The organism is Tatumella sp. JGM94 (assembly GCF_018257595.1).
Lineage (GTDB): Bacteria > Pseudomonadota > Gammaproteobacteria > Enterobacterales > Enterobacteriaceae > Tatumella > Tatumella punctata.
Genome location: NZ_JAERJN010000003.1, coordinates 57923 through 115593, shown reverse-complemented (window position 1 = coordinate 115593; position 57671 = coordinate 57923). Strand labels below are relative to the sequence as shown.

Sequence of the window (57671 nt, the reverse complement as noted above, 5' to 3'; positions counted from 1 at the left end):
CTGCGGATCATGGGCATTAAGCAGAAAATCAGACTGCTGGTTAATCTGCCAGTGTCCCTGCTTATCTATTCCCAGAAGCACAACTTCAAATTTTGTTTTATCAATTGCATCAATAATATTCTTCGCGGATTGCAGAGATACCTGATGCTCGGCGGATTTGCCGCCAAAAATAATTCCTACCCGTTGTTTTGTCATTCTGGTCTGCCTGATCACCTGGAACAAAGTAACAACATAACATGCAGAGGATAGTGACAACAGCCTCCGCCACTGCCGGACCGGCAGTTAACGGCCTTTATCCGTTGCGGGTGGCTGTTTACTGGCCACTCCATTCCCGCAGCAGATTATGGTAGAGGTTAAGCAGTGACATACTGACATCAGCAGACTGTGGTTGTTGATTCAGGGTCTGGATATTTTCGTCCAGAGAAATCAGCATTGCGCGCTTTTTATCGTCACGGATCATTGACTGGATCCACATGAATGACGCCAGTCGCTCGCCCTCAGTGACCGGTGTAACGCAATGCAGGCTACTGGAAGGGTAGAGGATCATATCACCGGCGGGCAGTTTCACGCTGTGCTGCCCATAAGTATCACGGATAATCAGCTCTCCGCCCTGATAGCTGTCCGGTTCAGACAAAAACAGGGTGGCGGAAATATCAGTTCTCAGCCAGTCGTTACCTTCACGCCTGACAGCACCATCCACATGAAAACCGTAGGTGCCGCCGTCAGTATAACGGTTAAACAGCGGGCTGGAGATATTGACCGGCAGCGTTGCCGAAAAAAATTGCGGGTGGCTGTTCAGTCTGGTCAGTAAATACTGTTGCAGCTCCTGCCACTCGGCACTGCCCGTATCCACCTGCTGATTGGCTTTCACCTGCGAACCCTGAGCCCCGGTCGTTACCCGGCCATCTATCCAGTGACAGGCGGATAATTTTTCCTGCATCAGTGCGACTTCCTGCTTGCTCAGCAGACCGGTAATTTTTTGCATCATAGTGATATATCCCAGAGAGAAGGCCGCAGAATAGCTGCGGTGTGAGCAGGGCAGCAGGCTGATGTCTGAACCATCATCAGGCCGCTGGCTAGCCAGTTATTGTAATGACAATTGTTATCATGTTCATTCGTATTATTGTTTTGTTACAAAGTTACTACCAGCCTGAACAACATCATGGGCAGGTTCCGGAGAGCTGTCAGGGGACAGAGCGCAGGATAACGGTAAAATCTGAAAGGTGCGGGCCGGATAAATTATTTCCGGCCCGCGGGTCTGAGTATTACAGGCAGTAATCCATTTTAAAACATGGAGTTATTTGCGAAGCGGCTCGGTACGAACCGGTGCATCACCGGCAACATAATAAGGCGCGGTGCTGCGGGCTAATGGCTGGCGACCACGAATAATGTCGGCCATTTTTTCGCCAATCATGATGGTGGTGGCATTCAGGTTACCGGTGATAATTTCCGGCATAATAGAGGCATCCACGACCCGAAGTCCCTGCAGTCCGTGAACCCGCCCTTCAGCGTCGACAACTGCCATCTCGTCGTTACCCATTTTACAGGTACCGCAAGGGTGATAAGCCGTTTCTGCATGATTACGGACAAATTCATCCAGCTGTTCATCACTCTGGCAGTCCATGCCCGGACTCAGTTCTTTCCCGCGATATTTATCCAGCGCCGGCTGATTGATAATCTCCCGCGTCAGGCGGATACAGTCACGGAATTCCTGCCAGTCCTGTTTATGGGCCATATAGTTAAACAGAATTGACGGGTGCTGATGCGGGTCGCGTGATTTCAGCTGTACACGGCCACGACTTGGGGAACGCATTGACCCGACATGGCACTGGAACCCGTGTGCTTCAATCGCATTGGTACCATTATAATTAATCGCTACCGGCAGAAAGTGATACTGAATATTCGGCCAGTCAAATTCTTTGCGGCTTCGGATAAAACCACCGGCCTCAAACTGGTTACTGGCACCGATACCTGTACCATTAAACATCCATTCAGCACCAATTTTCGGCTGGTTCCACCATTTCAGCGCCGGATAAAGTGAGACCGGTTCTTTACATTCGTATTGCAGATACATTTCCAGGTGATCCTGTAAATTCTCACCGACTCCCGGTAAATCATGTACCAGCGGGATTGAAAATTTCTGCAATAAGGATGCCGGGCCAACCCCGGAACGCTGTAAAATCTGCGGTGAAGCAATAGCACCTGCTGACAGCAGCACTTCTTTACGGGCAGTGGCTTTGACCGGCGTACTGTTGTTGCCCTGTAAATACTCGACACCGACAGCCCGTTTGCCTTCGAACACAATCCGGTCGGTGGTGGCATGAGTAACAATTGTCAGGTTACTGCGTGATTTTGCCTGGTCCAGATAACCACGTGCGGTACTGGAACGGCGGCCGTTCTTGGTGACGGTCCGGTCCATCGGGCCGAAGCCTTCCTGCTGGTAGCCGTTCAGATCATCAGTACGCGGGTAACCTGCCTGTACACCGGCCTCCACCATTGCATCAAACAGCGGGTTTTTATCGGCTTTCGGGGTGCTGACACTGACCGGACCCTCACCGCCATGGTAATCATTAGGTCCGATATCACGGGTTTCTGCTTTACGGTAATAAGGCAGGCAATCGGCATAGGTCCAGTTTTCCAGCCCCGGCGCTTTGGCCCAGTTATCCAGATCCATGGCATTACCACGGATATAACACATACCGTTGATCAGCGACGAACCGCCCAGTCCTTTACCGCGTCCGCATTCCATACGGCGGTTGTTCATATGTGGCTCTGGTTCGGTCTCGTAGGCCCAGTTATAGCGTTTCCCCTGCAGAGGGTAAGCCAGGGCCGCAGGCATCTGGGTGCGGAAATCGGCACGGTAATCAGGACCGCCGGCTTCCAGCAGTAATACGCTGACGTTACTGTCTTCGGTCAGGCGGGTCGCCAGGACGTTGCCGGCAGAGCCGGCTCCGATAATAATATAATCAAATTCCATCATTATTCCTCAGGTTAGATGTTTAAAATACGGACTGGAAGGTTTCCAGTTCGACCTGAACAGATTTCACCCGGGTGTAACTTTGCAGTGTCATTTGACCGTTTTCGCGGCCGATCCCTGAATGCTTATAACCCCCGACAGGCATCTCGGCAGGAGATTCTCCCCAGCTATTTATCCAGCAAATACCGGCTTCCAGCTGGTGGATAATGCGGTGGGCACGGTTCAGAGACGGAGTAACCACACCTGCCGCCAGGCCAAAGTCTGTATCATTGGCGCGGCGGATAACCTCTTCTTCACTCTCATAACTGAGAATTGACATCACCGGGCCAAAAATTTCTTCGCGGACGATTTCCATGTCATCGTGGCAGTCGGTAAAGACAGTAGGTTCGACCCAGGCACCGTTTTCAAAGCCCGCAGCCGTCATTTGCTGGCCACCGGCCAGTAAACGTGCGCCGCTCTCAATACCGGAACGGATAAAACGCATGACATTATCGCGGTGAGCAAAGCTGACCAGCGGGCCAAAGTTAGTCTGTGGATCATCAGGTGATCCGGCTCGGATACGTGCAACACGGACCAGAATTTTTTCTTCAAACGCGGTTTTCAGCGTAGCGGGCACAAAAACCCGGGTACCGTTAGTACAGACCTGGCCTGAACTATAGAAGTTAGCCATCATGGCGATATCGGCCGCCAGGTCCAGATCGGCATCATCACAGATCACCAGCGGCGATTTGCCGCCGAGTTCCATGGTCACTTCTTTCAGGGTTGAGCCTGCGGCATTAGCCATCACTTTACGGCCGCTGACTACGCCGCCGGTAAATGACACTTTGTCGATGCCGGTATGTTCGGTCAGGGCCTGACCGGTGACAGCACCGGTACCCGGCAGTACGTTAAATACCCCGTCAGGAACACCGGCTTCCGTATAGATTTCTGCCAGTTTCAGTGCAGTCAGGGGAGTGACTTCGCTGGGCTTAAAAATCATTGCATTACCGGCCGCCAGGGCAGGTGCTGATTTCCATAATGCTATCTGAATCGGGTAATTCCAGGCACCGATACCGGCGACCACACCCAGCGGCTCACGGCGGGTATAGACAAAAGAGGTGTCGCGCAGCGGAATTTGCTGGCCTTCCAGGCTCGGTGCCAGTCCGGCGTAATATTCCAGTACATCGGCACCTGTAACAATATCCACAGCCAGCGTTTCGCTCAGGGGCTTTCCGGTATCCAGCGTTTCGAGAGCCGCCAGCTCGTCGTTACGTTCGCGTAACAGATCCACTGCTTTGCGCAGGATCCGCGAACGTTCCATTGCGGTCATTGCGGCCCATATTTTCTGACCTTTACGGGCAGAGGCAACGGCCAGATCAACATCCTGCTGACCCGCTTCATGGACGTCAGCCAGAATTTCACCATTGGCGGGGTTCACTGTCTGAAACTTGGAACCGCTCTGTGCGGGCACGCGGGCTCCGTTAATGTACAGGAACTGTTCTTCGAATCGGGACATAGTTTATTCTCCGTCAGTTGATTGAGTCTTTGCCAGTTGCTGACAAATAAAGTCGGTCGTAAGCTTTTTAGCGACAGCCAGATCAAAAGGCTGACCGCTCAGGGCAGCACGTAACCAGAGCCCGTCAATAAGTGCTGATAATCCATAACCGGCAATTCTTGCCTGCTCAGCTGGCAGTTCGCGGCGGAATTCAGCGGTCAGTGTCGACAGGAGACGGCGGCTGCTGGCAACCTGCAGCCGGTTCAGCATTGGCTGATGCATGCTGCTGGCCCAAAAATCCAGCCAGGCTTTCATTGCCGCACTGTGTACCTGGGTATCGTCAAAATTGCCATCGACGATGGCGGACAGCCGGGCGCGGGTGTCTGTCTCTGGCAATCCCCGCAGGCGGCGGAGGATAGCAGTACGCAACTGGGTGGTAATATCCCGCATGGCTGCTTCCAGCAGTCCGTTTTTGTCTCCGAAGTAGTGGCTGATGATCCCGGTAGATACGCCTGCACGTCTGGCTATCTGCGCGATAGTGGCATAATGCAACCCGACTTCATTAATGGTTTCCAGTGTGGCGTCAATAAGCTGACGCCGACGAATGGGCTGCATACCGACTTTAGGCATCCCCTTTACTCCCCGACACTTTGATATGAACCATTAAAACTTTTTTTGATTGAATGTTCAATATAAAAACAGAAATTGTTATGCTTGTGGTCATGCGGTACGGCTTTTCAGCCAGGGATTACCGCACTGAAATTATATAAGTTATTGTTATTTAAAATAAATAATTGGTCAGATACAGCGTGAGGCGATACGGCCAGACCGCCTGTAAAGATTGACACGGGGCAGGGAGGTGCCGTGATATTGTTGTTAATCTCATCGTGAAGTTAAACAGAGGTAACTAATGGGTAACCCACCTGCCAGCGAAAAAGACAAAATCAACCCTGTGGTGTTCTATACCTCCGCGGGGCTGATTTTGTTGTTTTCTCTGATGACGTTTTTCTACAGTGACACCTCCGCGAAAATTATCCAGTCAGCCGTAGACTGGGTATCAGCAACTTTTGGCTGGTATTACATGCTGGCGGCGACACTGTATATTGTGTTTGTGTTGTTTATGGCTGTGTCCCGTTTCGGGACGATTAAACTGGGGCCTGAGCAGTCAAAACCTGAATTCAGTCTGCCCAGCTGGGCTGCGATGCTGTTTGCGGCAGGGATTGGTATCGACCTGATGTTTTTCTCGGTTGCTGAACCAGTCACACAATATATGCAGCCGCCGGAAGGCTCAGGACAAACCCTGGAAGCTGCACGCCAGGCGATGGTCTGGACATTATTCCACTACGGGATGACTGGCTGGTCGATGTATGCCCTGATGGGGATAGCCCTCGGCTACTTTAGTTATCGTTATAATCTGCCGTTGACGATCCGCTCGGCGCTGTACCCGATTTTTGGTAAAAGAATTAACGGGCCTATTGGTCATACGGTAGATATTGCTGCGGTGATCGGGACAATTTTCGGTATCGCCACGACGCTGGGGATCGGCGTGGTTCAGCTGAACTACGGCCTGAATGTTCTGTTCCATATTCCCGACAGCCTGGGCGCAAAAGCGGCTCTGATTGTATTATCGGTAGTTATTGCGACGATTTCAGTCACCTCCGGGGTGGATAAAGGCATCAGGATGCTGTCGGAACTGAATGTGTTGCTGGCATTAGGTCTGATTATCTTCGTGCTGTTTTTTGGAAATACGGAATTCCTGCTGAATGCACTGGTACTGAATGTCGGTGATTACATTAATCGCTTTATGGGCATGACGCTGAACACCTTTGCCTTTGATCGCCCGACCCAGTGGATGAATACCTGGACCCTGTTTTTCTGGGCCTGGTGGGTTGCCTGGTCACCGTTTGTCGGCCTGTTTCTGGCGCGAATTTCACGTGGCCGTACTATCCGGGAGTTTGTCCTGGGGACTCTGATTATCCCGTTCGCTTTTACCCTGCTGTGGCTATCGGTGTTTGGTAATGCTGCCTTGTATCAGATTATTCATGGCAATGTTCAGTTCGCTATGGATGTTATGGCCCATCCGGAACGTGGTTTCTATAACCTGCTGGCTCAGTACCCGGCCTTTACGCTCAGTGCTTCGGTGGCAACCATCACCGGTCTGCTGTTCTATGTAACTTCGGCTGATTCCGGGGCACTGGTGCTGGGGAACTTTACTTCACGCCTGAAAGATATTAACAGCGATGCACCCAACTGGATCCGTATCTTCTGGTCGGTAGTTATCGGAGTACTGACGCTGGGAATGCTGATGACGAATGGTATTTCTGCGTTACAAAGCACGACGGTGATTATGGGGCTGCCGTTCAGTTTTGTGATGTTCTTTGTGATGGCTGGCTTATATAAATCACTGAAAGTTGAAGACTACCGCAGAGTCAGTGCCAGCCGGGATACGGCTCCGTATCTGGCGACAGCCAATGATCGCCGCAGCTGGAAAAAACGCTTGTCGCGGCTGATGAACTACCCCGGCACGGCCTATACCCGTGAAATGCTGGATAAAACCTGTTACCCCGCAATGCAGGAAGTGGCGAAGGAGCTGGAGTATCGTGGTGCTCAGGTAACGCTGGAAAACCTGCCTGCGGAAGAAGGTGAAGACCTGGGGCATCTGGCACTGACGGTGAATCTGGGCGAAGAGCAGAACTTTATGTATCAAATCTGGCCACAGAAATACTCTGTCCCCGGCTTCACTTACCGTGCCAGAAGTGGTAAGTCCACCTACTATCGACTGGAAACTTTTTTACTTGAAGGTAGCCAGGGGAACGATTTGATGGACTACAGTAAAGAACAGGTGATCATTGATATCCTTGATCAATATGAACGCCACCTGAACTTTATTCATTTACATCGGGAAGCGCCCGGCAATCATATCAATTTTCCACATCTGTAAGGATGATTGAAGCGCAGGGGGGCACCCCTGCACCGGCCTGCCCCGCAGTACAACGGGTCAGGCCGGACCGCATGTTTTTCGGACGTTATTCATTTACCCGGTGAGGTTTTATTCTCAGGGAGATGTAATGCAAAGAATTCTGAATACCTTTCTGCCGCTATATACCACCACACTTCTGATGCTACTGGGCTCCGGCTTACTGACAACCTATGTCTCATTACGGCTGGCACATCAGAATGTCAGTGGCACCGTGATTGGTCTGATTACCGCCGCCCACTATATTGGTCTGGTGGTCGGCGGAAAAGTCGGCCATAACCTGATTGCCAGGGTCGGGCACATCCGGGCCTATGTGGCTTGTGCAGGGATTATTACTGCATCAGTGATCGGTCACTGCCTCAATGATTACATCCCCGTTTGGATCGTGCTGAGGTTTATTATTGGTCTGTGCATGATGAGCCAGTATATGGTGCTGGAAAGCTGGCTGAATGATCAGGCTGAATCAGAACAACGTGGTGTTATTTTCGGGCTGTATATGGTTGCCACCTACCTGGGGTTGTCCGCAGGACAGATCATACTTACCCTGCAATCAGGGTTTGGTATCCTGCCTCTGTTGATTGTGGCTCTGTGTTTCGCATTATGCCTGGTACCTATCTCCCTGACGACCCGCACTAAAGTTCATCCCATGTCGCCTGCTCCCCTTGAACTGGGGTATTTTCTGAAAGCGATTCCTAAGATTCTGGTGATCACCCTACTGACCGGTATGGCGACCGGGGCCTTCTATGGTATGGCGCCAGTGTATGCCAGTCAGATGGGCTTTTCGACTTCACAGATCGGCGTATTTATGGCGGCAACCATTTTTGCCGGGCTGGTGGTTCAGTTCCCGTTAAGCTGGTTATCTGACCGTTATGACCGGCAGCGGTTACTGTTCTTTACTGCCATTTTGTTTCTGCTGGCCTCATTACCGCTGGCAGTGCTGAAACATGTCAGTTTTAGCATGGTGCTGGGCATCGCTTTTATTGCCAGCATGATGCAGTTTGCGTTATATCCGCTGGCGGTTGCGCTGGCAAATGACCGGATCATTGCCGAACGTCGGGTATCGCTGACGGCCTGTCTGCTGATGTCGTACGGTATCGGCGCCAGTATCGGGCCGCTACTGACCGGGGCGGTGATGCAGCCACTGGGCGGCAATATGTTGTACCTGTTTTTTGCGGTCTGCTGTGCGGTCATTATTGTGTTAACCCGTGTCCGGGAACCGCATTTGGCAGCGGATCAGGAAAATCAGGTGCCCCATGTGCCATTAACCGATGGTCTGGTGAGTTCACCACTGGCGGCTGCACTTAACCCGGTGATTGATGAACAGGATATTCAGAATACGATGGTAAATCTACCGGAGGAAGAGGCTGCTGACGGAGAACATCCTGCGGAGCCGGATAACGGCGAAAACCCTCCCCGGGATCCGCATTAATTTTTCCGGGTAAACAGCCCGTCCGGTATTGTTGCGGACGGGCTGTGACAGAATTATTTATCACCGTGCTGATACCAGGCTTTAAAATATTTCATAAAGCTGTACAGGGTGGCATAGATCCCGGTAGCCAACCCGACTTTACCCAGCCGCCAGCTGCCATTCAGCAGATACCATTTAAAAAAAGCGCCGATGGCACTGATAACACCGCGGGCCAGTGAAGGGCGGATCCGCTGATATTTAATCAGCCGGGTGGTATAGCTGTTCATCTTGGCGAACATTTCATGAAGCGAATAGAACGTATCATGGCGGACATGTCCGGGGATAATCTCACTGTGGCTTTCCCCGGTAACTTCATCGTCTACCGGCCGGTGATTAAACTTTGCCACACGCCGGTTAAACAGGCGTACCGGATAGTCGGGAGACGCGACCGGATAGATAGTTTTTACCTGTTTGCCTAATACGTACCAGTAACGGGAAATTCGCCATGCCTGATCGGCTGCCGGCTCTGCCGGGGCCGCTTTCAGTCGCATAATAAAATCCAGAGTCTGCCGGTCGAGGACCTCATCACTGTCGAGGCAAAATACCCAGTCATGTTCTGCCAGGGCAATGGCCTTATTCATCTGCTGGCCATGCATTTCATACGGACTATAGTGCGCTTCAATACCATAGTGACTGCAGATGTCGGTGGTTTCATCACTGCTGCCGGAATCAAGTACCACGATTTGATCGGCGATGGTTAACGCCGGAGGTATAACCTGCTTCAGGGTACGTGCAGAGTTAAAGGTTAACAGACAAACAGTTATTTTTATCATTGTTTCGGGTTCGTTCAGTTTATGATTTCCGAGCGTAATTATAATTAAAGCACAATACTTTTATGGTCTTTTGGTGTGGCAGTCACTCACCGGGAGCTGTTTTACGGCTGACAGAGTGATAGAAACTGTAGCCAGGTTATTCATTTTTTATAATCAACTTCGTTATGAATATTCATTTTAATTCATTAATCACAGGGCGTATGGTAGTCAGTATACTTCTTTAACCCGTTGTAAGGATGTTTTATGACCGATTATGCGATCTCTGTTAACCCTGCTACCGGCGAAGAGCTGGCCCGTTACCCGTTTCAGGGCAGCGCTGATATCGAAAGCAGCCTGCAACGCAGTGCAGATGCTTTAAAAGTGTGGCGAGTCACGCCGATGGAAACCAGGGTGACAGTATTACGCACTCTGGCGACACGGCTGCGTGAACGCTGTGAAGCCCTGGCGCAGATGATGACTCTGGAAATGGGTAAGCCTGTTGTTCAGGCGCGGGCGGAAGTGAATAAATGTGCTCAGGTTTGCGAATGGTATGCGGATAATGGCCCGGCGGTACTGGCAGCACAGCCAACTCAGGTCGAAAACCAGCAAGCCTGGCAGGAGTTTCGTCCCCTGGGAACTATTCTGGCGGTAATGCCGTGGAACTTCCCTTACTGGCAGGTATTGCGGGGGGCCGCCGGTATGCTGCTGGCCGGTAATACTTATGTGCTTAAGCATGCACCGAATGTGATGGGATGTGCCACCTTACTGCAGGAAGTCATGAATTCGGTCGGCTTTCCGCAAGGTACGTTTGAGCTGCTGAATGTGGATAACGACGGTGTTTCTCAGTTGATTAAAGACCCTCGTGTCGCTGCGGTTGCCGTGACCGGCAGTGTCAGAGCGGGGGCGGCGATTGCCACTCAGGCGGGGGCTGCACTGAAGAAGAGTGTCCTGGAGCTGGGGGGTTCCGATCCCTTTATCGTACTGGCCGATGCGGACCTGGATGAAGCAGTAAAAGCGGCGGTCGCCGGCCGTTATCAGAATACCGGACAAGTATGTATGGCTGCCAAACGCTTCATTATTGAAGCGCCGGTAGCTGAAGAGTTCGAAACCCGGTTTACCGCGGCAGTACAGGCACTGAAAATCGGAGACCCTCTGGATGAAACAACCTATCTGGGGCCGATGGCACGCTTTGACCTGCGTGATGAGTTACACCAGCAGGTGCAGGATACTTTGAAACAGGGGGCCCGGCTGGTGTGTGGCGGTGAAAAAATTGCCGGAACAGGCAATTACTATGCGCCAACTATTCTGGCTGATGTCAGTGAACAGATGACCGCGTTCCGGGAAGAAATTTTTGGCCCGGTGGCTGCCCTGACCGTGGCCCGGGACGCAAAGCATGCGCTGGCGCTGGCAAATAACAGCGAGTTTGGTCTAAGTGCGACGGTATGGACAGCCGATGAAGCACTGGCCGATCACTTTGCTGATAGCCTCGAAACCGGTGCAGTGTTTATTAATGGCTACGGAGCTTCCGATCCGCGTGTGACCATCGGCGGGGTGAAGAAAAGCGGCTACGGTCGTGAATTAAACCATTTTGGTTTGCATGAGTTCTGTAATATTCAGACCGTATGGCGTAACCGTCGCTAATTTCTGCGTGCCCTGCCTGCCGGCAGGGCACGTTTATTCCTCATTCTGTGCGGCTGGCCGCAGACGGCAAAGACCGGCGTTAATCAGACACTGACGTAACAGGTTAAACGCGGTAAAAATTTGCTGTTCATTAACGCAGGCATAGCCCAGCAGTAACCCTCGTCTTTTCTGCCGTTGCATATAATATTGCGATAATGGCCGGACACTGACGCCTTTATATAACGCATCGCGGGCAATCGCCACATCATCACTTTTATCCGGCAGAGTCATAACCAGATGCAGCCCTGCATCATGGGTATAACGGGGCATAAACATTTCTCCGAGATAACGTTGTATCAGACTGAGTAAAAATTTACGTCGCTGGTTGTACAGCAGGCGCATACGGCGGATATGGGCCGCATAATGCCCCTGGCTGATAAATTCAGAGATAGCCCGCTGAATAATTAAATGCCCCCCCCGGTACAGTTCTGCGGCAGCGGTACGTAATTCGGTTTTCAGGTTTTTAGGCACCACCAGGTAACCGATACGTAATGCCGGATACAGTGTTTTACTGAAGGTTCCCATATAGATCACCGGTGCGTCCTCTTCCAGCCCTTGTAATGACGGATACGGGCTGCCGGAAAAACGGAATTCACTGTCGTAGTCGTCTTCAATGATCCAGAATTTATGACGCCGTGCCATTGCCAGCAGAGTTTTACGTCGGCTCAGGCTGAGATGTACCCCCAGCGGGTACTGATGGGAGGGGGTGACAAAGACCATTTTTGGTGCCGGTCGCCGCGCGGTGATTTCCGGCAGCATCCCCTCTTCGTCAACCGGGACCGCATGGACATTCAGACCATTAATACGTAATAAATTACGGGTTCCCCAGTAGCCTGGTTCTTCAATCCACACTGTCTCGCCCTGGTCGCAGAGTACCCGCGACACCAGGTCCACTGCCTGATGAATACCCTCGGTAATAATAATCTGGTCGGCATCGGCACGGATAGAACGGGCTACCCGCAGATAGTCAGCCAGGGCCTGACGCAGGCTGGCGCAGCCACCGTCATTGCTGTAGATCAACTGATTAATTTCCGGTTGCTGGTTCAGTCTGGCCTGAATTTTACCCAGGGTTTTATGCGGAAATGCAGTGACATCCGGGGCACCCGGTACAAAAGCTCCCCACTGAAAAGGCGATGCGGTGGCATGGCCGAGTAATGCGGCGCCGCGGGACGACAGGCCTGCAGGTAAGGCTTGCCCGGCGGCCTCAGGAATCTGCTGGCGGGCGCTGTTCAGACAGAATTCCGGTAAGGTTTTCGCCACCCGGGTACCGCTACCGGTGCGCGAAGTAACATATCCTTCAGCCAGCAAACTATCGTAAGCATTCAGTACTGTATTACGGGATATTCCCAGCTCTTTAGCCAGATCACGGGTAGCCGGTAAACGTGTTTCAGGGGGAAATACACCGTCGATAATAGCCTGCTGTAAGACCCGCAGTAACCGCTGGTGGAGCCTGCCTTGCTGGTCAAACTGCAAACGTTCCAGCAGGTGATCGGCGTAAAGAGTTCGCAATTGGTACCTTCATTTTGCTGGTAAATGGCTCTGGAAAAATACCCTACCGGAAAGGATAAATAAATACAGTTTTATTACAAAAAAAAGTTAAGTGAACGAGGCAGAAAGAGATGAGTGATTCTAAAGAAACATTAAACCAGCGCAAACAAGATGCTCTGCCACGTGGCAACGCGGTAATGTGTGACTGGTTTGTCAGCAGTGCCGAAAATGCCACCCTGCGCGATACCGAAGGTCGCGAAGTTATCGATTTTGCCGGAGGAATTGCGGTACTGAATACCGGGCACCGTCACCCGAAAGTTGTGGCAGCCGTGGCTGAGCAACTGCAAAAGTTCACTCATACTGCTTTCCAGATTGTGCCCTATGAGAGCTATATCTCTCTGGCTGAGCGTATTAATCAGCGGGTGCCGGTCGAAGGCCCGGCAAAAACCGCTTTTTTCTCTACCGGCGCAGAAGCGGTTGAGAATGCAGTGAAAATTGCCCGCGCTTATACCGGCCGTCATGGCGTCATCACCTTTGGCGGCTCTTTCCATGGCCGTACCATGATGACCATGGCAATGACCGGTAAAGTGGCACCTTACAAACAAGATTTTGGTCCGATGGTACCTTCCGTATTCCATGCCCGTTTCCCGGTGGAGAACGAAGTGACCGTGGAGCAGGCTCTGGACAGCCTCGAAGATATCTTCCATTACGATATTGCCCCGCACAATGTGGCAGCTATCGTCCTGGAGCCGGTACAGGGTGAAGGCGGTTTCCGTGTGGCACCCTCTGAGTTTATGACGGCACTGCGTAAACTGGCAGATCAGCATGGCATCCTGCTGATTGCTGATGAAGTACAGAGTGGTTTTGCCCGTACCGGTACTCTGTTCGCGATGGAAAATTTCGAGGTTAAACCGGATATCATCACCATGGCGAAAAGCCTGGCGGGCGGTTTCCCTCTGTCTGCGGTTTCCGGTCGCGCAGAAGTGATGGATGCACCTAACCCGGGCGGGCTGGGCGGCACCTACGCCGGTAACCCGTTATCGATCGCGGCGGCCCATGCGGTACTGGATGTGATTGACGAAGAACAACTCTGTCAGCGCTCTCAGCAACTTGGCAGTGAACTGGTCAGCAGCCTGCAGGAACTGAAAAGCCGTTGTCCGGCGATCAAACAAGTCCGTGGTCTGGGATCAATGGTTGCGGCAGAGCTGAAGGATGCTGCGATTGCGAAAAAAGTACAGACGGCGGCGATGGACGAAGGCCTGTTACTGCTGACCTGCGGACAAAAAGGCAATGTTATTCGTTTCCTGTATCCGCTGACGATTCCGACCGAACAGTTCCGTCAGGGACTGACTATTCTGACCCGTGCCTTACAGCAGTATGCCGTCTGACAGGTAAACAGTCGCAGTACAGGTGTTATCCCGGAGACCGTTCCCTCCGGGATCACCGTTACCTCTCTTCCCGACCAGCGACCGTGTTGCAGCATCCTGTCTGTACCCGGCAAATAAAATTATGATGAGGGAAATCATGAGTACAATTTCTTCAAACACAGACACACTTTCACCGGGACTTAAATCGCGGCATATTCGTATGCTGTCTATTGGCGGCGTTATCGGTGCCGGACTGTTTGTCGGCTCCGGTCATGCGATTGCCGAAGCCGGCCCGGCAGTGCTAATTGCTTATCTGATTGCCGGTGCACTGGTGGTGCTGATTATGCGTATGCTGGCAGAAATGGCTGTCAGCTCACCGGATTCCGGGTCTTTTTCTACCTATGCCCATAGCGCACTGGGGCGCTGGGCCGGTTTCACGATTGGCTGGCTGTACTGGTGGTTCTGGGTACTGGTGATCCCGCTGGAGGCGAATGCGGCGGCGACGATCCTCAATAGCTGGTTCCCGCAGGTGGCTATCTGGCAATTCACTCTGGCAATTACCCTGGTGCTGACTATCTCGAACCTGTTCAGTGTCAAAAACTACGGTGAATTTGAATTCTGGCTGGCACTGGTGAAGGTGGCAGCGATAGTGGCGTTTCTGGTACTGGGGTGTGTGGCTATTTTTGGCCTGATGCCGGACAGCGAAGTCAGTGGTATGTCTCACCTCTACGACAGCGGCGGCTTTATGCCTCATGGTTTCGGGGCGGTACTGGCGGCTATTCTGACTACGATGTTCTCCTTTATGGGCACTGAGATTGTAACCATTGCTGCGGCAGAGTCGAAAAACCCCGGCAAAGAGATTTCAAAAGCCACTAACTCAGTCATCTGGCGAATTGCGCTGTTTTACCTGCTGTCGATTCTGTTTATTGTTTCTCTGGTTCCCTGGAATACCCCGGATCTGGCAACGAAAGGTTCTTACCAGACGGTACTGGAAATGATGAATATTCCCCATGCCCGTCTGATTGTCGATATTGTGGTACTGACTGCGGTATGCAGTTGCCTGAATTCTGCACTTTATACCTCATCACGCATGCTGTATTCACTGGCGACCCGTAAAGATGCACCCGCGGCAGCGGCAAAAACCAGCCGCAGTGGTACACCGCGGGTAGCGGTATTGTTATCAACGGCCATGGCTTTTCTGGCGGTATTCGCCAACTATGTTGCTCCGGCAGAAGTGTTTAACTTCCTGCTTGCCAGCTCAGGCGCCATTGCTTTGCTGGTGTATCTGGTGATCGCCTGCTCACAACTGGTAATGCGTAAACGAATGGAGGCCCGCGGTGAAGTCCCGGATTTTAAAATGTGGTTATTCCCGGGACTGACCTGGTTTGTGATAGTGGTGATTGCAGGGATTCTGGGTTCTATGTTGTTTATGCCTGATCACCGTATCGAAATCATTGCTACCGGTATTCTGGCATTGCTGGTGGTACTGACCGGGCTGGCGTTACATCACCGGCAGCGCAGCAGCCGCCGGTTTACGGAAACACGGCGCAGCGGCGCGTAATTTTACCCGGCCGGCACCACAGCGAGATGAACTACCGCGGGCCCGATGCCCGCGGTAGTTTTTTCTGTCGGTTGCGTGGCCGTTCTCCTGCGGAGCCGCCTCGGCAGGTGATGGTTGCTGCTTATTATCTAATGGAATTAGAATAGCCATTTTTGGAATTTGCGATTCAATGGGTATTAAATGACAATGATCCTGATCACAACCTTGTGAGTTTTTAAAGCTACACAGGGTATATAACCCATGTTATCTAACGCGAAGCCTGGTGCCTGGCGTTTTTCTTTTATTCCCGTTCGGGAAATTTTTGCAGCTAACCAGGAGAACAATTCCGGTGAACGTATTTTTAAAAGGCATAGCTTTGGTTGTTTCAGCACTGAGTGTCACCAGTGTCAGTGCCGCCGATCTGTCTGTCCCTACTCATAGTTCATTACAGGTACAGGCTGATCCGGCGCTCAGTAAACTGTTACCGGCAGATATTGCGAAGCGTGGTTATATTGTGGCGGCAACCAACCCTAATACGCCGCCAACCACTTTTTTTGAAACGGATAATAAAACACTGGCTGGCCGTGAAATCGACGTGATGAATGCCGTCGGTGAGCGCCTTGGTATTAAAGTACAGTGGCGTGACAGTGGCGGATTCGACAACATTATCCCGGGGCTGAAAACCGGTCGTTATGATGTCGCCTTATCAAATATCAATGCGACAAAAATACGACTGAAACTGGTCGATTTTGTCAGCTATTATGATGCCAGTAAATTAGGCGTTATTTCTCTCAAGTCTTCTGGTATTACCCCGTTTACCTCCTTTGATGCCCTGTGTGGCAGTCAGGTCGGAGCCGGCGCCGGAACGACCCAGGTAACGCGACTGGAAGACGCCAGTAAAGCCTGTCAGGCCGCGGGTAAAAAACCGATTCAGGTCGCCGTATTCCCTGATCGCCCGGCAGGTGTACAGGCGGTAGTCAGCGGGCGGGTGCCAATGTTCCTTGGCCCGTATGAAGGTCTGATCTGGCAGGTGAAACAAATTAAACCGGCGACCATCAGTGGCGTACTGACGGTAAATGATGCGCCGGTATCGGTCGCATTCCCGAAAGACTCACCTTTAGAGCCTGCGGTACAGGCAGCGCTTAACTCCCTGATCAAAGATGGTTCTTACCAGAAAATCCTCGACCACTGGGGGATTGGCTTTGGTGCAGTGAAACAGTCACTTCGTAATGACGAGATCTTTAAATGAAACCCGTCACTGCACCGACAGATGAATTGAGAATTGTCGGTAAACGTTATTATGGCCGCTGGCTGAGTGCACTGGTGGTGTTGCTATGTGTGGCGGGTATTGTCCAGTCAATGGTTAATAACCCGCGCTTTGAATGGCAGGTAATCGCCGATAACTTCACTGAAGCATCGATTTTGCAGGGGGTGTTAATGACCCTGCATCTGACGGTGATTTCAGTGGTGCTGGGCTTCTTCTTCGGTACTCTGCTGGCACTGATGCGTTTATCGTCTAATCCCGTATTGTCGACGGTGAGCTGGGCTTATACCTGGTTTTTCCGCGGGGTGCCGATGCTGGTTCAGTTATTCCTCTGGTATAACATTGCAGCCCTGTATCCGACGCTGTCGTTTTCCCTGCCGGGAGTGGGCGAACTGTGGAGCGTACAGTCCAACACCCTGATCAGTCCGTTCACCGCTGCAGTGATTGCGCTGGTGATGCATCAGTCCGCCTATGCAGCTGAGATTGTACGTGCGGGGATCCAGAGTGTCAGTAACGGGCAAATTGAAGCCGCACGTGCACTGGGCTATCGTCCGGCACAAATCTTTCGTTATACGGTGCTGCCACAGGCGATGCGCGCTATTCTGCCTCCGGCCGGTAATGAAGTAATTGGTCAGCTGAAAACTACGGCTGTGGTATCGGTGATTTCTCTGCAGGATGTACTATTTTCTGCTCAGATTATTTATCAGCGGACCTATGAAGTCATCCCGCTATTGCTGGTCGCAACGCTGTGGTACTTACTGATGACTTCTGTGTTATCTGTTGGTCAGTACTATGTTGAACGTTATTTTTCCCGCGGGGTGGGACGGCGTGAGCCGCCAGCGCTGTTCAGGGTATTATCACGTCTGACGGGTAAAGGATCTGCAGGAGAGTCCCATGGCTGAAGCGATTTATTTACGTAAAGTCACCAAACGTTTCTCCGGAAATACTATTCTGGATCAGGTGGACCTGGATATTCCGGCCGGGTCAGTGACAGTGATCCTTGGTCCTTCCGGGTCAGGTAAGTCGACACTGCTGCGGTGCATTAATCATCTGGAAAAACTGGATGGCGGTACTATCCGTGTGGGCGATGAGCTGGTGGGATACCATCAGAAAGGTCATGCATTGTATGAATTGGGGAGCCGTGAGGTCGCCAGACAACGACGTGATATCGGGATGGTGTTCCAGCAGTTTAATCTGTTCCCTCACCGGACGGTATTGCAAAACATCATTGATGCACCGATGCGGGTCAGAAAACAGGGCCGTCAGGAAAGTATTACCCGTGCACGGGAACTGCTGAAACAGGTAGGGCTGGCTGGTCGTGAAAACGAGTGGCCGCAAAACCTGTCCGGCGGGCAGCAACAGCGGGTAGCGATTGCCAGAGCGCTGGCGATGAATCCCGGGGTTATGCTGTTTGACGAACCCACTTCGGCGCTGGATCCTGAGCTGGTAGGTGAAGTTTTACAGGTGATTAAACAACTGGCCCATTCAGGGATCACTATGGTTATCGTGACCCATGAAATCGGATTTGCCCGTGAGGTTGCTGATAACATTGTGTTTATGGAATCAGGCAATATTGTGGCAGCCGGGCCTGTTCAGCAGGTACTGGATGATCCGCAAAACGGACGGGTACGTGAGTTTGTTGCAACGGTGCTTTAAGCACCGTTTTTTTTAGTGGCGGAATAATGTCCTCATCCCAAAAAATGCACAGTGCCCACTGGGGTGCCTTTCAGGCAGAACTTCAGCAAGACAACGTCAGTATAACCCCATTTGCCGGTGATCCCGATCCCAGCCCGTTACTGGGCAATTTTACCAATGCGTTAACTCATCCGGTGCGTGTCACCCGGCCGATGATACGCCGCGGCTGGCTGGAGCAAGGGCCGGGGGCAGATACCCGACGGGGGAATGATGAATATCTGCCCGTCAGCTGGCCAGAGGCGATTGCACTGGTCAGTGGTGAACTGCGGCGGGTAAATTCAGCATACGGGCCGGAGGCAGTATTCGGCGGCTCTTACGGCTGGTCGAGTGCCGGTCGTTTTCACCATGCCCAGAGCCAGGTGCATCGTTTTCTGAATACGACGCTCGGCGGTTATGTCCGTTCGGTAAACAGTTACAGTTCCGGATCTGCTGCCGTTTTGTTGCCCCATATTGTCGGGCCGATGGATGAAATTGCCCGCCGGGGTGTCAGCTGGCAGGAAATTTCGGCAAACAGCGATATTGTGCTGGCTTTCGGCGGCCTGGCTCTGAAAAATTCACAGGTTGCCAGCGGCGGTATCAGTGAACACACGGAACGTAGTTTTATGCAGCAGGCGGCTGCCCGGGGGACGCGTTTTATTTCCGTCAGCCCGCTGGCCAGTGATTTACCGGCTGAAGCGGCCGGTGAGTGGCTGTCGATTATTCCCGGTACTGATGCGGCTTTTATCCTTGGTTTACTGTCGGTATTGATTGAACGACAACTGACGGATGAAAATTTTCTGGCCAGCTACTGTACTGGCTGGCCACAGATGGTTGCCTATCTCCGTGGCGATGAAGATGGCGTGGTACGTGATGCCTGCTGGGCGGCAGAGATCTGTGGTGTCAGTGCCGCACAAATCAGGACCCTGGCGGAGGCGTTACCTCACCGGCGGGTGCTGGTGACTGTGGCTCATGCCTTGCAGCGTTCTGAACACGGGGAACAACCTGTCTGGCTCGCATTGGTGCTGGCGGCGGCGCTGGGGCAACCCGGATTACCGGGCGGCGGATTTACTTATGCACTGGGGGCGCTCGGGCACTATGGTAAATTGTTTAACCGCGTCAGTTTTCCTTCGTTGCCCCAGGGACGTAACGGTATTGACCGTTTTATCCCGGTGGCAAAAATTGCCGATATGCTGCTGCAGCCGGGAGAGCATTTTGATTACAATGGCCGCCGCCTGAGGTATCCGCATATCCGGCTGGTGTACTGGGCGGGCGGCAATCCTTTCCACCATCATCAGGATTTGGCACGGTTACGGCGTGCATTTTGTCGGCCGGATACACTGATTGTCCATGAAACGACCTGGACTGCGACCGCCAGACATGCCGATATCGTACTGCCTGCCACCATGACGCTGGAACGGGAGGATATCGGCGGGGCACCGACCGACCGGCATCTGTTTGCGATGGAGCCGGTGGCTGAGCCCGCGGGTCTGGCACGGGATGATTTTACAATTTTCACCGAACTGGCCAGGGCCCTCGGCAGAGAACAGGAATTTACTGAAGGACGCACAGCCAGACAATGGTTGCAATCCATGTACCGGCAGTTACAGGGGAAGCTGGCTGAGTTACAGGTTAGTCTGCCGGATTACGACACATTCCGCCGTCAGGGAGTGCTTCAGCTGCCTCAGCACACGGAAAGTGGCCTGATGATGAAAGCATTTCGTCAGGATCCCCGGCGATCACCGTTACCGACCCCGAGTGGCAGAATCGAGATCTTCTCGGAAACGATTGCCGGTTTCGGCTATGCAGATTGCCCGGGCCATCCGGTATGGCTACCTCCGACAGAACAGGCTGTGGCGGGAGAGTCATACTGGCTGATTGCTAATCAGCCAGCCACCCGGTTACATAGCCAGCTGGATTTTGGCAATTACAGCCAGCGCAGTAAACGGCAGGATCGTGAGGTGTGTTGCCTGCATCCGGAGGATGCACAGGCTGCCGGTATTGGTGAGGGCGATATTATTGAGCTGTACAATGATCGGGGCAGGGCGCTGGCCAGCGTCAGTCTCAGCCGTCAGATCCGTCAGGGGGTGATACAACTGCCGACCGGTGCCTGGTATGATCCTGAAGATCCTCTGGCAGAAAGGCCGCTGTGCCGGCATGGTAACCCGAATGTACTGACCCGGGATGCCGGAACATCTTCGCTGGCACAGGGCTGCACCGGGCAAATCACCGTGGTGAAAATAAAGAAATTCAGGGGTGATTTACCGCCAGTACAGGCGTTTATTCCGCCGGAAGCGGATGCCTGACAGGCGCCTGAGTATTAACTCAGGCGATCGCGGTTTAGGTCGCTGAAAACAGGGCTTCAGTCAGTCGTTGCAGTTGCCCGCTGTCTGTCAGCTGGCAATCGCCGGCCAGCCTTTCGCGGAGTTGTTTCTGTTCCGGCTGCAGGGCACGCAGAAGCTTTTCCCGCACATCCACCGGGGCGGCCAGTGACTGTTGCCGGGTTCTGCGCTGACTGAGCCGGCGGCCATCACGCAGCAACAGGCTGACTTCATGGAAACGCAGTGCCGGATTCAGGGCATCTGCAGGCGCATGTTCATCGGCAACACGGCTGACTTTACTGGCTAATGGCATAATCTCCGGGTTTACCGGACCTTCAGCAAAGTCGGCCATCCGCAAATCGTCATACAGCAACATCGCGGCGATAACATATTCGAGGCTGAAACGGGCTTCGATCCCTGTTTGCGGATGGCGTACCGATGCAGCAATGTCGCCCCCCGGAGGGAAAGAAACCTGTATATGGTCAATCGCGTTCAGCAGCCCGTCGACAGCACCATGTTCTGCCTGCCATCGACGGCGCAGCAGGCGGGTGGCTTCGGCGGCGCTGTGTGTACCGCTACAGGTGGCGAAGGGTTTAAACTCCAGCCCTGGCTCTGTGATTCGCCACGGTGTCCCCCAGTGTGCGGTCAGTTTTTCGGTGGCTGACGGGCCATCGTTGCTGGCGGCCAGAAAAGCCTCGATAACGCCTTGTGGTTGTCCGGAAAATCCAGCCAGAGCCAGCCGGACGGCCTGTACTGCCCGCTCTGCGGCCAACCCGGCATGCAGGGGTTTAACCGCTGAACCAAACTGAGCTCTTAAACCACTGGCCTGGGTGGCGGCCATGCCCAGCAAAACAGCCGTTTCAGACACACTGGCACGGGTCAGCCGCGCCAGTGCCGCAGCGGCAGCGAGAGTACCCAGCGTCGCCGTATTATGGTAACCGCGGGTGTAATGTTGTTGTGTTGCTGCCAGGCCGATCCGCCCTGCGGTTTCTGTACCGATGATATAAGCATCCAGAAAATGTCCGATATCATCACAGGGATGAAAACTGCACCATGCCAGTAATGCTGGCAGGATCACTGTGGTCGGATGCCCGCGAAAATCCGCATGGAAATCATCAAAATCCAGCGCATGACCGGCATATCCGAGCAATAAGGCGCGGTGGGCGATGGTCTGTTCCGGGAACAACTGTTTCAGGACCGGCAGGCCGGAGTCTGGCACCTGATGGCGTAATAATGGCCAGCTGACAGCGATAAAATCAGCCACTCCGCGGCGGGCATTCTGCCGCGCCTGCTCATCGGGCTGGCTGTTTACTATCAAATCGGCCAGTTGTCGGGTGACGTCCATCAGGCCGTTTCCTGCTGTTTCAGGGCATTTTCTGCCAGGCTGGCCAGATAACGGGAGGTTGGCAGCAGTACATCATCGTTAATCCGAAATGCCGGATGATGCAGAGCATATTGCTGTCCGGTACCGACCATGACAAATGCTCCGGGCAGCTGTTGCTGGTAAAAAGCAAAGTCTTCACCTATCGGGCTGGCTTCGACGACCCTTGCCTCAAAACCACTGTCTGAAGCCTGTTGCAGCGCAAAATCAGCCCAGCGGGCATCATTTATGACCGAAGGCGGACCGGCCTGCCAGTCGAGGGTGATGTCGGCGTCAAAAGCATGACCAAACCCGGCGAGCAGAGTGCGGAAACGGTTTTCGATGAGCTGGCGTGTTGCCGGTGAGAAGGTACGGACGGTTCCTTCCAGCCAGGCATTATCAGGGATCACATTCCAGGTGCTGCCGCTGTGTATCTGGGTAATTGAAACGACAGCGTTATCTGCTGAAGGTGCGTTCCGGCTGATCAGTGTCTGCAGGGCCCCGACCAGCTGACCGGCGATGATTATCGGGTCATTACCTTCGTGGGGGCGGGCTGCATGGCTGCCGGTACCTTTAATGGTGATACTGAAACGATCCACTGAGGCGGTCAGCGCTCCTGCTTTACTGCCAATCACACCTGCTGGCAGGGTCGGATCATTATGCAGGCCAAAAATTGCAAATGCCTGTTTCAGTGCCCCTGTGTTAATCACATCCGGCGCGCCGAGGCCGGTTTCTTCGGCGGCCTGAAACAGGATTCTGACCCGTCCTTTAAGATGTGATTCATTATTTTTTAACAGTATTGCCGCTCCCAGCGCTGCAGTACTGTGAAAATCGTGGCCACAGGCATGCATCACCCCCGGGTTCTGTGAGCGATACTCTACCCCCGACTGTTCTTCGATAGGCAGTGCATCAATATCAGATCGCAATACCACCAACGGACCGTCCGGCTGGCCGACTTCGGCAACCAGCCCGGTATTCAGTGGTAAATCCAGAATACGGATCTGGTATTGCTCCAGCTGGGCTCTGATGCGTGCGGTGGTTTCAAATTCCTGGTGAGAAAGTTCAGGAAAACGATGCAATTCATGGCGAAAAGCAATAAGACGTTCAGCAAAAGGAGTATCAGTGATCTCTGTCATATTTTTTCCTGTTATTGGTTGCCTTCAGCAGGTGACTGACGTGCCAGCCAGCGTTGATGGGCCGTCTCATCAAGGATTTTTTTCATATAGAGCGTGATATGGCCTTTGCCTAAATCGGCAGTGTGTATTGGCACAAAACCGCGTTTCTGATACATCTCTTTCAGCCACGGATGATTGATTGCTGTTCCTAATGAAACGGCCGGAGCCCGCAATTGGCCGATCAGTATCTCCTGCTCCAGTAACTGCTGTATTTTGCGGCCATATTGTTGTCCGGGGTAATCAGGATGTGCGGCGAACCAGCCAATATGAGGCAAGCCAAAAGGGCCCGGCAAAGGACCCCATGGATAACGGATGGTGACGGAAGCGACCATCGTATCCTGATTATACAGGCCGTAAACGCCATGATTTTTCAGATGCAGCAGGGCTTTTTCGCGGGTGGTAGTGGCGGCATCAAAATGAATACCCATGGATTTTGTCGGGGCATATGCCGCCAGTACCAGTGTCAGATAGTTATCCACCTCATCGTCTCTGACCTGACGGAAAGTAAGGCTCATGATATTTTCCGGCGTTGTGAAATAATAATAAAGTGTGCCGGATAAAGATTATCAGTAAAGTAATAACCGTCTATATATAAAAAAAATATATGCTAATTCCAATTTGGCAGCTTCAGGTAACGGCTTTTCATTGCGTAAAAAGTCAGTTGTCGTAGTATATATTGCATCTCCGCTCGGTCCCTGTCAGGGATATTTCAGCGTATTAACCATCATATTATTATGGTCTGCATTTTATTGATCAGGGTGATTTTGTGCTAGCGATCAAGTCTCCGAATGGCTATTTTCAACAGCCCGGCCTGTGTGCCCGGACCGGAAGTTATTTGCAGCCTTTTGCTGCGGATATTCGTATCTTTACCTCTCCGACCGCCTGGCAGGCGGTGAATCCACAGCTTAGCCAGAGTCTTGAGCAGCATGGTATTCGCTGGCAGCTGGAATACCTGGCGGGTGAGTGTACACAGCAGGCAATAGAGACCCTGCAACAAAATATCGTTGCTCAGGGGGCTGGGCTGTTACTGGCGATTGGCGGCGGACGGGTGATGGATGCGGCTAAAGCTGCCGGAGCGCAACTACCGGCGGTGAAGGTGGTAAATATGCCAACCCTGGCAGCGACCTGTGCCGCATGGTCGCCGGTCAGTATTATTTATGATGCACAGGGCGGACACCTGCGCAGCCAGCTGTTACCGGCCATGCCGGAAATGGTACTGGTAGACAGCGAGGTTATTGCCCGCTCTGATGTGCGTTATCTGAAAGCAGGGATGGTGGATGCACTGGCGAAGCTGTTTGAATTTCGTCCCTATCAGCGTAATAACCCTGATAATTTATCTTTGCAATTAAAAATGCTGCCGGCCCGACAGGCACTGGATATTTTCACGGAATATGCTGACCAGGCAATTGCAGATAATCAGGCCGGTAAAGTCACCCCGGCACTGATTAAAGTGATTGAAGCAAATATTGTGTTTGCCGGATTGTCTAACAGTGTCCGCGATACCCTGGCGACTCCGGGCTTTGCCCATGCGATTCACAACCGGCTTACCCATCAGCCTGAACTGCACCACTGGCTGCACGGGGAAAAAGTCGGATTCTGCCTGCTGATACAATCTCTGATGGAAAATAACGGCAAAGCCGATAGCGGGCTGCTGGCATTATTACAACGTTATGATTCACCTCTCAGATTACCTAATCTGGCTGGTGAACGGGCTGAGGTCATACGGGCGATTGCCGGTGCGGTTCGCTTCCCGCCACAGAGTGCGGCAATGCTGCCGTTCGATATTTCGCCTGCCGCACTGGAAAAAGCATTTACCCTTGCCGATACTCTTTTTTAACACCGTTGTACGGTGATTTTGCAACAAACAGGAATAATAAATGGACAGTTCAAAGAATCAGCGTCGCCTCCGTCTTGGCCTTTTTGTCCAGCCGGTGGGACATCATGTCAGTGGCTGGCGATTGACCGAAAACCTCGGCTCACCGACGGACATTGACTGGTTAATCAGCCTGGCTAAAAAAGCGGAAGCCGGCACTTTTGATCTGTTTTTTGTCGGTGATGCGCTGGCAACCAGTATGTACCGTTTACCATCAACCATGGCGCGTCTTGAACCCCTGACGATGTTATCTGCGCTGGCGGTAAATACCCGGCGTATTGGCCTGGCGGCGACAGCATCCACAACATTCAGTGATCCCTTTACTCTGGCCCGTAGTTTTTCTTCTCTGGACCATATCAGTCGTGGCCGCGCCGCATGGAATGTGGTGACATCTTTCTCTGCGGATGTCGCGCGTAACTTCAGCCGGGAAGATATGCCAAACCATGCGGAACGTTATGGCCGTGCCCGTGAATTCCTGGAAGTTGCTGATAAATTATGGGCGGGCTGGGAAGAGGGTGCTGTACAACCGGATCCGGTCAGCGGCCGTTATTTTGTGGATGATAAGATCCAGCCGATTAACCATCAGGGCGAACATTTCCAGGTACAGGGTCCTTTAAATATTACCCGTTCTCCTCAGGGGCGTCCGGTGATTATCGAAGCCGGATCATCGGCAGATGGTCAGAAACTGGCCGCGGAAACAGCCGAGGTTGTATTTACTGCGGCAGCCAGCCTGGAAGAAGCGCAGACTTTTTATCGCTCTCAGAAAGATCAGGTCATTGCCGCCGGACGTAATCCCGATCATGTGGTGATTATGCCAGGGGTGATGCCAATTGTTGGCCGTACCCGTGAACAGGCGAAAGCCCTGTGGAAAGAACTGAATACCCTGGTGGATATTGATAACGGGTTACGTCAGCTTTCACTGCGTTTCGGGATCGACCTGTCGGATTACCCGCTGGACGGGCCGGTACCAGAGGTTCCGCTGGGAGAAGGTAATCAGAGCCGCGTCAGACTGATGACCGATATGGCGAAACGCGAAAATCTGACTCTGCGTGAGCTGGCGGCCATTGCTGCCGGATCGCGCGGGCATCGGGTGATTGTCGGAACGGCAGAAGATATTGCCGATGACTTCCAGCGGTGGCTGGAGCAGGGCGGGGCAGATGGCTTTAATGTTATGCCGGCCATTATGCCTGAGCAGCTGGACCTGTTTATCGAGCTGGTGATCCCGGAACTGCGTCGCCGTGGTTTATTCCATGAAGATTATGAGTTTGCCACCCTGCGTGAAAACCTCGGATTACCGGTAGTTTAAGAGCGAGTGTTCACAGGGGCGTGGTGGTCTGAGAGCCACGCCCTGTCAGCAGCCATTACCTTGCCACTGCTGCTGACCGACCAGAATGATGTTAATAGCGGGTATTTTTAAGAATATTCTATAACAATATCCTTAATATATTTCATTTAAGTCATAAATAAATGATACCCCGGGGATTGCGTGTAAGGTAAATAATATTTTTATGCGTGCCCGGCACTGGTTTTGATATTTTATTTGATGTTTACTCTGAGGTGTTATTGACGGTTTTTTTAGTATGCATAATTTAAAAGAGAGTAAAAATAATTACTCTCTTTTAAACACGATGGTCAGTGATTACATTCTTCTATAGGTTTCAATATAAGCCTGTGCTTTTTCGTAGCCCAATAACCCACCATACATATAACCACCGATACCGGCACCCACGGCAGAGGCTGTCAGTCCAACCAGCTGTGCGATACCGCCAACGATCCAGCCGCCGGCACCACCGTATTTACCACCCACTGCTGCACCGGTACCAAAACCGTCAATCGCACCAAGGATAGAACCCCAGAATGCGCCGGTCATATCACCATCGACAATTCCTCCGGCACCGGAGACGTTCGCAGTTTCAATCACGCTCAGTTCTTTCATTTTCTGACTCCCTGTTTATATCGTAAGTGACATGATTTCCCTTCAGTGTTCCGGCCATTAATCTGACGATTTTATTTCTGACTTAAAGTAAAAATAAATAATTCTGCCGGGGCACGGGCAAGAATATACACATTAGTAATGGAACCATTAATGAGCCTGTAAGGTGTTTGTGATTTGAGTCACATTAAAAAGTGGTAAGGGTGCAGAGTGGTGAGAATAATTCATTTAAGTTTTTTATCAGTGTAAATATTAACGGGAGAATTATAACTGACTCTGACAGGGTAATAATTTTTTACGCTAAAGTAAAACTGTCCGTAATTATTAAGCAAGTGATGCATGATCAGTTATGCTATTTTATACAGGCAGTCACTATCGCAAGCTGGCTGAAAGGCGTAAATAGCTCAGTGACCGGCCCACAGCGCCTGCTCTGCCAGCCACAGAGAACTCTGTTTCCGGTTACTGCTCTGTAATTCAGGGGCAGTATGGTGTATTTTCCATCGCGAAGGCAGGATTAATCGTCCTTCGGGAAATGCTTTCACAGACCAGTAGCAGAAAAGGTATATTGATGCTGTTCTGCTGACTGGCTGATAAAACAGTGCTCAATCGCAGCACAATTATTTTTTCCTGTCCTGTCGGTGACGGGGAATCTTTGTTAGGGAGTAATTATGCGTAAGCCGTTAGTTTTGGCCTCATCAGCCATCCTGATGTCAGTGAGTTTATTAAGCGGGTGTCAGACGGCGCCGAAGGAAACATCTCAGGCACCTGTGACGACGGTTGCAGCCAATGAACCGGCAGCGGCTCCCGTCGAAGCGCCGGTGCAGACGGAAGCTCCGGTGAAGAAATTTGCTGATCCGCTGGAGAGAAGTTCAGTATTTGGTGATTTCCGCCATTACAAGATCGGGGATATTATTCCTCCGCTGTACCGCACACAGAACTACAATATCAGCAAATGGCAGCTAAGAAAGATACCGGCACCTGCAGCTGACAGCCACTGGACCTATTTTGGTGGCGATTATGTGCTGATTGCGGATGCCGATGGAAAAATTTTGCGGATTTTCTCTGGCGATATTATTTACCGCTAACGCCGGCTGCGGAGGATACTGACAGGCCGTACAGGCCTGCAGTCAGTGTCCTCTGTGCCAGCTCAGTGTGGTGCTGCGGCAACCTGATCTTCATCAGGGATAATTTGCAGTGACTGCAATCCCGTTCCCAGTTTTCTTGGGTCCTGACCAATAATATTATCCAGCATACTTTCCGTCGGCCGGGGCGGGGTGATGATCAGTGTCCGGCTTCCTTTCTGCCGTTCAAAGCGCAGCTGATAATCAGCCAGTGTGGCCGTCGGTATAAAAGAGTGCTGTTCATCACCGGCCTGTACAGAAACCGGTTTACCGATGTTCGGGCCATAGGCCTTCGCGACAATATTCAGCGTAAATTTATCAGGCAGGGGCGAGTTGTAGGTTATCGTCACTACCGGGGCCAGATTAGCATTCGACCAGCGTCCCCAGTTTTCGTTACGGGATAATCCGCTAAAGCCTTCCACTGTGCGGGGCGCTCCGGGCAGGTAAAACAGGAAACTGTCTGACGGGTAACGAATATCATTATCCGCAATCTTCAGACGTTGTTGTATCTGGCGGTAATTCTCCTGTGAGATAACCTCCGGAGGAAAGACGACATTCCCCTGATACTTCAGAGTGTCTATGCGGGTAATTTTTGGCTGGCCCCCGGGCTGTCCGAGGGTGTAACAGAGTGAGTCTGACAGTGCCAGTTCAGGCGCCCACAGCCGGCCGGCTTTATAACATTTATCTATCCAGACGAATTTGTCATCGGCCGCAAACTTTCTCAGCCGGGCGGTTAAGGTTTCCGCATAAACTCCTTCCGGAATAGGTTCCACTTTATCGTTATCGACTTTCACTAATACCGGCAGGCGGAAGACTGAGCCGGAAAAGCTCAGGGTGTTTTTTTGCTGATCGACACTGAACTGCTCAATACGCCGTGGAAAATTCCACAAGCGGATAATATCCGGTTTCCACTGGGTAATTTTATCCGTCAGATGGCTGAAAATTTCTGATAACGAGGTCCCTGACAGGCTGCTGCGGCCCAGACCGATAAAATTATCGCCACCCAGAATATCCAGAACGGTTGCGCCATTATCCATCGTATTACGTTTACGGTTAATGGTCACAGGCTGTGGCTGATCGCCGCGGATGATAAAAAAGGTATCGTGACGCGGATGTTTGATCAGATAGCGGTACGCGGTGTTATTCATTGCCAGGTGATCTGAACCGACCACAATCAGCGTATTTTTAAACCACGGAGAGCTTTTTATCCGGTCAATAAGCCGGGCAATATGTTCCTGAGAACAGGCAACGGCGCTGAACGAAAGGTTATTTTTCCCCTCGTAAGAGTAGCTTTTATTCCGGCAGGTTGCAGAAATGAAACCGTCGGGATGATGGGTATCTACGGTCAGTGCGAATAAAGCAAAGGGTTGTTTTTGCTGTGATAATTGCTGGTATTTATCAAATACTTTATCCAGCACCGTATCGTCATAAAATCCCCAGTTATTACGGTACTGAGGGTCGGCAACCTGCGGGGCTAATTCTTCAGATCCCTGAAGGTGCTGAGCATCGAAACCATGAGACTTCAGGAAAACATCTTTTCCGCCAAAGCGCAGATCAGCCCCCTGGATAAACCAGTTCTGATACCCTGAGTTTTTCAGGATATCCCCGAGGCAAAGGTTCTGAGGGTAAAAACTGGATAATGATGCGGCGGCATTCCCTTCAAAGGGCGCGAATAACGGAATGCCGCACTGTGAAGCGACCATCCCGGCAATAGTGTAATCGGTGCCGGGTAATTGTTCGGTACGGGTAAAATCAATCGCGGAATGCATTTGTTGTTCAAGGTCGGGGGCCAGGCCGGGAAATGCCTGTGTATCGAAATAAGTTCGCTCCAGACTCTCGGCGTAGATATACACCAGGTTAAGTGAGGGGTTGTCTATCTTCGCTGCAGGGACTTTAAAATAATCATCAAAGTCTGAGGTGTCCTGTGCCGAATGTGAAGATATCAGTGCTTTTACCTGATGGTAGGCAGGGCTGGTCTTAATCGAAAAGGTCGCCAGCAGGCAGGCCGCAAGGGTCCAGCCCAGATGGTGCTGATGATCTTTTTTTCGCAGGAACCAGCCGAGGGCGACAAAAAATGCAACCATCAGGGTAAGTAGTCCGGCTGCGGGCAGCATATATTTTGCGGTTCCGGCACCGGTCAGATTACTGGTCAGCGTATAGACCACCGCGTCAGTAATGCCATTGCCGGTGAAATAATCGCTGGCGAATAATACTGCGTTTAGCAACAGAAAGCTGATCAGCAGTGCCAGCATAATGACAAGCCACAGGCGATGTCGTCCGGCTTTACGTGCATATAACAGTACCGAGCTGATAAACAGCCCGCATGAGACAATGACTGACACCAGGGTATTCTCCAGAAAAATAAATCAGTTGCTGGCGTAACAGCACGGCTCTGTTTTCCGTATCCGTGGTATTAACCGGCTAATTTTGCGAAGCAGCTCGCGAAGCTGACAGTTAATCCCTGTGCAATCACCTGCAATACTGTCATATTCATGACATATCTTTACGATATGTTTCTGATGCGATCACCGGTGACAATATGATTGCCCGGTAACTTTTTCCGCGAAGTGATGACTGTAACTAACTGATTAATTTGTATATTGTAAATTATGGTTACCGGCAGACATTATAAAACACAATTTGTGTAATGTGGTTTTTTTATTGCTTTATCTACGCGCGTAGATACACTTTGCGGCGGGGGAATACCTGCATGAAGCGGCTGTTACCGGTAGTTCAGTTGCACTTGTAATATTAAAAATCAGTCAGTTAAGACGAAATTTAACAAGTGAATATTCCAATACCAGGGAATGTCTTCTGATGCATCAGCCACCAGATGCAGCTGTTTTGCTGCAGGTGTCTCCTGCTTTTCAGCGCCACGGAATGGCGGTACCTGAAACCCCTTACAGGAAGTGATTTTTCCATGATAAAACCTCAATCGGGTAATACCCACCCTCAGTCTGAGTTTGAAACCCCCGGACAACGTCAGGACTTCTGGCGTGCCACCTTTTCCTGCTGGCTTGGCACCGCGATGGAATACGCCGATTTTGCCTTATATGGGCTGGCCGCAGGGATTATTTTCGGTGATGTTTTCTTTCCGGAAGTGACCCCGGCGCTGGCACTGTTATCCAGTTTTGCTACCTGGTCGGTCGGCTTTATTGCCAGACCGATTGGTGCCCTGTTTTTCGGCTGGCTCGGTGACAGGCGCGGCCGTAAGTATGTGATGGTGATAACTATTGTGCTGATGGGATTATCCACGACGCTGATTGGGCTGATCCCTGACTACCATACCATCGGTCTATGGGCTCCGGCCTTTCTGGTCATACTGCGTTTTACTCAGGGTTTTGGCGCCGGAGCAGAGTTATCCGGAGGCACGGTTATGCTGGGAGAATATGCCCCGGTAAAACGACGCGGGCTGGTATCATCGGTAATCGCGCTGGGTTCTAACAGCGGAACGTTACTGGCTTCTCTGGTCTGGTTACTGGTGGTGCAGCTTGATCACCAAAGCCTGCTAAGCTGGGGATGGCGTATTCCTTTTCTGTCCAGCGTTGTGATAGCCCTGGGGGCCCTCTGGATGCGGCGTTCGGTACGTGAAACCCCGGTATTTGAAAAACGGATGAAACAACTGCAGGCAGAACGTCAGCAGGGGCGTCAGGATGCAGAAGCCGGCAGCAGCTCTCTCTGTCGTCCGGGCAAGGCGTTCTGGGTGATGGTCGGGCTGAGGATTGGCGAGAATGGCCCTTCTTATCTGGCCCAGGGGTTTATGGTCGGCTATGTGGCTAAAGTTCTGATGATGGATAAATCGGTACCGACGACGGCAGTTTTTATTGCCTCATTGCTCGGTTTTCTGGTGATCCCACTGGCGGGCTGGCTATCTGACCGTTATGGGCGTCGTAACGTTTATCGTGTATTTTGTCTGTTACTGATGGTTTATGCCTGGCCGGCGTTTACTCTGCTGGACACTCATCAGCCGTGGATAGTGATTGCTACCATAGTGACCGGTATGGGGCTGGCCTCACTGGGGATTTTTGGTGTGCAGGCGGCCTGGGGGGTAGAGTTATTCGGGGTGGCGCATCGCTATAGCAAAATGGCGGTAGCTAAAGAGCTGGGGTCGATTATCTCCGGAGGAACCGCCCCGCTGGTCGCAGCAGCATTATTATCTTATTACGGAAACTGGTGGGCGATTGCCGTCTACTTCTCGCTGATGGCTGCCATCGGTTTCTTTACCACTTTTATCGCACCGGAAACCCGTGGCAGGGATTTGAACTTACCTGAAGACGCCATTTAACCCGCTTCTCTCAGGGAATAACGATCTCCGGCGGCGAGCTGCTGCCGGAATCACCACAGGAAATAAACCGATGCAACCGCGCGCAAACCGAAGAGTTACCCGCGAAGAGGTGGCACGCCTGGCAGGCACCTCAGTGGCGGTGGTCAGCTATGTTGTTAATGATGGTCCGCGTCCGGTCGCTGAAGCAACCCGACAGCGGGTACTGCAGGCGATTAAGGACACCGGTTATCAACCGAACGGGATTGCCCGGGCACTGGCTTCAGGGACCACCCGGACCTTTGGGGCGATAGTACCGAATATCGCGAATCCGTTCGTTGCCGCGCTGGCCCATGAGTTATTACAAGAGTCGATGAAATATGGTCATGTGATGCTGCTCGGTGACTCAGGTGACAGCAGCCAGCAGGAGCGAGAAGTGGTACTGAGTTTACTGAACCGGCAGACAGACGGACTGATTTATATCAGCGTCGACCGCCACCCGTACAGTGATCTGATTCGCCAGCATGGCACACCGGTAGTGATGCTGGATGGGGTCAGTCCGGCCGCGGGGATAGCTGTATTACGGGTAGATGAACGCCGCGCCGCAAAGGATGTTACCCTGCACCTGCTGAGCCATGGCTATCAGCGGGTCGGTGTTATCAGTGGCCCCCTGTCGATGCTGAATACCCGCGACCGGCTGGCTGGCTGGCGGGACGCGATGGACAGTTACCGGTTACCGGTTAACGATGCCTGGATAGTGCCTGCCGATTATACCCGTGAAGGTGGTTACCTGGCCGCACGTCAGTTACTGGCAGAAAAGCAGTATCCGGATGCGTTGTTTGTCTGTAATGAACCCATGGCGATAGGCTGCCTGCGGGCTCTGGCTGAGCAGGGGATTAATGTGCCGGATGATCTGGCACTGGTCTGTTTTAATGGTACAGATCAGGCGGCTTATCATCAGCCTTCACTGACTTGTGTCCGGCAACCGATAGCCAGTATCGCGAGTTCGGCGTTAAAAATACTCAGAGAATGGCAGGGAGGAGGAGGGCTGACAGAGAGTCAGTACTTTCTGCAAACAGGCCGCTCCTGCGGCTGTGTCCTGTAAAATTCACCCTGGTCTGTTAGTTAACTGGTATAAAAAAAAGCATAAATGAAACGTATTATTATCGATTGTGACCCCGGTAATGGGATTGCCGGAGCGAATACTGATGACGGGCTGGCGCTGGCGCTGGCTCTGGGATCTCCGGCATTGCAGGTTGAGATGATTACTACGGTCAGTGGCAACACGCCTTGCAAAACAGGGGCGCGGGTCGTCAGGGATTTGCTGGATCGTTGCGGATTGTCTGTGCCTGTTTATCACGGAGCCGGTTGTGCCTTGTATGAACCGGCCGCAGCGTGGCGACAGCAACTGGATGAACGGGTGAACAGCCTGTCTCTTGGGCACTTATGGGAAAATACCCGCCAGCCGGCCGTCATGTCTGACAGTGAAGGACATGCTGTACAGCAGATGGCAGAGCTGATTTGTGCAAATCCCGGCAGTATTACCCTGCTGGCACTTGGTCCCCTGACCAATATTGCTGAAGCGTTACTCCGTTATCCGCAACTGGCTGAGGATGTTGCCGAAATTGTGGTGATGGGCGGCGTATTTTGTCTGGATGACTATATCAAGGACACTAATTTTGGCCTTGATCCTGAAGCGGCATCAGTGGTGATTAACTGCGGGGCCAAAGTGACGCTGGTCCCTATGGATGTCACTGTAAATACCCTGCTGACACAGGAAGATCTTATACAGATGACGGCGAGTGAAACACCTCTGGCTGTATTTATTCGCGATACGATGGCACCGTGGATTGAATATTCGATGATTACCCGCCAGCTGCCGGGATGCTGGATCCATGATGCGCTGGTGGTGGCATGGCTGCTTGACCCTCAGGTGGCTACGGTTGCTGATTTTCGGGCCGGTATCGAATTACGCCCCGGTATTACCCGCGGAATGAGCTGGCGTTACCAGCCGCCGCTCAGGGTCCCGGTCGGGATTGCAGAGAATGCCGGTGCAGCGGTATCGATACTGACATCGGTGAATAATCAGCGTTTACTGTATCTTCTGACTCAGGCATTAAACCGTGGTACCGGTTGATCGTATTGTCGGATTATCTGCCAGCTGACAGATTACTGACAGACATCAATCCAGCGGGCATTGGTCAGGTCTGCCATACGCTGCGGTGAAATTCTGACAGCACTGTGGGTGGCCCCTGCGGCAGGCATGACTTCATCAAATGCCTGCAACGAGACATCACAGTAGACAGTTAATGGGTTTTCCAGTCCGAAAGGACACACGCCCCCCACCGGATGGCCGGTGGCATTAATCACTTCGTCAACACTCAGCATGCGCGCTTTAGCACCGAGCGCATCTTTCAGTTTTTTATTATCCAGCCGAGCATCTCCGCGCATCACAATTAAGACGATATTCTGTTTTACTTTCAGCGACAGGGTTTTGGCTATCTGGCCGGCACTGACTCCGTGAACCTGTGCTGCCATATCGACGGTTGCGGTGCTTTCCGTGGCTTCAATCACCTCAATATCAGGGGCGTGTTCAGCAAAGAACGCCTGTACCGACTGCAGACTCATGTTTTTCTCCGGGAATTTTACAGTATTAAAAATTGCCATAAGCCGCTAACACTGTAAACGGTGACAGGAAAAATTCAGACCGCGGACAATAAAAAAAAGGATTTTTTATCCGGAAGGCGTAAAAAAACTGGAAAATGACAATAGTTAACATATGATAGTGAAAATCATTATCATTTGAGGGCGGTTCAATGGAAGTTGCAATGCTGGCTTCAGGGTCGTTATGGATGTTCAGGTGGATGATGGGAAAACGGCTGGACAGCGGGTGGGGAATTTTACTGCCTTGTATTGCCTTACCGGTGTTTGCTCTGTGGCAGCCGGGGTTTGATCAATGGCGGACGATTATGCTGGCTGCATTGTTACTTACACTGGTGATGCTGTTCCATCATCGTTTACGCCATTATTTACTGTTACCTTCCTGCCTGGTTTTATCCGGCGGTCTGGCGGCCATGATGGTAAATTTTCAACTGACATAGGCTGAATGATGAAAAAATAATTCAGGGAGCATCACTTGCAGAACAACCGCTAAAGGGGACTGTATTCAGAGACAAAGCACTAAGGAAGATTAATCACCGGAGAGAAATATGAAGACAACGTGGTGCGAAGAGAGGGACTTGAACCCTCACGTCCGTTAAGACACTAACACCTGAAGCTAGCGCGTCTACCAATTCCGCCACCTTCGCATACCGTCAACACAGCTAAACTGTATTGTCACCACGGAGGCGCATTTTAGAGATTTTCCACCCCGCGTCAACTGATATTTCGTTGGCGGGGGTGCATTTGCTGTAAAAACCGGCAGGAAGTTGCCGGGCAGTGAGCCGGCGTCAGCACCATTAACCGTAATCAGCGGTTACTTTGCCCGGCTGCCACGCCCGTAAACACTGCGGTAAACGCGGAAACGGCCGGTCTGGGCCAGTACTTCATGGTTGCCGAACGTTTCATCCAGTACCTGAGGGTAAGGTAAAAAGGCATTTGCCACGATCCGTAATTCGCCACCGGTATTCAGATGCCTGGCCGCACCCCGGATTAATGCGTTTGCGGCATCAAGGCTGGTTTGCAGTCCTTCATGAAACGGCGGGTTCGAAATAATCATATCGAAGCGACCGGTAACATCAGAAAAGACGTTGCTGGCAAAGACTTCCCCTTCCACGTCATTGGCGGCCAGGGTTAATTTGCTGGCCGCTAATGCTGCGGCATTAACATCGGTCAGCCAGAGACGGGCTTTCGGTGAATGTTTGGCCAGGGTCACGGATAGTACGCCTGCACCGCAGCCGACATCCAGTACTTTGCCTTTGGTATGGGCGCTGAGTGTGGACAGTAATAACGCACTGCCTGCATCCAGACCATCACGACTGAATACTCCGGGCAATGTGGTAATGGTCAGCCCATTGCTCTGGTAGTGGTTAATAAAACGGTCGGCATCGAATTCCGGCTGTTTTTCGAGGCGACCGTGATATAAGCCGCAACGGCGGGCGCTGTCTATTTTCGTGACCGCAGCCCAGGGAGCCAGCATGGCTTCGGCGCTGCGCACTCCGCTGCGGTTTTCACCGATGATAAAAATATCGCTGCCCACGGGGAGCAGGGATAACAGGTTTTGCAGCTGAAACTGGGCTTCCGGTTTGTTTTTTGGCCAGTAATACACCAGAGTGTCACAGCCGCTGACCATACGGGTATCAGCTACCAGGCTGAAACTGGCATCGTCACCCATCCGCGGGTGCAGATTTTGCCAGTGATGATATTGCTGGGTATGTACTTTGCGGGATGCGGTCAGTAACTGTGACGGCAGGTCGTCCTGCAGGTCCCCGGCAAATAAAACATGGCGGGTTTCGAACTCTTCACTGTGGCGCAGTATGACTTCACTCGCCGGTGTATACGCGGACATATTAACTCCTTATTCTTAAGCCCGGTGATTATAGTGGTTTGTTGGCGCATGTACGATGGGTTTGCTAGCATAGGCGCGTAATCTTCTTACCGGCGGACATCATTTATGGCAAACAGGCGTGACTGGCTGTTACAGCAGATGGGTATTACCCAGTACCGGCTCCATCACCCGAGGGCATTACAGGGAGAAGTCGCTGTGCGCTTATCCCCTGATACCCGGCTGGTGATCGTTACCGCCGACCCGCAGCCATCGGCGACGGGTTTTCTGCAGGATGTGCTTCGCAGCCTGGGGCTACGGCAACATCAGTCAGTGACGGTCAGCGAACGACAGTTATCGATGCTGCCGGAGCCATTGAACTGCCCGGTATGGCTGCTGGGGATTCCGGCGGACCGACAGTATGCAGCGGTACAATTAGCCACCCCCCCGCTGAGTGAACTTATTAATAACAGTGCGGCTAAACGCACCCTGTGGCAACAGATAACAACTTATGACAGTCATTTCTTCCCTCGCGCCTGAAGACCAGGTGCTGGCGCTGGCAATTGAGCAGCGCTGTCATGCTTTTCCCTGGTCGGCGGCAACCTTTGCCGGTAATCAGGGTGAACGCTACCTGAACTATCGTATCGATGCTGACGGTAAAATGGCCGGTTTTGCCATTACCCAGATCGTACTGGATGAAGCTTCATTGTTTAATATTGCGGTTGATCCTGACTTCCAGCGGCGTGGTTATGCGCGGCAATTGCTGGAACATCTGATCAATGAGTTAGCGGCCCGCGGTGTTCTGACCCTCTGGCTTGAAGTCAGAGAATCGAACCTGCCGGCGATAGCACTCTATGAACAGCTGGGCTTCAATCAGGTCTCACTCAGACCACGTTACTACCCGACAGCGACCGGCCGTGAGGATGCACTCCTGATGGCACTGGTACTGTAACCTGATTCTATTGCTGGCGGAGCCCCGATGCTGGATACACTGGATTGCATTATTTTTGATGCTGATGAAACCCTCTTTTCTTTTGACGCTTTTCACGGTTTACAGCAAGTGTTCACTGCCTGTGGTGCGGAATTTTCAGCTGAGGATTATGCTGAATATCAGGCCCTGAATAAGCCACTATGGGTTGATTACCAGGAAGGTAAAATTACTGCGGCACAATTACAGGTGCAGCGCTTTATCCCTCTGGCTGCACGACTGAATGTCAGACCGGAACAGCTGAATGATAGTTTTCTGCTGGCGATGGCCGATATCTGCAGGCCGTTACCCGGCGCAGAACAGTTGCTGGATAGCCTGAAAGGCAAAGTCCGGCTGGCGATTATTACCAACGGTTTTACCCGGTTACAGCAACTCAGGCTGGAGCGAACCGGCTTCAGTGATTACTTTGATGCACTGGTCATTTCCGAACAACTGGGGATTGCCAAACCTGATCGGGCTATTTTTGATTACACCCTGCAACAACTGGGAAATCCGCCCGCCGACAGAGTGCTGATGGTGGGAGATACCCCCGAGTCTGATATTCTCGGAGGGATTAATGCCGGTCTGAAAACCTGCTGGCTGGATCATGGCACCCGCAGCCTGCCTGCGACCCTGCGGCCTGACTGGCAGGTCAGGGATCTGGCGGCGCTGCAGGCGCTTCTGGCCGCCGGCTAACATACAGCCACTGTTTTGCGGCAGTGGCTGGTCAGGTGCAGATTACTGGTTTCAGTCAGCGCCGGCTGTCCGATAACCTGACCCGCCGGATATCACAGTACAGATAATGACGGCAGGATTAACGTGAAGCCCGTCGTCTTTTTTTGTTTTTCGCCGCACGCCGTGGTTTGCCGGCGGTTTTTTTTGCCGGCGGGTTGTCATCGTCTTCCGGCTCAGCCGCGACCGGCTGGCTGGCTGTGAGCAGGAATGGCGACTGCTGCCAGTGGCTGCGCCGGTTTCTGAGTAATGTCCGGCTGAGCACCAGCCCGATAGCCAGCGAAAGCAGCATCATCAGGCGCAGAATATTGGTGGTGTTATCAACCTGCCGTGACTCGGTGGCCAGTACATGAGTATCCAGCGTCATTCTCAGAAATCCCTGCGGACCATTTTTTCCCTCTACCGGTTGTACTATCTGGTGATTGAAATAACTGCCAGCCCGCTGGCCATCAAGCGCCAGACGGTCTCTTACCGGAATTGTTTCCCCACGATGGGCGATAAGTGCTCCGCTGGGATCGTAGACCGAAGCATCGAGTATCCTGCTGCCGGTAGTCAGTTGCTGTAAAACAGCATCAATCTGGTTTTGACGATTATTACTGTCACCCAGCAGAGGCTGCAGACTAAAAGCCACCTGCCGCGCCAGAGTATTAGCCAGTTCTTCAACTTGTGTTGACTGAACTTTCTGGCGATTCAGGCTAAACCATGAGGCCCCCTGCATCAGTAATACCAGCAAGGCCAGACAGGCAAGAGTGATCAGCGTGCGGTGCAGCGTAAACTTTATTTTCTGTTTTGCCATGGGCGGCGTGTCTCATTCCTGACGCGAATAATCGTAATGACTTATGGTTTATGTTGCCAGAATAGCCGCACTCGGGGTAGCCTCTTGCGTGGTTTTGTTGTCCCCTACAGGAGCTCTGATGCCAAACCGTCTTACCTGGTGTGATCTGCCTGCCGATGTTGCGCAATGGCCGGGTCTGCCTTTATCTCTCAGTGGCGATGAAGTTATGCCGCTGGATTACCGTGCCGGAAGCACTGGCTGGTTACTTTACGGACAGGGGCTGGATAAACAGCGTCTGACGGATTATCAGCACCGGCTGGGTGCTGCAATGGTTATTGTCAGTGGCTGGACCATTGATGATTTTCAGGTGATACGCCTTGCCGGCTCCCTGACGCCAAGAGCCAGTAAACTGGCCCATGAGTCTGGTCTGGATGTGGTGCCGCTGGGATCACTTCCGCACCTGAAAACCCCCGGTTTGCTGGTCATGGATATGGATTCGACTGCGATCGAGATCGAATGTATTGATGAAATTGCCAAACTGGCAGGCTGTGGTGAACAGGTGGCTGAAGTCACAGAGCGGGCAATGCGCGGCGAGCTGGACTTCGAAGCCAGTCTGCGGCAGAGGGTTGCCGCTCTGAAAGGCGCTGATGCAACCATCCTGAAACAGGTCCGTGATGAATTGCCCTTTATGGCGGGTTTGCGTTCGATGGTGGCTGAATTACAGTCTTATGGCTGGAAAGTCGCCATTGCTTCCGGGGGATTCACTTTTTTTGCCGATTATCTGCGTGACCAGCTGGACCTGGTGGCAGTGGCCGCCAATGAACTGGAAATTTTTGATGGTCGCCTGACCGGCAATGTAACCGGCCCGGTTGTCGATGCTAAATATAAAGCGGTAACTCTGGAAAAACTGGCCACGCGCTTTGATATACCTAAGCAGCAGACTGTGGCTATCGGTGACGGTGCTAACGATTTACTGATGATGAAGGCTGCCGGGCTGGGGATTGCTTACCATGCCAAACCGAAGGTTAATGAGAAAGCCAGTGTCACTATCCATAATGCCTCTCTGACCGGAGTACTCTGTATTCTGAGCGGTGGCCTGATCCGTGAACATTAATAAGCTGAGGAGTTGTTTTGGCCAAAGCGGCGAAACGTGCATACGTTTGTAATGAATGCGGTGCTGATTACCCGCGCTGGCAGGGGCAATGCAGTGCCTGTCAGGCCTGGAACAGTATTACCGAAGTCCGCATCGCTTCCACGCCTGCGGCTGCCCGTAATGAGCGGTTATCCGGTTATGCAGGCAGTGCCGGGGTATCGAAGGTTCAGAAACTTTCAGAAATCAGTCTGGAAGCGTTGCCCCGTTTTTCGACCGGATTTAAAGAGTTCGACCGCGTACTGGGCGGCGGAGTGGTACCAGGCAGTGCAATTCTGATAGGCGGTAATCCGGGCGCGGGTAAATCAACCCTGTTACTGCAGACGCTCTGTAAGCTGGGACAACAGATGAAAACCCTGTATGTGACCGGTGAAGAGTCGTTACAGCAGGTCGCTATGCGGGCACATCGGTTAGGTTTACCGACCGATAATCTGAATATGCTGTCGGAAACCAGCATTGAACAAATCTGTCAGATCGCCGCAGAGGAAAAACCCCGCCTGATGGTGATTGACTCCATCCAGGTTATGCATATGGCTGATATCCAGTCATCACCCGGCAGTGTATCTCAGGTGCGTGAAACGGCGGCATTTCTGACTCGTTTCGCCAAGATGCATGATGTGGCGATTATTATGGTCGGGCATGTCACTAAAGACGGGTCACTGGCCGGGCCAAAAGTCCTGGAGCACTGTATCGATTGTTCCGTCTTACTGGATGGTGATGCGGACTCCCGTTTCCGTACGCTGCGCAGCCATAAAAACCGTTTCGGTGCGGTTAATGAGCTGGGGGTCTTCGCCATGACCGAACAGGGAATGCGTGAAGTCAGCAATCCGTCAGCGATTTTCCTGTCACGCGGTGATGAAGTGACGTCGGGCAGTTCGGTGGTGGTGGTCTGGGAAGGTACCCGGCCATTGCTGGTGGAGATTCAGGCGCTGGTGGATCATTCGATGATGGGTAATCCGCGCAGGGTAGCTGTCGGGCTGGAACAAAACCGGTTAGCTATTCTGCTGGCAGTGCTGCATCGCCACGGTGGTTTGCAGATGGCAGACCAGGATGTATTTGTTAACGTGGTCGGGGGCGTAAAAGTCACCGAAACCAGTGCAGACCTGGCACTCTTGCTGGCAATGGTATCCAGTCTGCGTGACCGGCCACTGCCTCAGGACCTGGTGATCTTTGGTGAGGTCGGTCTGGCCGGAGAAATCCGCCCTGTGCCCAGTGGTCAGGAGCGTATTTCTGAGGCGGCAAAACATGGGTTTCGTCGTGCTATTGTTCCGTCAGCCAATGCCCCGAAAAAACCCCCGGCAGGTATGACGGTATATACCGTGAAAAAACTGGCTGATGCGCTGGATATATTAGAAGATCTGGCGTAGTAGCTGATTCAGCACAGTGTCCGGGGCGTGTTTCCGGTCACTGTCCTTTATGACCGGCAGCCCCGCAGAGTCAGCGCCCGGGCTGTTATCCGGCAGATGACCAGAGGCTACTGATGTCGACTTATGACTATCTGAAAAAGGCAATTCGTCAGCAAGGACATACCCTGCAGCAGGTTGCTGATGCTTGTGATATGACCAAGGGTTACCTGAGTCAGTTGATTAATGCCAAAATTAACAGCCCCAGTGCCCGCAAACTGGAAGCCCTGCACCGGTTTCTCGGGCTGGAGTTCCCGCGCAGGGAAAAAACCGTCGGGGTAGTGTTTGGTAAGTTTTACCCTTTGCATACCGGACATATTTACCTGATCCAGCGTGCCTGCAGCCAGGTCGATGAACTGCATATTATTATGGGTCATGATGATCCGCGCGATCGTCTGCTGTTTGAAAACAGCGCTATGTCTGAACAGCCGACGACCAGTGACCGCCTGCGCTGGCTGTTACAGACCTTCAAATATCAGAAAAATATTCGTATTCACTCATTTAACGAAGAGGGCATGGAGCCTTATCCTCATGGCTGGGATGTCTGGAGCCAGGGGATGAAGCATTTCCTGGCAGAACATAATATTACACCTGACAAGGTGTATACCAGCGAAGCGGCCGATGCTCCGATGTTTGAGAAGCACCTCGCCATCCGCGCGGTACTGGTCGATCCGGATCGCTCATTTATGAATATCAGCGGTAAACAAATCCGTCAGGATCCGTTCCGTTACTGGGAATATATACCGACTGAAGTTAAACCCTTTTTTGTGCGCAAGGTGGCCTTACTGGGCGGTGAGTCAAGCGGGAAATCCACCCTGGTAAACAAGCTGGCGAATATTTTTAATACCACCAGTGCCTGGGAATATGGCCGTGATTATGTGTTTTCTCATCTCGGGGGCGATGAAATAGCACTGCAATATTCTGATTACGATAAAATTGCCCTCGGCCAGGCGCAGTATATTGATTTTGCAGTAAAGTATGCCAATAAAGTCGCCTTTATTGATACGGATTTTGTGACTACTCAGGCTTTCTGTGTGAAATATGAAGGCCGTGAACATCCGTTTGTGCAGGCGATGATCGATGAATACCGGTTCGATCTGGTGATTGTGCTGGAGAATAATGTGCCCTGGGTAGCCGACGGGCTGCGTAGCCTGGGGAGTTCTGTCGACCGGCGTGAATTCCAGACGATGTTGCTGGAGATGCTGGAAGAGAACGATATCCGTTATATCCGGGTAAAAGAAGACGACTATGATTCGCGTTTTCTGCGTTGTATCGAACTGGTAACACATATGCTGGAACATCCGGCAGAGCAGCCGGCAGACAGGACCTGATACTCGCGTTATGGCTGACTATCACAAGGCCTCCCCGGCAGGGAGGCCTTGTGATTCAGGCGTCAGATTACTTAGTCATACGCTTGTATTTGATACGCTTTGGTTCCAGGGCTTCAGCGCCGAGGGTGCGTTTTTTGTACTCTTCATATTCGGTAAAGTTACCTTCGAAGAATGCGACGTTACCCTCATCCTGGTAGTCGAGGATATGGGTGGCAATTCGGTCAAGAAACCAGCGGTCATGGGAAATGACCATTGCGCAGCCGGGGAACTCCAGCAGGGCATTTTCCAGGGCGCGCAGTGTTTCCACGTCCAGGTCATTGGTCGGTTCATCCAGTAATAACAGGTTACCGCCGACCTGCAGCAGCTTCGCCAGGTGTAAACGCCCGCGTTCACCGCCGGATAATTCACCGACTCGTTTCCCCTGGTCAGTGCCTTTGAAATTGAAACGGCCGACGTAGGCACGGCTTGGCATTTCAAAGTTACCAATTTTCATGATGTCCTGGCCGCCTGAAACTTCTTCCCACACGGTTTTGCTGTTGTCCATGGCATCACGGAACTGGTCAACGGACGCCAGTTTAACGGTTTCACCCAGTTCAATGCTGCCTGAGTCTGGCTGTTCCTGACCTGATAACATGCGGAACAGGGTTGATTTACCCGCGCCGTTGGCACCGATAATTCCGACGATAGCCCCTTTAGGGACGGAGAAGCTTAAATCATCGATCAGTAAGCGATCGCCGTAACTTTTCGTCAGATGGGAAACTTCCACGACTTTATCGCCCAGACGTGCTCCCGGCGGGATAAACAGTTCACTGGTTTCGTTACGTTTCTGGTACTCAACACTGTTCAGTTCATCAAAACGCGCCAGTCGGGCTTTACCTTTAGACTGGCGTCCTTTGGCGCCCTGGCGTACCCATTCCAGCTCTTTTTCGATCGATTTACGGCGGGCAGCTTCAGAAGACGCTTCCTGTGCCAGGCGTTGATCTTTTTGTTCCAGCCAGGATGAGTAGTTACCTTCCCATGGAATACCTTCACCGCGGTCAAGCTCGAGGATCCACCCGGCAACATTATCAAGGAAGTAACGGTCGTGGGTGATAGCCACAACAGTCCCTTCGAAATCGTGCAGGAAGCGCTCCAGCCATGCAACGGACTCGGCATCCAGGTGGTTCGTCGGTTCGTCGAGCAGCAGCATGTCAGGTTTCTCTAACAGCAGACGACATAAGGCCACACGGCGGCGTTCGCCTCCGGACAGTGTGCCAATTCTGGCATCCCAGTCTGGCAGACGCAGTGCATCCGCAGCACGTTCTAAATGGGTGTTCAGATTATGGCCGTCATGCGCTTGGATAATTTCTTCCAGCCGTCCCTGTTCTGCCGCCAGTTTATCAAAATCAGCTTCAGGCTCTGCGTACAATGCATAGACTTCATCCAGACGCTTCAGAGCACCGACGACTTCAGACATGGCTTCTTCGACGGATTCACGGACACTGTGTTCCGGGTTCAGCTGAGGCTCCTGGGGAAGATAGCCAATTTTCAGGCCCGGCTGAGGACGGGCTTCACCTTCAATATCAGTATCGATACCGGCCATGATGCGCAGCAGGGTGGATTTACCGGCACCGTTAAGTCCCAGAACACCGATTTTTGCGCCCGGGAAAAAACTCAGGGAGATGTTCTTCAGAATATGCCGTTTTGGCGGGACAACCTTGCCCACGCGATGCATGCTGTAAACGAATTGAGCCACGAGAATGAGCCTCTTTTAATGCGTATTGATCATAATAATTCAGGGGAGGAGTGTAGCCTGTTTCTGCCTATAATCACAGACACCCCGCCGGATGTTGGCCCGGAAAACTGCCCGGCTTTCCGGGCAGGGCCGTGAACCGGCATTGGCAGCGGTTAGCCTGTTGCGGGAGGGATATTGCCTGACGCCGTACGTCGGGACGGTTTTCTGCCGGGCAAACTGATGATGACCAGACAGAGAATAATGAATCCGATACCGGCCCAGCCAGTTACCGGCAACCGTTCGCCGACCAGTGTGACCGCCAGCAATGCTGCCACCACCGGTTCTGTCAGCGTCAGGGTGGTGGCGGTACTGGCTTTGATACGCGCCAGTCCGTAACCATAGCAAAGGTAGCCAATAAACATGGGGACCAGTGCCATGTAAAGGGCAACACAGGTATTGGTGACTGAAGCCAGCAACGGAGCCCCGCTAAGCAACAGCACAGGGATCAACAGTAAACCACCGGCACCAAAGGTCGATCCCATTGCCGCACTGGCACTGACACCGTTATTCATCATCCGTCGTGCAGACCAGGAATACAGTGCATAAGTCAGCCCGGCAAGCAGGCCGAGCAGGATACCGGCCGCTGTTTGCAGACTGTCACCCGCAGCAGCGGCATTGCCTTCGGCAATACATAACAGCACTATCCCTGCGACACCGGTCATTGCACCGGTGAGCCACTGCCGGCTGAGGGAATGACCGTCAAACCAGTATTCAATCAGTGCCGAGAGTAGCGGGGCAGAGCCGATGGAAATCACCGTGCCCGCGGCGACACCGGCATAATGCATGGCAGCATAGAATGCCAGCGGATAGACAGCCACAGCCAGGGCACCGGCCAACAGAAAATTGCGGTTTGCAGCCATTTCTTTGCGTCCGGCGAGGATCGTCGGCAGGGCCAGCAGTGCCTGCAACAGGCCGCCACTGCCCATAGCGACTGAACCAATCGCCAGCGGACTGACACCGGTGGCAAAGGTGGCTGCGGTACCAGTGGTGCCCCATAAGATAGCGGCAATAAGGACAGCGATAATGCCTGACACAGGGTGTGGTTTGCTGTGGCTCACAGGGCCTCCGTCAGTATTCTGGCCATTTCAGCAGCCTGCTGAACATAGTGGCTGTTACCTTCCAGTCCGGCCCGTGAGATACTTCCCTCCAGCAAAAATGACAGGTGGCGAGCCAGTAAATCACTGCGCTGATGGTCGGGCGTTAACTGGCTGAGATGTTGCTTAAGAATATCTTCCACTTGCTGCTTATGTCTGCTGATTGCCTGACGTCCCGCGGATCCGGTCGGCAATTCGGCTGCGGCATTCAGTAAGCCACAGCCACGAAAGGCGTGTTCATAGTCAAACCCGGCATGATCTGCATAGGCGCTGAAAACCGCCATGACTCCTTCCTGAGGCGAGATGATCTCTGCGGCTCTGCGCTGGTAAAGATCCAGCCATTGCTGGTGACGGGCAGTGATATAAGCCTCTATCAGTGCGTCTTTCGAACTAAAATTGTTATACAGGCTTTTTTTCGCTACCCCGGCCCGTTTTACCAGCGCATCAATGCCGGTGGCGGTAATGCCGTAGTTATAGAACAGTACCTGTGCAGCCTTAAGTAATTTATCGCTGGCGGAGGATATATTGTCCGGAGTCATGTGATTATTGATTCGCTATAGTGAAGTAGGTAGACCAGTATACCTATCCGTGATGTGCAGATCGATGCTGACGGGAAAGTGTTTTCCGCCGGACGGGGAGAGACGGCCTTTAAGTCAAGCTGAGTAAATTTTTTACAGATCATAGTCAGTGAGCATTTAACCCGCTAGCATGGACAGTGGCGGGCGATATATTTACCGGCAGCAGGCGATAAGAGGAGAAACGAGTGATTAGGTGGAAGCATTGGGTATTGGGTATCTGTCTGACAGGGGTTGCCGGGTTGAGTCAGGCTGACTCATTAGACCAGCAACGTCAGCGCTATCAGCAAATTAAACAGGCCTGGGATAACAACCAAATGGATGTGGTGGCGCAAATGATGCCATCTCTGAAAGACTATCCTTTGTATCCTTACCTTGAGTATCGTCTGTTGTCTCAGGATCTTAATCAGGAAACCTCGCTGGCCATCTCTGATTTTGTGAAAAAATACCCGACACTACCGTCATCCTACAGCCTGAAAAACCGTTTTATTAATGAACTGGCGAGACGTCAGGACTGGCAGGGATTACTCAGTTTTAGTCCTGCCCGGCCAGCACCGGTACAGGCGCAATGTAACTGGTACTATGCAAACTGGGCGACAGGTAAACAGCAACTGGCCTGGGAAGGCGCCAAAAAATTATGGCTGACAGGGACTAACCTGCCAGCAAGTTGTGACGCATTATTTTCGGCCTGGCAGTCCTCAGCACAGTTCAGCCCCACGGCGGTATTACAGCGGGTCGTTCTGGCATTTAACGCTGATAATAATGGCCTGCTACGGCATCTGCTTACCATGCTACCGCCGGATTATACTACGCTGAGCAGTGCGCTGGATGCGTTACAGAAAACCCCGCAGGCGGTCAGCAGTTTCGCCAGTGCCGTATCACCGGACGATTTCAGCCGACAGATCACCCTGATCGCTTTCAACCGTCTGGCGAGGCAGGATGCAGAAAATGCCCGCGGACTTATTCCGTCGCTGGTTTCTGCGCAAAAAATGTCCGGCGCGCAGGCTCAGATGATGAAAGAAGCCGTAGCCTGGCAGTTTATGGGGGCAGATATTACCTCTGAACAGATGCGCTGGCGTGATGCGGTGGTTATGGACAGTGACTCGACGGCACTGATCGAACGACGGGTCCGTCAGGCAATTTCTGACAATGATCACCGCGGACTGAATACCTGGATTGCCCGGTTACCGGTGGAAGCCAAACAGAAAGATGAGTGGCAATACTGGCAGGCCTGCCTGCTGCTGGAGCAGGGCCACAAACAGCAGGCTGATCAGATCCTCCGTACTCTGATGACACAACGTGGTTTTTATCCGATGGTGGCAGCCCAGAAGCTGGGCGTACCTTATAAGCTGACCATTGACCCGGCACCGGCACCAGTGGCCGGTTTGTCTCAGGGGGCGGAAATTGCCAGGGTCAGGGAGCTTATGTACTGGGGGATGGACAATCTGGCCCGCAGCGAATGGGCAAATCTGATTCACAGCAAACCGCAGCTTCAGCAGAGGATGCTGGCCCGCTATGCCAGCGAACAGCAGTGGTGGGACTTAAGTGTACAGGCGACAATCACTGCTAAAATGTGGGACAGCCTGAAAGAACGCTTTCCTCTGGCGTGGCAGCAATATTACCAGCAGTATTCGGCTGGGAAAGCTATCCCGGTAAGTTATGCGATGGCCATTTCCCGGCAGGAAAGTGCCTGGAACCCGAAAATACGCTCCCCGGTCGGTGCCAGTGGTCTGATGCAGGTAATGCCTGCAACCGCAGCCCATACAGTAAAAATGTTTCCTGTCAGCGGTTATAACAACAGCAGCCAGTTATTGGATCCGCTGATGAATATCCAGATCGGCATGCAGTACCTTGATTATGTCTATCGTCAGTTTGATCAGAACCGTATTTACTCCTCTGCGGCTTATAATGCCGGCCCGGCCAGGGTACGTAAGTGGCAGGCGATCAGTGGCGGTAAACTGGATGTTGTCGGATTTATCGAAACTATCCCCTTTGCAGAAACCCGTAACTATGTGAAGAACGTGCTGGCATATGATGCTTATTATCGTTATTTCATGGGACAGCCGGATCAGGTGTTACAGGATGCAGAGTGGAAGAGCCGCTATTGAGTATGCTATGCTTCCGTACTCATCAATGAGTACGGAAGCCATCTATGTTGCCCTCTGTCAATGCAGAAGAAAATTTTGAATTTAACTGGTCACGTTTCGTGAATTTAATGAAACAGGCAGTGGAGGATCAGCAGACGGAAACATTATTACAATTAATGATGACGCCGGATGAACGTGAGGCCCTGGCGACCCGCCTGAGGATTATTGAAGAACTGATGCGCGGGGAGATCAGTCAGCGACAGTTAAAAGACCAGCTGGGGGTGGGCATCGCGACCATCACTCGTGGCTCTAACAGTCTGAAAGAGTCTCCGGCGGCATTCAGACAATGGCTGGAATCTCAGTTGTCTCTGAATACTGATCAGCGGTAGTAAGGGTGCTGTAGCGGACATAACGCCAGTAACAGTGCCTGATGATAAACCGAAGTGCGGGTCAGACGACCTTCGGTTAATACGCCGAGAGCCCCCCCTTTATGTTTAATATTTTCAATACCGGTCAGCTCCGCCATTATTTCCCCCAGTTCTCTGCCGTGCTGAAGTTGTTCTGATACGGCGGGCGGCAGCAAAAAGCTGGCAGAACGGGATTCTCCCCGCTGGCTGGTATTCTCTATAACTATCCATGCAAAAGCATGTGCTCCGTCGATGCCGGCTTCTATTGCAACCCAGAAGTCGGCATCCGGCTGACGGTTACGGGCATTGGCAACCCGCTGGCGGGCTCCGGTCAGGGTTTCTGTATCGCTGATGGGCTGAGCACGTACACCGCTGTCGGTGTCAGCCGCAGAAATCTGACACTGATTGACACCAAAGACATCTTCAAAAGCCTGTAAGATAGCACTGATTTTTGCGGGGTTGCTGGTAGCGGCGACAACGTGGTACATAATAGTCAATTCACTCAGGTCGGTGGGATACGCCGGCCCAGTATAATGGATAGATAATATGCTACAAGTCTTTCTGGTTCGTCATGGTGAAACCCTGTGGAATACGGAACGTCGCCTTCAGGGGCAAAGTGATAGTCCGTTAACTGCACAGGGAGAGTTGCAGGCAAAGCAGGTGGGAGAACGCCTCAAGTCTTATGGGATCACGCATATTATCAGCAGTGATTTAGGCAGGACTCTTCAGACCGCCAACATTATTGCACAGTACTGTTGTTGTCCGGTGTCGACCGACAGCCGTTTACGGGAGCTGGATATGGGTGTCCTGGAAACCCGGCAACTGAGAGAGTTGAGTGCAGAAGAAGAGGGCTGGCGTAAGTCGCTGGTGGATGGTAGTGAAGAAGGGCAGATTCCGGGGGGCGAAACCATGTTTGCGCTGGCCGATCGTATGCAACAGGCTCTGGATGCCTGCCGGGAATTACCTGCGGGCAGCAGGCCTTTACTGGTCAGTCATGGAATGGCTCTGGGGGTATTAATCAGTACGCTGCTGGGCTTACCCGCGTGGGCGGAACGGCGTTTACGTCTGCGAAACTGTTCTTTGTCACGGGTCGATTATCAGAACAGTGAGTGGCTGGCGAATGGCTGGGTGGTGGAAACTGCCGGTGATGTTGCGCATCTGACCGCAGATGCTCTGGATGAACTGCAACGCCAGGTATAATTTCCCTGTTCCCGCAGAGGGGCTCAGGGAAATTATAAACGGGTCAGGCAGCCCGTCGGCTTTCGTTACGGATAGGGATCAGATATTCGCAGGTCAGCTCGGCGGTATTTTCTTTGGTGAGTTTACCGCCTGGCGTATAAAAACGTTCGATATCCTGACCGGCACGCCGTGTCAGACCGAGAGTCGGCATACAGGTGCTGTACAGGACCAGAATAAAGTCCTGCAGCTGTTCCTTCGGCCCTTTATAGCTGAACTGCACATAATCTCCGCCTTCGAGAATAATCTTCTGCGCTGACTGAAGGCTATCTCCGGCATCGTTCTCAGCAACCGCAGTGGTGTACAGGATGTCCTGCTCATCTTCTTTATCGGCGCTGGTACGTACCTGATGCAGACCATACAGAATCTGTGGTGCTGAGTCCGTATCATGCAGAAACTGACGCCAGAAATGGCTGCGCATCTCTGCCCGGTAAACCGAAATCTGCTCCAGCGTACAGCTGTAGTTTTGCGTCTGTCCCATCAGCGTTGTTTCCGGCAAGCTGATAAAGACCGGTTGCGGCATAGAAAACTCGCCCATACGAATAGGCGGCCGCAGGCCGTAAGAGTTCCAGTCAGATGCGCGGCGGTAACCGGCAGGCGTCTGATTAAATTGTTTCTTAAACGCGCGGGTAAATGTCTGCTGAGAATCAAACCGGTATTGCAGAGCAATGTCCAGGATTGGACGACTGGTAAGTCTCAGAGCGACAGCTGCTTTGGATAAACGCCTGGCGCGGATATAAGCCCCGATAGCATGACCTGTAACGTTTTTAAACATCCGCTGCAAATGCCATTTGGAGTAACCGGCTTTGAACGCAACATTATCCAGAGATAAAGGTTGGTCCAGGTGGCTCTCCAGCCAGACAAGCAAATCGCGAATGATACCAGCTTGGTCCATATTACATCCTCACAGTCCTGGTTGGCACAATTGAACAGTCATTATTTATAAATATAAGAATAGCATTTAATGCAAAAATAACCGGAAAGTTACAACTGTATCGTTTCCGGTTGTTACAATAATTCCATGCGACTAAGGAATACTTGAAGCTATCAATAATAACCTTATATTGATTATTCAGTAATCACCTAATAAGCGGTAACTTAATGAAAATCAAAAAACTACAGTATTTTATTAATAAACTTGCAGCCGCAGGCTGCGTATTCTTTACGCTTTCGGGGGGAGTACATGCCGAAGAGATAGGCTCTGTAGATACGGTTTTTAAATTTTTAGGCCCCGATCATAAGATTGTAATCGAAGCCTTTGATGATCCGGATGTTAAAAATGTTACATGTTATATCAGCAGAGCAAAAACGGGCGGTATAAAAGGCGGATTAGGGCTGGCGGAAGATACGGCTGATGCGGCGATTTCCTGCCAGCAGGTCGGGCCGGTAACTGTGCCGGATAACCTGAAACCGGGTGAAGCCAGTGTGGTATTTAAAAAGCGTACTTCTCTGATATTTAAGAAGCTTCAGGTCGTTCGTTTTTACGATAAAACCCGTAATACTCTGGTATATCTGAGCTATTCAGACAAGCTGGTGGACGGCTCACCAAAAAATGCGATAAGTGCGGTACCCATAATGCCGTGGCATTAATTATCTGGCACAAAATGCAAAAAAAAGCCCGCCGGTCATGGAGACCGACGGGCTGTATTATAACAGTCCGCAGGGAAAGTTAGTGGTTTTCTAACTCACCACAAAAACGGTAGCCTTCACCATGAATGGTGGCAATAATTTCCGGTGTATCGCTGTTGGACTCAAAATGCTTACGAATACGGCGGATAGTGACATCCACAGTACGGTCATGAGGTTTCAGGTCTCTGCCAGTCATCTTTTTCAGTAAGTCTGCCCGGGTCTGGATTTTGCCCGGGTTTTCACAGAAATGCAGCATGGCACGAAATTCACTGCGTGGCAGTTTATACTGTTCACCCTGCGGGCTGACCAGCGAACGGCTGTTAATATCCAGAGTCCAGCCATTAAACTGATAGTTTTCGACGTGCTTACGCTCTTCGCTGCTGGCAGCCAGATTCATGGTCCGTGACAGCAGGTTACGGGCACGGATAGTCAGTTCCCGTGGGTTAAAAGGCTTGGTGATATAGTCATCGGCACCAATTTCCAGGCCGAGGATTTTATCGACTTCATTATCGCGGCCAGTCAGGAACATCAGGGCAACACTGGCTTGCTCACGTAATTCACGTGCCAGTAACAGGCCATTTTTACCTGGCAGATTGATATCCATAATCACCAGGTTGACATCATTGTCAGTCAATAACTGATGCATTTCAGCACCATCGGAGGCTTCGAATACAACGTATCCTTCAGCTTCGAAAATACTTTTAAGGGTATTTCGGGTTACTAGCTCGTCTTCGACGATAAGAATTTGCGGGGTCTGCATGGTTTGCTACCTAAAATTTGCCATCAAAATTGATACAAGGCATACAGTGCTGATGTCTGAGATATCGGTTGACGTATAATGAGTCTGCATTGCCAATTTACGACGTTTTGTTCTTGATGCATCACAGATTATGTCACTGACGGATTCAGCGTAACTACAGCCGGTCTGTATGCGCCTAAACTGGAATTTATGCGTTTTATCCTAACCCCTTTAACAGCGGGCTAACAGCACCAACAACATTCAGGAAGCAAATAAAAACGCTTCGTTGACTTATATCAAAACTGAGTGTAGCACGTTAACACTTGTGTGAAAAATATCTCTTTTTTATTCCTGTCAGAGGACAAATCGCTAAATTATTCCCTATTAGTTGTTATATGGCCGTACACCGCAGACTGTGTTTTATAGATAACTGCATGTAGTATAAGAAGAAAGTTAATTGTTCAGGTAATTAATAGCTATTCCTGACCTGCTCCCGTGGAGCGTAACCGGTTAAAATCCCGAAAGAAATCGGGGAGTTTTGCCATGGGTTTACCTGATTTTACGCATTTTTAAGGTGATGAGATGTCATTCCCGATTATTTTAGTTTCTCCGGCGCGCGCCGAAAATGTTGGCGCGGCGGCCCGTGCTATGAAAACGATGGGATTCAGTGAGCTGAGAATCGTCAATAGTACTGTCTGGCAGGATCCTGCGGCTTATCGGGTTGCTCATGGTGCGACCGACATTCTGGATAATGTGCAGCAATTTGCTGATTTAGCGTCGGCACTGGCAGATGTTGACTTCTCCGTTGCCACCACGGCCCGCAGCCGGGCTCGTTACCATTATTATGCGACGCCGCAACAGGCTGAATCCCTGCTAAAAGAAAAACAGCAATGGCTGAACAGACTCGCGCTGGTGTTTGGCTGTGAAGAAAGCGGTCTGACTAACGAAGAACTGGCGCTGGTGGATGTGCTGACAGGGATCCCTATGGCAGTTGAATATCCGTCACTGAATCTTGGTCAGGCGGTAATGGTGTTTTGTTATCAGTTTTCTTCACTAATGCAGGTGCAGGCAAACGTCGTAAAAAGTGCAGATCCACAGCAACTCAGTGCACTGCGCCAGAGAACGCACCAGTTACTGGAAAAGCTGTCGGTCAGTGATGATGTAAAAATGGCTGACTGGCTGGATCAACGGCTGGGACTCCTTGAACAACGGGACAGCGCAATGTTGCACCGTCTGTTACATGATATTGAAAAAAAACTGGCAGAGTGATCTGCTGTTAAACCCGCACATTTCAGTGTCTGATTTTGGTTTAAGCGGCGCTTATTGCCGGGATATGGGGATGCTGGCGGTTATTTCAGTATCAATGCGTATCTGTTTTTTCAGGAGTGTAATGATAAATATATTGACTTATCAGGCGCTTTGTTTTACTTCTGAAAGCAGACAGATTAAATACAAGACAGACAGTTAATAAATGCGAATCCACAGCCTGAACATTACAATTATTACCACCATCACCATTACCACAGGTAACGGTGCGGGCTGACGCATAACAGGAAAAAACGAAAAAGCCCGCTCCCTTATCAGGTGCGGGCTTTTTTTTCGGCATAAATTCAGGAGTTATTGAACCATGCGCGTGTTGAAATTTGGCGGAACATCGGTCGCAAATGCAGAGCGTTTTCTGCGTGTTGTCGACATACTGGAAAATAATGCACGACAGGAACAGGTTGCGACTGTCCTCTCAGCCCCGGCAAAAATTACCAATCATTTAGTTGCCTTAATCGAAAAAACCATTTCAGGTCAGGATGCATCCGCTAACCTGGACGATGCCCGTCAGATTTTCGACCAGTTGCTGAGTGGCCTTGCAGCAGCACAGCCAGGGTTTGATACTGCGGCAATGACAGCCTGTGTTGACAGTGAATTCAAACGTTTACAGCAAGTTATTCTCGGTATTAATTTACTCGGTCAGTGCCCGGACAGTGTAAATGCATCCGTTATCTGTACCGGTGAAAAACTCTCGATTGCGATTATGCAGGCGCTGTTACAAGCCAGAGGGCACCGGGTGACGGTCATCGACCCGGTAGAGAAGCTGCTGGCGATCGGCGGATATCTGGAATCGACAGTCGATATTACCGAATCGACCCGGCGGATCAGCGCCAGCCAGATTCCGCCCCAAAACTACATCCTGATGGCGGGCTTTACCGCAGGTAATGAACAGGGTGAATTAGTGGCACTGGGGCGTAATGGTTCTGACTATTCTGCGGCGGTGCTGGCAGCCTGTTTACGTGCGGACTGTTGTGAAATCTGGACCGATGTGGACGGTGTTTATACCTGTGATCCGCGTCAGGTCCCTGATGCACGGTTACTGAAATCTATGTCTTACCAGGAAGCGATGGAGCTTTCTTATTTTGGTGCCAAAGTCCTCCATCCACGGACGATTACGCCGATTGCACGGTTCCAAATTCCCTGCCTGATTAAGAACACCGCCAATCCGTCAGCACCAGGTACTCTGATTTCTGCAGGGCAGGGAGATGACTCAGCACCGGTGAAAGGCATCACTAACCTGAATAATATGGCGATGTTTAATGTCTCCGGCCCCGGCATGAAGGGTATGGTCGGTATGGCTGCCCGGGTCTTTGCCGTTATGTCGCGCAAAGGTATCTCGGTAGTATTAATTACCCAGTCTTCTTCTGAATACAGTATCAGCTTCTGCGTTCCTCAGAGCGAGGCTCTCTCTACCCGCCGTGCGCTGGAAGAGGAGTTTTATCTGGAACTGAAAGATGGCCTGCTGGACCCGCTGGAAGTGATCGAAAAGCTGGCGATTATCTCGGTAGTGGGTGACGGTATGCGTACACAGCGCGGTATTTCAGCCAAATTTTTCTCAGCTCTGGCACGGGCGAATATTAATATTATCGCCATTGCCCAGGGCTCGTCAGAACGCTCCATTTCGGTGGTGGTCAGTAACCAGGAAGCGACAACCGGGGTGCGGGTGGTTCATCAGATGCTGTTTGCGACCGATCAGGTGATCGAAGTATTTGTGGTTGGTACCGGGGGAGTCGGCAGTGCATTACTTGACCAGCTGCACCGCCAGCAGGCATGGCTGAAGAAGAAGCATATTGACCTGCGGGTGTGTGGTATTGCCAATTCACGGGCATTACTGACCAATGTTCACGGAATCGGGCTTGATCACTGGCAGGATCAGCTGTCCGAAGCGACGGATGTTTTTTCCCTGGAACATCTGACCCGGCTAGTGAAAGAGTACCACTTACTCAACCCGGTTATTGTTGACTGTACTTCCAGCCAGGCTCTGGCCGATCAGTATGCGGATTTTCTGCGCGAAGGTTTTCATGTCGTTACGCCGAATAAGAAAGCGAATACGTCTTCTATGGCATATTACCGGCAGATCCGTTCTGAGGCGGAGAAAGCACGGCGTAAGTTCCTGTATGACACCAATGTAGGTGCCGGGTTGCCGGTCATTGAGAACCTGCAAAATCTGTTAAATGCCGGTGATGAGCTAATTAAGTTTAATGGCATTCTGTCCGGCTCATTGTCCTGTATTTTTGGCATGCTGGATGACGGTGTTTCGTTATCTGAAGCGACGGCCAGGGCACGCCAGCTGGGCTTTACCGAACCTGATCCCCGCGATGACCTGTCGGGGATGGATGTAGCGCGTAAGCTACTTATTCTGGCGCGGGAAGCCGGTATGAGCCTGGAATTAAGCGATATCAGTATCGAAGCGGTTTTACCGAAAGAACTGACAGAACTGGCAGATACTGATGAGTTTATGCGCCGCCTGCCGGAACTGGATGAGGCATTTTCTGTACGGGCTGCTAAAGCGCGTGAAGAAGGTAAGGTATTACGTTTTGTTGGCGCGATTGATGAACAGGGCCAGTGCAGTGTAAACATTGCCGCCGTCGACAGTAATGACCCGTTATTTAAAGTGAAAAATGGTGAGAACGCACTGGCCTTTTACAGCCGCTATTATCAGCCAATTCCGCTGGTACTCAGAGGCTATGGTGCCGGTAACGATGTAACGGCAGCCGGGGTGTTTGCAGATTTATTGAGAACTCTGACATGGAAGCTGGGAGTCTGATTATGGTAAAAGTTTATGCACCTGCCTCTATCGGCAATGTGAGTGTCGGGTTTGATGTGCTGGGGGCCGCAGTGTCACCGGCCGACGGAACTCTGCTGGGGGATTGTGTCACCGTAGAAGCGGCAGAAACCTTCAGTCTGGAGAATCGTGGTCGTTTTGTCTCAAAACTGCCGGCAGATCCAAAAGAGAATATAGTCTATCAGTGCTGGCAGCGTTTTTGCCAGGAAGTTGGCCGCGATATTCCGGTCAGAATGGTACTGGAAAAAAACATGCCCATCGGCTCAGGGCTGGGATCCAGTGCCTGTTCAGTTGTCGCCGGGCTGATGGCAATGAATGAATTCTGTCATAAGCCGCTGGATGACGACCGGTTACTGGCGCTGATGGGTGAACTGGAAGGGCGGGTTTCCGGCAGCGTGCACTTCGATAACGTGGCTCCCTGTTTTTTAGGCGGTCTCCAGCTAATGCTGGAAGCCCATGGTATTACCTGTCAACCGGTA

The 57671-nt window shown here is 51.9% G+C and carries 50 protein-coding genes, 1 tRNA gene and 1 other annotated feature (2 of these 52 running past the window's edge); of the genes, 29 read left to right on the top strand and 22 right to left on the bottom strand.

Annotated features, from left to right (window positions below; genetic code table 11):
• The 5 genes from ddlA to betI form a co-directional block, all read right to left on the bottom strand.
• On the bottom strand, positions 1-195 hold the start of the coding sequence (ddlA, locus tag JK216_RS03380; RefSeq protein ID WP_212707069.1) for a D-alanine--D-alanine ligase. The gene continues 906 nt to the left of window position 1, outside the view; 195 of the gene's 1101 nt are visible here — the first part of the coding sequence; the start codon lies at positions 193-195; its stop codon lies beyond the left edge, outside the window.
• 118 nt (positions 196-313) lie between these two features.
• Complete coding sequence (locus tag JK216_RS03375; protein WP_212710182.1) at positions 314-988, bottom strand: Fe2+-dependent dioxygenase; 675 nt, start codon at positions 986-988, stop codon at positions 314-316.
• Positions 989-1297: 309 nt separating this feature from the next.
• A complete protein-coding gene (gene betA, locus JK216_RS03370) occupies positions 1298-2977 on the bottom strand; it encodes a choline dehydrogenase (RefSeq protein ID WP_212707132.1) in 1680 nt (559 codons plus the stop codon).
• A gap of 22 nt (positions 2978-2999) precedes the next feature.
• Entirely contained in the window at positions 3000-4472 is a 1473-nt protein-coding gene (gene betB, locus JK216_RS03365; RefSeq protein WP_212707067.1) for a betaine-aldehyde dehydrogenase, read from the bottom strand.
• A 3-nt stretch (positions 4473-4475) separates the two neighbouring features.
• Entirely contained in the window at positions 4476-5081 is a 606-nt protein-coding gene (gene betI, locus JK216_RS03360) for a transcriptional regulator BetI (protein ID WP_212707066.1), read from the bottom strand.
• Between the two features lie 280 nt (positions 5082-5361).
• Between betI and JK216_RS03355 the strand changes: the two genes are divergently transcribed.
• Together JK216_RS03355 and JK216_RS03350 are read left to right on the top strand one after the other, a co-directional pair.
• Complete coding sequence (locus JK216_RS03355; RefSeq protein WP_212707065.1) at positions 5362-7392, top strand: choline transporter; 2031 nt, start codon at positions 5362-5364, stop codon at positions 7390-7392.
• 127 nt (positions 7393-7519) lie between these two features.
• Positions 7520-8857, top strand: a complete 1338-nt coding sequence (locus tag JK216_RS03350; RefSeq protein ID WP_212707064.1) for an MFS transporter — start codon at positions 7520-7522, stop codon at positions 8855-8857.
• Between the two features lie 53 nt (positions 8858-8910).
• On the opposite strand, the gene JK216_RS03345 is transcribed toward JK216_RS03350, so the two are convergent.
• Complete coding sequence (locus tag JK216_RS03345) at positions 8911-9669, bottom strand: glycosyltransferase family 2 protein (protein ID WP_212711468.1); 759 nt, start codon at positions 9667-9669, stop codon at positions 8911-8913.
• 243 nt (positions 9670-9912) lie between these two features.
• Here JK216_RS03345 and JK216_RS03340 point away from each other — a divergent pair, with 243 nt between their 5' ends.
• A complete protein-coding gene (locus JK216_RS03340; RefSeq protein WP_212710188.1) occupies positions 9913-11289 on the top strand; it encodes an aldehyde dehydrogenase family protein in 1377 nt (458 codons plus the stop codon).
• 33 nt (positions 11290-11322) lie between these two features.
• Here the strand turns inward: JK216_RS03340 and JK216_RS03335 are convergent, their stop codons facing one another.
• A complete protein-coding gene (locus JK216_RS03335; protein ID WP_212707061.1) occupies positions 11323-12837 on the bottom strand; it encodes a PLP-dependent aminotransferase family protein in 1515 nt (504 codons plus the stop codon).
• 110 nt (positions 12838-12947) lie between these two features.
• Here JK216_RS03335 and gabT point away from each other — a divergent pair, with 110 nt between their 5' ends.
• From gabT to JK216_RS03305, 6 genes are all read left to right on the top strand, one after another.
• Positions 12948-14204, top strand: a complete 1257-nt coding sequence (gabT, locus tag JK216_RS03330; RefSeq protein WP_212707060.1) for a 4-aminobutyrate--2-oxoglutarate transaminase — start codon at positions 12948-12950, stop codon at positions 14202-14204.
• Between the two features lie 136 nt (positions 14205-14340).
• Positions 14341-15744: a GABA permease gene (gene gabP, locus JK216_RS03325; RefSeq protein ID WP_212711469.1), complete on the top strand. Its 1404-nt coding sequence runs from the start codon at positions 14341-14343 to the stop codon at positions 15742-15744.
• 349 nt (positions 15745-16093) lie between these two features.
• The gene (locus JK216_RS03320; RefSeq protein WP_343876918.1) at positions 16094-16972 is read left to right on the top strand and encodes an ABC transporter substrate-binding protein; all 879 of its coding nucleotides are present in this window, start codon (positions 16094-16096) and stop codon (positions 16970-16972) included.
• The gene (locus JK216_RS03315) at positions 16969-17889 is read left to right on the top strand and encodes an amino acid ABC transporter permease (protein ID WP_212707057.1); all 921 of its coding nucleotides are present in this window, start codon (positions 16969-16971) and stop codon (positions 17887-17889) included. The genes JK216_RS03320 and JK216_RS03315 overlap by 4 nt, the downstream gene beginning before the upstream one ends.
• Positions 17882-18643, top strand: a complete 762-nt coding sequence (locus tag JK216_RS03310) for an amino acid ABC transporter ATP-binding protein (protein WP_212707056.1) — start codon at positions 17882-17884, stop codon at positions 18641-18643. Before JK216_RS03315 ends, JK216_RS03310 begins: the two co-directional genes overlap by 8 nt.
• Before the next feature lie 26 nt (positions 18644-18669).
• Entirely contained in the window at positions 18670-20964 is a 2295-nt protein-coding gene (locus JK216_RS03305) for a molybdopterin-dependent oxidoreductase (RefSeq protein ID WP_212711470.1), read from the top strand.
• Positions 20965-20998: 34 nt separating this feature from the next.
• Here JK216_RS03305 and JK216_RS03300 read toward each other — a convergent pair whose 3' ends face one another.
• The 3 genes from JK216_RS03300 to JK216_RS03290 are packed head-to-tail and all read right to left on the bottom strand — an operon-like array spanning position 20999 to position 24029.
• Positions 20999-22324, bottom strand: a complete 1326-nt coding sequence (locus tag JK216_RS03300) for an MmgE/PrpD family protein (RefSeq protein WP_212710194.1) — start codon at positions 22322-22324, stop codon at positions 20999-21001.
• Positions 22324-23475 carry an amidohydrolase gene (locus JK216_RS03295; RefSeq protein WP_212707053.1) on the bottom strand — a complete coding sequence of 384 codons (1152 nt, stop codon included), beginning with the start codon at positions 23473-23475 and terminating at the stop codon, positions 22324-22326. Before JK216_RS03295 ends, JK216_RS03300 begins: the two co-directional genes overlap by 1 nt.
• 11 nt (positions 23476-23486) lie before the next feature.
• Entirely contained in the window at positions 23487-24029 is a 543-nt protein-coding gene (locus JK216_RS03290; RefSeq protein WP_212707052.1) for a GNAT family N-acetyltransferase, read from the bottom strand.
• 251 nt (positions 24030-24280) lie between these two features.
• Between JK216_RS03290 and JK216_RS03285 the strand changes: the two genes are divergently transcribed.
• Positions 24281-25351, top strand: coding sequence for an iron-containing alcohol dehydrogenase family protein (locus tag JK216_RS03285; RefSeq protein WP_212707051.1), 1071 nt, complete (start codon positions 24281-24283; stop codon positions 25349-25351).
• Between the two features lie 40 nt (positions 25352-25391).
• Positions 25392-26693, top strand: a complete 1302-nt coding sequence (locus JK216_RS03280; RefSeq protein ID WP_212707050.1) for an LLM class flavin-dependent oxidoreductase — start codon at positions 25392-25394, stop codon at positions 26691-26693.
• Between the two features lie 333 nt (positions 26694-27026).
• Here the strand turns inward: JK216_RS03280 and JK216_RS03275 are convergent, their stop codons facing one another.
• A complete protein-coding gene (locus JK216_RS03275; RefSeq protein WP_212707049.1) occupies positions 27027-27323 on the bottom strand; it encodes a hypothetical protein in 297 nt (98 codons plus the stop codon).
• Between the two features lie 665 nt (positions 27324-27988).
• Here JK216_RS03275 and JK216_RS03270 point away from each other — a divergent pair.
• A complete protein-coding gene (locus JK216_RS03270; RefSeq protein ID WP_249213013.1) occupies positions 27989-28405 on the top strand; it encodes an RcnB family protein in 417 nt (138 codons plus the stop codon).
• Positions 28406-28467: 62 nt separating this feature from the next.
• Here the strand turns inward: JK216_RS03270 and opgB are convergent, their stop codons facing one another.
• Entirely contained in the window at positions 28468-30783 is a 2316-nt protein-coding gene (gene opgB / locus JK216_RS03265; RefSeq protein WP_212710195.1) for a phosphatidylglycerol--membrane-oligosaccharide glycerophosphotransferase, read from the bottom strand.
• Between the two features lie 578 nt (positions 30784-31361).
• Between opgB and JK216_RS03260 the strand changes: the two genes are divergently transcribed.
• From JK216_RS03260 to JK216_RS03250, 3 genes are all read left to right on the top strand, one after another.
• The gene (locus tag JK216_RS03260) at positions 31362-32726 is read left to right on the top strand and encodes an MFS transporter (RefSeq protein ID WP_212710196.1); all 1365 of its coding nucleotides are present in this window, start codon (positions 31362-31364) and stop codon (positions 32724-32726) included.
• A gap of 70 nt (positions 32727-32796) precedes the next feature.
• Complete coding sequence (locus JK216_RS03255) at positions 32797-33807, top strand: LacI family DNA-binding transcriptional regulator (RefSeq protein ID WP_212711471.1); 1011 nt, start codon at positions 32797-32799, stop codon at positions 33805-33807.
• A 45-nt stretch (positions 33808-33852) separates the two neighbouring features.
• Entirely contained in the window at positions 33853-34839 is a 987-nt protein-coding gene (locus tag JK216_RS03250; protein WP_212711472.1) for a nucleoside hydrolase, read from the top strand.
• A 32-nt stretch (positions 34840-34871) separates the two neighbouring features.
• Here the strand turns inward: JK216_RS03250 and JK216_RS03245 are convergent, their stop codons facing one another.
• Entirely contained in the window at positions 34872-35330 is a 459-nt protein-coding gene (locus JK216_RS03245) for a YbaK/EbsC family protein (protein WP_212711473.1), read from the bottom strand.
• Positions 35331-35518: 188 nt separating this feature from the next.
• Here JK216_RS03245 and JK216_RS03240 point away from each other — a divergent pair, with 188 nt between their 5' ends.
• On the top strand, positions 35519-35803 hold the full coding sequence (locus JK216_RS03240) for a DUF1435 domain-containing protein (RefSeq protein WP_212711474.1): 285 nt from the start codon (positions 35519-35521) through the stop codon (positions 35801-35803).
• A 120-nt stretch (positions 35804-35923) separates the two neighbouring features.
• Here JK216_RS03240 and JK216_RS03235 read toward each other — a convergent pair.
• Together JK216_RS03235 and rsmC are read right to left on the bottom strand one after the other, a co-directional pair.
• Positions 35924-36010 (bottom strand) — tRNA-Leu (locus tag JK216_RS03235).
• A gap of 167 nt (positions 36011-36177) precedes the next feature.
• On the bottom strand, positions 36178-37209 hold the full coding sequence (rsmC, locus tag JK216_RS03230; RefSeq protein WP_212707042.1) for a 16S rRNA (guanine(1207)-N(2))-methyltransferase RsmC: 1032 nt from the start codon (positions 37207-37209) through the stop codon (positions 36178-36180).
• Positions 37210-37314: 105 nt separating this feature from the next.
• Between rsmC and JK216_RS03225 the strand changes: the two genes are divergently transcribed.
• The 3 genes from JK216_RS03225 to yjjG are packed head-to-tail and all read left to right on the top strand — an operon-like array spanning position 37315 to position 38848.
• Positions 37315-37725, top strand: a complete 411-nt coding sequence (locus JK216_RS03225) for a DNA polymerase III subunit psi (protein ID WP_212707041.1) — start codon at positions 37315-37317, stop codon at positions 37723-37725.
• The gene (rimI, locus tag JK216_RS03220) at positions 37697-38137 is read left to right on the top strand and encodes a ribosomal protein S18-alanine N-acetyltransferase (protein ID WP_212711902.1); all 441 of its coding nucleotides are present in this window, start codon (positions 37697-37699) and stop codon (positions 38135-38137) included. Before JK216_RS03225 ends, rimI begins: the two co-directional genes overlap by 29 nt.
• 27 nt (positions 38138-38164) lie before the next feature.
• Positions 38165-38848 carry a pyrimidine 5'-nucleotidase gene (yjjG, locus tag JK216_RS03215; RefSeq protein ID WP_212707039.1) on the top strand — a complete coding sequence of 228 codons (684 nt, stop codon included), beginning with the start codon at positions 38165-38167 and terminating at the stop codon, positions 38846-38848.
• A 118-nt stretch (positions 38849-38966) separates the two neighbouring features.
• Here the strand turns inward: yjjG and JK216_RS03210 are convergent, their stop codons facing one another.
• Positions 38967-39680 carry a YtjB family periplasmic protein gene (locus JK216_RS03210; protein WP_212707038.1) on the bottom strand — a complete coding sequence of 238 codons (714 nt, stop codon included), beginning with the start codon at positions 39678-39680 and terminating at the stop codon, positions 38967-38969.
• Positions 39681-39798: 118 nt separating this feature from the next.
• Here JK216_RS03210 and serB point away from each other — a divergent pair, with 118 nt between their 5' ends.
• The 3 genes from serB (at position 39799) to nadR (ending at position 43543) form a co-directional block, all read left to right on the top strand.
• Positions 39799-40773 carry a phosphoserine phosphatase gene (gene serB / locus JK216_RS03205; RefSeq protein ID WP_212707037.1) on the top strand — a complete coding sequence of 325 codons (975 nt, stop codon included), beginning with the start codon at positions 39799-39801 and terminating at the stop codon, positions 40771-40773.
• 17 nt (positions 40774-40790) lie between these two features.
• Complete coding sequence (radA, locus tag JK216_RS03200; RefSeq protein WP_212711903.1) at positions 40791-42176, top strand: DNA repair protein RadA; 1386 nt, start codon at positions 40791-40793, stop codon at positions 42174-42176.
• Positions 42177-42289: 113 nt separating this feature from the next.
• Positions 42290-43543 (top strand): multifunctional transcriptional regulator/nicotinamide-nucleotide adenylyltransferase/ribosylnicotinamide kinase NadR, encoded by a 1254-nt coding sequence (gene nadR, locus JK216_RS03195; protein WP_212711904.1) that lies wholly within the window; start codon positions 42290-42292, stop codon positions 43541-43543.
• Positions 43544-43610: 67 nt separating this feature from the next.
• Here the strand turns inward: nadR and ettA are convergent, their stop codons facing one another.
• From ettA to JK216_RS03180, 3 genes are all read right to left on the bottom strand, one after another.
• A complete protein-coding gene (gene ettA, locus JK216_RS03190; RefSeq protein WP_212707034.1) occupies positions 43611-45278 on the bottom strand; it encodes an energy-dependent translational throttle protein EttA in 1668 nt (555 codons plus the stop codon).
• Between the two features lie 152 nt (positions 45279-45430).
• Entirely contained in the window at positions 45431-46375 is a 945-nt protein-coding gene (locus JK216_RS03185) for an EamA family transporter (RefSeq protein ID WP_349290155.1), read from the bottom strand.
• A complete protein-coding gene (locus JK216_RS03180) occupies positions 46372-46950 on the bottom strand; it encodes a TetR/AcrR family transcriptional regulator (RefSeq protein ID WP_212707033.1) in 579 nt (192 codons plus the stop codon). The genes JK216_RS03185 and JK216_RS03180 overlap by 4 nt, the downstream gene beginning before the upstream one ends.
• A 224-nt stretch (positions 46951-47174) precedes the next feature.
• Here JK216_RS03180 and sltY point away from each other — a divergent pair, with 224 nt between their 5' ends.
• Entirely contained in the window at positions 47175-49094 is a 1920-nt protein-coding gene (gene sltY / locus JK216_RS03175) for a murein transglycosylase (protein WP_212707032.1), read from the top strand.
• Between the two features lie 44 nt (positions 49095-49138).
• Entirely contained in the window at positions 49139-49462 is a 324-nt protein-coding gene (trpR, locus tag JK216_RS03170; protein WP_212707031.1) for a trp operon repressor, read from the top strand.
• Here the strand turns inward: trpR and yjjX are convergent.
• On the bottom strand, positions 49453-49968 hold the full coding sequence (gene yjjX / locus JK216_RS03165; RefSeq protein WP_212711905.1) for an inosine/xanthosine triphosphatase: 516 nt from the start codon (positions 49966-49968) through the stop codon (positions 49453-49455). The two genes, trpR and yjjX, sit on opposite strands and share 10 nt — an antisense overlap.
• Positions 49969-50026: 58 nt before the next feature.
• On the opposite strand from yjjX, the gene gpmB reads away from it, so the two are divergent.
• Positions 50027-50680, top strand: a complete 654-nt coding sequence (gene gpmB / locus JK216_RS03160; protein WP_212707029.1) for a 2,3-diphosphoglycerate-dependent phosphoglycerate mutase GpmB — start codon at positions 50027-50029, stop codon at positions 50678-50680.
• 43 nt (positions 50681-50723) lie between these two features.
• Here the strand turns inward: gpmB and robA are convergent, their stop codons facing one another.
• A complete protein-coding gene (gene robA, locus JK216_RS03155; protein WP_212707028.1) occupies positions 50724-51611 on the bottom strand; it encodes an MDR efflux pump AcrAB transcriptional activator RobA in 888 nt (295 codons plus the stop codon).
• Between the two features lie 206 nt (positions 51612-51817).
• Here robA and creA point away from each other — a divergent pair, with 206 nt between their 5' ends.
• A complete protein-coding gene (creA, locus tag JK216_RS03150) occupies positions 51818-52306 on the top strand; it encodes a protein CreA (protein ID WP_212707027.1) in 489 nt (162 codons plus the stop codon).
• A gap of 79 nt (positions 52307-52385) precedes the next feature.
• On the opposite strand, the gene arcA is transcribed toward creA, so the two are convergent.
• Entirely contained in the window at positions 52386-53105 is a 720-nt protein-coding gene (gene arcA, locus JK216_RS03145; protein WP_212707026.1) for a two-component system response regulator ArcA, read from the bottom strand.
• Positions 53106-53666: 561 nt separating this feature from the next.
• Here arcA and JK216_RS03140 point away from each other — a divergent pair.
• From JK216_RS03140 to thrB, 3 genes are all read left to right on the top strand, one after another.
• Positions 53667-54353 carry a tRNA/rRNA methyltransferase gene (locus tag JK216_RS03140; protein ID WP_212707025.1) on the top strand — a complete coding sequence of 229 codons (687 nt, stop codon included), beginning with the start codon at positions 53667-53669 and terminating at the stop codon, positions 54351-54353.
• Positions 54354-54562: 209 nt separating this feature from the next.
• Positions 54563-54685: a sequence feature (Thr leader region), on the top strand.
• A gap of 26 nt (positions 54686-54711) precedes the next feature.
• Complete coding sequence (gene thrA / locus JK216_RS03130) at positions 54712-57174, top strand: bifunctional aspartate kinase/homoserine dehydrogenase I (protein WP_212711906.1); 2463 nt, start codon at positions 54712-54714, stop codon at positions 57172-57174.
• Positions 57175-57176: 2 nt separating this feature from the next.
• On the top strand, positions 57177-57671 hold the 5' portion of the coding sequence (gene thrB, locus JK216_RS03125; RefSeq protein WP_212707023.1) for a homoserine kinase. The gene runs 435 nt beyond the window's last position; 495 of the gene's 930 nt are visible here — the first part of the coding sequence; it begins with the start codon at positions 57177-57179; the stop codon falls past the right edge of the window.

Coding starts and splice junctions, on each gene's coding strand:
- creA (WP_212707027.1), top strand. CDS start 51,818: ATGAAAATCAAAAAACTACAGTATTTTATTAATAAACTTGCAGCCGCA.
- JK216_RS03375 (WP_212710182.1), bottom strand. CDS start 988: ATGATGCAAAAAATTACCGGTCTGCTGAGCAAGCAGGAAGTCGCACTG.
- JK216_RS03270 (WP_249213013.1), top strand. CDS start 27,989: ATGCGTAAGCCGTTAGTTTTGGCCTCATCAGCCATCCTGATGTCAGTG.
- yjjG (WP_212707039.1), top strand. CDS start 38,165: ATGCTGGATACACTGGATTGCATTATTTTTGATGCTGATGAAACCCTC.
- betA (WP_212707132.1), bottom strand. CDS start 2,977: ATGGAATTTGATTATATTATTATCGGAGCCGGCTCTGCCGGCAACGTC.
- robA (WP_212707028.1), bottom strand. CDS start 51,611: ATGGACCAAGCTGGTATCATTCGCGATTTGCTTGTCTGGCTGGAGAGC.
- JK216_RS03260 (WP_212710196.1), top strand. CDS start 31,362: ATGATAAAACCTCAATCGGGTAATACCCACCCTCAGTCTGAGTTTGAA.
- JK216_RS03180 (WP_212707033.1), bottom strand. CDS start 46,950: ATGACTCCGGACAATATATCCTCCGCCAGCGATAAATTACTTAAGGCT.
- JK216_RS03315 (WP_212707057.1), top strand. CDS start 16,969: ATGAAACCCGTCACTGCACCGACAGATGAATTGAGAATTGTCGGTAAA.
- JK216_RS03210 (WP_212707038.1), bottom strand. CDS start 39,680: ATGGCAAAACAGAAAATAAAGTTTACGCTGCACCGCACGCTGATCACT.
- serB (WP_212707037.1), top strand. CDS start 39,799: ATGCCAAACCGTCTTACCTGGTGTGATCTGCCTGCCGATGTTGCGCAA.
- thrA (WP_212711906.1), top strand. CDS start 54,712: ATGCGCGTGTTGAAATTTGGCGGAACATCGGTCGCAAATGCAGAGCGT.
- nadR (WP_212711904.1), top strand. CDS start 42,290: ATGTCGACTTATGACTATCTGAAAAAGGCAATTCGTCAGCAAGGACAT.
- betI (WP_212707066.1), bottom strand. CDS start 5,081: ATGCCTAAAGTCGGTATGCAGCCCATTCGTCGGCGTCAGCTTATTGAC.
- JK216_RS03250 (WP_212711472.1), top strand. CDS start 33,853: ATGAAACGTATTATTATCGATTGTGACCCCGGTAATGGGATTGCCGGA.
- JK216_RS03345 (WP_212711468.1), bottom strand. CDS start 9,669: ATGATAAAAATAACTGTTTGTCTGTTAACCTTTAACTCTGCACGTACC.
- gabT (WP_212707060.1), top strand. CDS start 12,948: ATGAGTGATTCTAAAGAAACATTAAACCAGCGCAAACAAGATGCTCTG.
- betB (WP_212707067.1), bottom strand. CDS start 4,472: ATGTCCCGATTCGAAGAACAGTTCCTGTACATTAACGGAGCCCGCGTG.
- JK216_RS03290 (WP_212707052.1), bottom strand. CDS start 24,029: ATGAGCCTTACTTTCCGTCAGGTCAGAGACGATGAGGTGGATAACTAT.
- gabP (WP_212711469.1), top strand. CDS start 14,341: ATGAGTACAATTTCTTCAAACACAGACACACTTTCACCGGGACTTAAA.
- yjjX (WP_212711905.1), bottom strand. CDS start 49,968: ATGTACCACGTTGTCGCCGCTACCAGCAACCCCGCAAAAATCAGTGCT.
- JK216_RS03245 (WP_212711473.1), bottom strand. CDS start 35,330: ATGAGTCTGCAGTCGGTACAGGCGTTCTTTGCTGAACACGCCCCTGAT.
- rimI (WP_212711902.1), top strand. CDS start 37,697: ATGACAGTCATTTCTTCCCTCGCGCCTGAAGACCAGGTGCTGGCGCTG.
- JK216_RS03255 (WP_212711471.1), top strand. CDS start 32,797: ATGCAACCGCGCGCAAACCGAAGAGTTACCCGCGAAGAGGTGGCACGC.
- JK216_RS03140 (WP_212707025.1), top strand. CDS start 53,667: ATGTCATTCCCGATTATTTTAGTTTCTCCGGCGCGCGCCGAAAATGTT.
- JK216_RS03280 (WP_212707050.1), top strand. CDS start 25,392: ATGGACAGTTCAAAGAATCAGCGTCGCCTCCGTCTTGGCCTTTTTGTC.
- rsmC (WP_212707042.1), bottom strand. CDS start 37,209: ATGTCCGCGTATACACCGGCGAGTGAAGTCATACTGCGCCACAGTGAA.
- JK216_RS03310 (WP_212707056.1), top strand. CDS start 17,882: ATGGCTGAAGCGATTTATTTACGTAAAGTCACCAAACGTTTCTCCGGA.
- arcA (WP_212707026.1), bottom strand. CDS start 53,105: ATGCAGACCCCGCAAATTCTTATCGTCGAAGACGAGCTAGTAACCCGA.
- JK216_RS03340 (WP_212710188.1), top strand. CDS start 9,913: ATGACCGATTATGCGATCTCTGTTAACCCTGCTACCGGCGAAGAGCTG.
- JK216_RS03225 (WP_212707041.1), top strand. CDS start 37,315: ATGGCAAACAGGCGTGACTGGCTGTTACAGCAGATGGGTATTACCCAG.
- trpR (WP_212707031.1), top strand. CDS start 49,139: ATGTTGCCCTCTGTCAATGCAGAAGAAAATTTTGAATTTAACTGGTCA.
- JK216_RS03355 (WP_212707065.1), top strand. CDS start 5,362: ATGGGTAACCCACCTGCCAGCGAAAAAGACAAAATCAACCCTGTGGTG.
- JK216_RS03295 (WP_212707053.1), bottom strand. CDS start 23,475: ATGACAGAGATCACTGATACTCCTTTTGCTGAACGTCTTATTGCTTTT.
- JK216_RS03350 (WP_212707064.1), top strand. CDS start 7,520: ATGCAAAGAATTCTGAATACCTTTCTGCCGCTATATACCACCACACTT.
- JK216_RS03240 (WP_212711474.1), top strand. CDS start 35,519: ATGGAAGTTGCAATGCTGGCTTCAGGGTCGTTATGGATGTTCAGGTGG.
- gpmB (WP_212707029.1), top strand. CDS start 50,027: ATGCTACAAGTCTTTCTGGTTCGTCATGGTGAAACCCTGTGGAATACG.
- JK216_RS03305 (WP_212711470.1), top strand. CDS start 18,670: ATGTCCTCATCCCAAAAAATGCACAGTGCCCACTGGGGTGCCTTTCAG.
- JK216_RS03300 (WP_212710194.1), bottom strand. CDS start 22,324: ATGGACGTCACCCGACAACTGGCCGATTTGATAGTAAACAGCCAGCCC.
- JK216_RS03275 (WP_212707049.1), bottom strand. CDS start 27,323: ATGAAAGAACTGAGCGTGATTGAAACTGCGAACGTCTCCGGTGCCGGA.